Raw genomic sequence first — 57,093 nt, forward strand, 5'->3', positions numbered from 1 at the left:
ACCTGCCGTTGGGTCATCTACCATTTCTGGAATAAATCGCTTTGCGATCGATGAGGGCGAAGCGTGGACTGTTGTACTTGAACGATCGTCAGATCGCGTGCCAATGGCCGGAAATTTGATCGCTCTAGTTTACTGTCATTATCCTTCGTAGGAGGTAAGATGGAAAAAAACTTTCTGGCCGCAGTCATTGCGCTGGCGGCCGCGGGGAGCGCATGCGCAAAGCCGGGAGATTCTGTTGATAGTGGGTATATGCGCGGGAGTTCGGGTGTTGCCCTAGGGGGCGGTGCGGAATTGAAGTTGTATCCGCTTTATGAAAATGTGTGGCTGGGGTCTCAGTCTGATGGCGACTACTTCACTGACTACGGGCCGTTTGTGAATAAATCTGCTGCAATGATTAAAGTGACTCTTGCGCATGCGGGAGGCGCTCGGCATGATGGAATTACAGCAACTGTAGATGGTGCTGTGGTGGCTAGGGATAATAGGTACATCGCATTCATTGTTATGCCGGGGCAGACATTTGGATTTGCTGTGAAAGATTATGCTAATATTTCGGCGTACGCAACAAATTCACGCCTCTATCCTTCTGATGTGGGGCTGCCTAGTGCAACGGATTTTAGTAGTCCAAAAGCGAAGTTTTACGCTTGCTACTACGACATTCCTGGGTACACGGCGGAGGTCGGTGATATTTTTGTGACGCAGTATTTGTACTTCCCGGGTAGCATGTCGGATTCTTCTTCGCGGTCGATCGATTTGTATTGGAATGGCTACCTTTTGGGGCCGAAACCGACATTCGATGTGCAGTGCGAAAAATATGTTCAGTAGCTCGTTCACGTGAGTTAGGGAATGTCTGCAAAACTCGCCCGATTCTTGCGTAAGTTGATTCGGTGAGCAACGAGGAGGCGGCGAGCATGAAGCAACTAGGACTTGGATTGGACCTGTCGACGAAGAAGACTCGCAAACGCGCGTTTCTCGAGGAGATGGAGCGCGTCGTGCCCCGGGTCGTGCTGGTTCAGATCGTCGAGCCGTACTACCCGAGGGCCAAGACGGGCCGGCCGCCGTTTGCCATCGATACGAGCTGCGCATTCACTACCTCCAGCAGTGGTTGGCGTTGAGCGACCCGTCGATGGAAGAGGCGCTGTACGACATGCCGGTGTTCCGCGAATTCGCCAAGCTGGGCGACGGGGTGGCGCGGCTGCCCGATGAAATGACGATTCTGAGGTTTCGCCACCTGCTGGAGAAACACGACCTGGCCACCGACATGCTGCGCGTGCTCAACGACATCCTGCAGGCCAAGGGCCTGCTGATGAAGAAGGGTACGGTGGTGGATGCCACGTTGATCGCGGCGCCGAGTTCGACGGAGAACGCCGACGGCGAGCGCGACCCTGAGATGAAGCGGACGAAGAAGGGCAATCAGTGGTACTTCGGCATGAAGGCGCACATCGGCGTCGATGCGGAGTCGGGACTGGTGCACCGCGTCATCGGCACGTCGGCCAACGTCAACGATGTGGCGCAGGCCGGTCGCCTGCTGCACGGAGAGGAGGAAGTCGCCGTCGGGGGAAGCGGGCTATCGCGGGGTCCACAAGCGGGCTGAGGCGCAGGGGCCGCAATGGCACGTGGCGATGCGGGCGACGGAGCGACGCAAGCTCAATCCCGCGTCGGACTACGCGCGCGAACAGCTCGAGAATCTGAAGGCGAGCGTGCGAGCCAAGGTGGAGCACCCCGTTCGGCGTGCTCAAGCGGCAGTTCGGCTACAGCAAGGTTCGCTAGAGAGGTCTGGCGAAGAACGCGGCGCAGATCGTCACGCTGTTCGCGCTGTCGAATCTGTGGATGGCACGGCGAGAATTGGCGAGAGCAAAGGGATAAGTGCGTCCGGAATGCGCCTGACGCGGCCTCGGGCGGCCGCGATGAGCACTCGCAGTGACCTCGCGTGCCGTTGACCGAGCAAGAAAGCCGTTGGCCTACCGGCCAACTCGTCCGCGTGCCGACTGTCGTCACGTTGTGGAGACCTTCCTTAGGGTGATTTGACCGCTGGGCTGACAGCACACAAGATCCCCACAATTTTGTGTCGGCTTGACTCGGAGGCTTGTGATCCGTCCGCGCGCGGATGAACGGCGCTACGGCGAAGAAGCCGCCCCGTCAAGGTTGTCGCCAATGCGCGGAGGATGGCGGGCGCACGTATTCGCCGTGCGAGTGCTCCGCCATAGCTTCCGGCGACGGGTTCGTGGCAGGCGTCCCGGATGGGGTCTTGCGTCCGCTCTCGCGGAGGGTTCGGGGGGCGTGCGCGCAGGGCGACATCCCGGAACGGGGCGGGGCGTCCGGAGCGCCGCCGGTCGTCACCAGCGGTGATGCACCTCGCCCTTTGCGAACCGCTCGTACACCGCGTTCACCGCGTCCATCTGCGCCGCGGTCAGCGATGGCAGGTCGGCGGCCGAGACGTTGTCCTCGACCTGTGCCACCTTGCGCCCGCCCGGAATGGCGCACGTCACCGCCGGGTGCATCGTGAGCCAGCGCAGCGCGAACTGGGGCAAGGTCCAGCCGGCCGGAACCAGTGGGCGCAGGGCTTCGACGGCTTCCAGGCCCTTTGCGTAGTCGAGGCCCGAGAAGGTCTCGCCCTTGTCGAAGGCGGCGCCTTCGCGGTTGAACTGGCGGTGGTCGTCGGGGCTGAACGTGGTGTCGCGGGTCATGCGGCCCGACAGCAGGCCCGACGACAGCGGCAGGCGCGCGAGGATGCCCACGCCGCGCTTGGCCACTTGTTCGAACAGGAGGTCGGCGGGGCGCTGGCGGAAGATGTTGTAGATGATCTGCACGGACTGCACACCCGGGTACTCGATGGCCTTCAGCGCCTCCTCGACCTTCTCGACCGAGACGCCGTAGTGGCGCAGCTTGCCGGCCTTCACGAGGTCGTCTAGCACGCCGAACACCTCGGGCCGGTAGTACACGTCGGTGGGCGGGCAGTGCAGCTGCAGGAGGTCGATCGCTTCCACCTCGAGGTTGGCGAGGCTGCGTTCGACGAAGGTGGTGAGGTTCTTGCGGTCGTAGCCGTCCGCCACGTGGGGCGACAGGCGGCGGCCGGCTTTCGTGGCCACGTAGAACGGGTCCTTGCGCTCGCGGCGCAGGCGGGCGATCAGGCGTTCGCTGTGGCCGTCGCCGTACACGTCGGCGGTGTCGAAGAAGTTGACGCCGAGGTCGAGTGCGCGGTGCAGGGCGGCCATCGACGCGGTGTCGTCCACCTGGCCCCAGGTGCCGCCGATGGCCCAGGCGCCGAAGCTGATCGTCGAGACCTTCCAGCCGGTGCGGCCGAGTTCGCGGTATTCCAAGGAGGTTCTCCCTCAGGCGCCCGAGGCGCGGGACCGAGATCGTACGCAGCGGCGGCGTGAAATCCCAATGACTTTCCGGAACGCCGCGATGCCAAACCGGGCATCCCCGCGGCGGAGCGCGGGGTCGTTGATACAGTCGAGGCCGTTCCGACTGACGCGTTCCATGCCCGTTCCGCTCCTCGCCCCTCCGTCCAAGGCCGCTTGCGTGGCCCGTGCCGCATGCTGCGCGGCCTGGGAGTCGGTGCGGTGACGGCGGCCGTGTTGACAGGCGGGCCGGAAAAACCGGTCCGGCGCGACACGCTCGCGCAGTTCCTCGTGCTGTCGATGCTGCTGCACCTGCTGGTCATCGTGGTGTTCGGCAGCGCGGAGGGCGACGGCCAGGCGCCGGCCCGAAACGCCACGGTGTGGGGGCCGCTGACCATCGTGCTGGCGCCGTCGCCGGTTCCCGTGCCGGCCGCCCCGGTTCCGGCCGAGCCCGAACCCGCGATGCCGCCCCCGCCCGAGCCGCTGGCACCCGCGCCGCGCGCGCCGTCGAGGGAGATCATCCAGCTGCCGCCGACCCGGGACGTGCCCGAAGCGCCGCGGCTGCCGCCGGCCGAGCGCCGCCCGGTGGCGACAGAACCGCGTCCCGCGCCGACCGAGTTCGCGGCATCCCAGCCGGCGCGGCCCGTACCCGTGCCGCTCCCGCCGCCTCCCGTGCCGGCGCCTCCGCCGCCTGAGCCTGTCGTGCCACCGCCTGCGCCTGCGCCTGTCCCGCCGCCTCCGGCCCCGGTGCCGCCACCGCCTGCGCCTGTCCCGCCGCCTCCGGCCCCGGTGCCGCCACCGCCTGCGCCTGTCCCGCCGCCTCCGGCCCCGGTGCCGCCACCGCCTGCGCCTGTCCCGCCGCCTCCGGCCCCGGTGCCGCCACCGCCTGCGCCTGTCCCGCCGCCTCCGGCCCCGGTGCCGCCACCGCCTGCGCCTGTCCCGCCGCCTCCGGCCCCGGTGCCGCCGCCGCCTGCGCCCGTACCACCGCCTCCGGCCCCGGTGCCGCCGCCGCCTGCGCCTGTCCCGCCGCCTCCGGCCCCGGTGCCGCCGCCGCCTGCGCCCGTACCGCCGCCTCCGGCCCTGGTGCCGCCGCCGCCTGCGCCCGTCCCGCCGCCTCCGGCCCCGGTGCCGCCGCCGCCTGCGCCTGTCCCGCCGCCTCCGGCTCCGGTGCCCGCACCGCCCGCCGCGGTCCCGGCGCCCGCGCCCGTGGCGCCGCTGCGTTCCTCACCGGCCCCGGCCGGCAGCGTGGACCTGCGCGGTGGATCGCCCGCCGGACCGCCGCCGGCGCGCACTGCGCCGGACGCCGCCTCGCCGCTGCCGGCCGGGACACCGCCGCCGCTCAAGCTCGACCTCAACCCGTCGATGCGTGGCAGCGGCCTGCCGTCGAACCCGGGCTCGCGTGGCGCGCTGAACCTGATGCCGCCGCCGCCGGAGCGCAAGTCGAAGCTGGCCGACGACATGCAGAAGGCCGGCAAAGGCGACTGCCGGACGGCCCATGCCGACAAGGGCCTGCTGGGCGCGATCCCGCTCGCCCAGGCGGCCTTGGGCGGCGACGCCGACTGCAAGTGGTGAACCACGGCGGTGCACGAGGCGAGGGCGGGGATGCCCTCGCATAAAATCCCGCATCCTTTCGACCCGGAGCGCCCGACCGCATGAGTTCCCCCGCAGACGACCACGCGATGCGCATCGCCATCGACCAGGCCCGCAACGCCTGGCTCGTGGGCGAGGTGCCGGTGGGGGCCGTGATCATGCGTGCCGGGCAGGTGATCGCCACCGGCTACAACCGGCCCATCACCGAACACGATCCCACGGCCCACGCGGAGATCGTCGCGCTGCGCCACGCGGCCACGCTGCTCGGCAACTATCGCCTGCCCGAGTGCGAGCTGTACGTGACGCTCGAGCCGTGCGCGATGTGCGCGATGGCGCTGATGCACGCGCGGTTCAAGCGCGTGGTGTTCGGCGCCACCGACCCGAAGACCGGCGCCGCGGGCTCCGTGGTGAACCTGTTCGGCGAACCGCGCCTGAACCACCACACGCAGATCGAGGGCGGCGTGCTGGCCCACGAATGCGGCCAGGTGCTGCGCGACTTCTTCGCCGAGCGGCGCGCCCTCTACAAGCAGCGCCGCGCGGTGCCCGAACCCGCGGCGGCCCCGCCCGCGGCCGACGAATCCGACGACACGATCCCGACCGGCGATGCCGTCGAGGTCGACTCCTTCATCCCCCCCATCTGAGATTCCTGCCGATGACCTCGCTGACCTTGTTCACCCCGTCCGGCGTCGTCGCCGAGGCCGCTCCGCTGAAACGGGCGGCCAAGCGGCTCGCCGGCTGGGGTTTCGACGTGACCGTCGACGAGGCCGCGCTCGCGCGCCACCAGCGTTTCGCCGGAGACGACGACCAACGCCTCGCGACGCTGCACCGTCTGGCCGCCGAACGCCCGTCGGTTGCGCTCGCCACCCGCGGCGGCTATGGCCTCACGCGGCTGCTCGACCGCATCGACTGGAAGAAGCTCGTGCGCAGCGTCGAGCACGGCACCCGCTGGGTGGGCTACAGCGACATGACGGCACTGCAACTGGGCCTGCTCGCACACGGCAAGGCGCCGTCGTGGGCCGGCCCGCTCGCGTGCAGCGACTTCGGTGGCGACACGGTCGACGAGGTGACCCCGGATTGCTTCGTCGAAGCGATGACCGGTCAGCTGGAAGCGGTGGGGTTCCGCACCGAGGAAGGTTTCGACGGCGTGGAGGCCACCGGCAAGCTGTGGGGCGGCAACCTGTGCGTGCTGAACTCGCTGCTCGGCACCCCGCACTGGCCGAAGGTGAAGAACGGCATCCTGTTCCTCGAGGACGTCAACGAACACCCGTACCGCATCGAGCGCAACCTGCTGCAGCTGCACCAGGCCGGCGTGCTCGACAAGCAGAAGGCCATCCTGCTCGGCTCGTTCACGGATTTCAAGAAGTCGCCGCTCGACCGCGGCTACACGCTCAAGACCGTGGTGGCGCACCTGCGCTCGCTGACCCGCACGCCGATCCTCACGGGCCTGCCGTTCGGCCACGTGCCCACGAAGGTGTGCCTGCCGGTGGGCGTGAAGGCCACGCTCGCGGTGCAGGGGCGCGACGCGTTCCTGGGCTGGGCCACGCCGCACGACCACGATCACCACGATCACGATCATCACGATCATCACGGCCATGACCACGACGGTCATGACCACGCGCACGACCACGGCCACGCCCCGGCCAAGCGGACGAAGCGCTCGCGATGACGTCGCGCTGGCTGTGGGCGGTCTTGCTGGTGTGCCTGGCGGGATGCGACAACAGCCCGCACCCGCGCGGCAGCGAGCGCACCAACACGCTGTTCATGGCCTTCCAGGAGCGGTCGCCCCGCTACCTGGACCCGACCGCCTCGTACGCCAACAACGAGACCCCCGTGGTCTACCAGGTGTACGAGCCGCTCTACGCGTACCACTACCTGAAGCGGCCGTACGAGCTCGTGCCGAAGCTGGCCGAGGCCGTGGTGGCGCCGCACTTCCTCGACGCCAACGGCCACCCGCTCCCGGACGATGTGCCCGGTGAACGGGTGGCCGAGAGCGTCTACGACATCCCGATCCGCAAGGGCGTGATGTACGCGCCGCACCCGGCCTTCGCCCGCGACGCGTCGGGCGCGTACCGCTACCACCACCTCACCGAGAAGGACACCGAGGGCAAGCGGTCCCCGTTCGACTTCCCCGAGACGGGTACCCGCGAGGTGGTGGCCGACGACTTCGTCTACGCGTTCAAGCGCCACGCCACGCCGCGCATCGAGGCGCCGGTGTTCGGCGTGTTCTCGGAGTACGTGGTGGGCCTGAAGGCCTATGGCGAGACCATCCGCGAGGCCGACCGGCACCTGCGCGCCGGGCTCGACCTGGCCGCGCGCGACCGCCCGTTCCTCGACTTCCGGAAGTTCCCGCTGGAGGGCGTGCAGGCGCTGGACCCGCACACGCTGCGCATCCGCATCAAGGGCAAGTATCCGCAGTGGAAGTACTGGCTGGCGATGACCTTCGCCGCGCCGGTGCCGTGGGAAGCAGACGCGTTCTATGCCCAGCCCGGGATGGCCCGCAACGGCCTCGCGCTGCAGCGCTGGCCGGTGGGCTCGGGGCCGTACCGTCTGCGCGAGTACGAGCAGGACCGCCACCACGCGCTCGAGCGCAACCCGCTGTACCGCAATGACCCGTACCCGTGCGAAGGCGAGCCTGAGGACCGCGCGGCGAAGCTGCTCGACGACTGCGGCAAGCCCATGCCCTTCATCGACCGCGTCGAATTCAACGTCGAGAAGGAGCGGGTGCCGCTCAAGTCGAAGTTCGCGCAGGGCTTCATCGACATCCCCGAGATCGAACGGGCCGACTGGGGCGTGGAGTTTCTCGCCGACATGAACGACGCCGACGCCACGCGCGCCCGTTTCGACGACCGCGGCTTCCAGTTCCCGCAGACCGTGGACCTGACCACCTGGTACATGGGATTCAACATGCTCGACCCCGTGGTGGGGAAGGGCGACACGACTGCGCGCCAGGTGAAGAACCGCAAGCTGCGCCAGGCGCTGTCCATCGCGATGGACTGGGAGGAGGGCTATGGCCGCATCTTCCTCTACAAGGCCGGTGAGGCCGCGCACTCGCCGGTGCCGGCGGGCATCTTCGGCTCGCGGCACGGCACGGTCGAGGGGCACAACCCGGTCACGCACGAGGTGAAGGACGGCAAGGTGGTGCGCCGGTCCATCGACGAGGCGAAGCGCCTGATCGCCGAGGCTGGTTATCCGGACGGGCGCGACGCCGAGACGGGTCGGCCGCTCGTGCTGAACTACGATTTCCAGCGCGCGCCCACGCCCGAGATCAAGGCCGAGCTCGACTGGACCATCCGCCAGTTCGCCAAGCTGGGCGTTCAGCTCGAGATCCGCGCCACCGACTTCAACCAGTACCAGGAGAAGACCTTGCGCGGCAAGCACCAGATCTTCTTCGGCGGGTGGGTGGCCGACTATCCCGACGCCGAGAACTTCCTGTTCCTGCTCTACGGACCGAACGCGAAGTCGAAGCACGAGGGCGAGAACATCGCGAACTACGAGAGCCCGGCCTTCGACAAGCGCTTCAAGCAGCTGCAACTGCTCGACGACGGGCCCGAGAAGCAGAAGGTCATCGACGAGATGGTGGCCATCGTGCGCGAGGACGCGCCATGGATCTTCGGCTACCACCCGTATGCCGCCGGTGCCTACGCGCCCTGGGTGTCCAACGGCAAGCCGGGCGTGATGGGGCGCGACATGGTGCGCTACCACCGCATCGACCCGGTGATGCGCACGGCGCGGCAGCACGAATGGAACCGGCCGGTGTGGTGGCCGCTGGTGCTCGTGGCGGCCGGTGCGGTGGCGGTCGCGGTGCTCGGCTGGCGCGCATGGCGGCGCCGCGAGTCCGCGGTCGCGCTGGCGGGGGAGGGCTGAAGATGGGCCGCTACCTCGTCCGCCGCGTTCTCTACGGCCTGCTCGTGCTCGTGGGCGTGAACCTGCTCACCTTCGCGCTGTTTTTCACCGTCAACACGCCCGACGACATGGCACGCCTGAACATTGGCGGCAAGCGGGTCACGCAAGACCAGATCGACAAGTGGAAGGCCGAGCGCGGCTATGACAAGCCGCTGTACGTGAACGCGAAGGAGACTGGCCTGCGCCAAGTGACGAACACGGTGTTCTGGGAGCGGTCGGTGTCCCTCTTCGCATTGCAGTTCGGGCGCTCGGACGCCAGCGGCGCCTCGGACATCGGCCACGAGATCGGCGAGCGCATGGTGGTCAGCCTGCAGCTCGCCGTGCCGCTGTTCGTGCTGCAGGTGATCGCGAGCGTGGGGTTCGCGCTCGTGCTCGTGTTCTTCAAGAACAGCCGCATCGACTTCTGGGGCGTGGTGCTGTGCGTGCTGATGCTGTCCATCAGCAGCCTGTTCTACATCATCGTCGGGCAGTTCCTGTTCTCGCGGGTGCTCCGGCTCGTGCCCATCTCGGGCTGGGCGGGCGGTCTCGATGCGGTGCGGTTCCTCGTGCTGCCGATGCTGCTGTCGCTGCTGTCGCGCCTGGGCACGGAAGGGCGGCTGTACCGCGCGATGTTCCTCGAGGAGATCGGGCGCGACTACGTGCGCACCGCGCGCGCCAAGGGGCTTGGCGAGGCGGTGGTGCTCGGCAGGCACGTGCTGCGCAACGCGCTGATCCCGATCATCACCAGCGCGGGCAGCTACCTGCCGTACGTGTTCCTCGGCAGCCTCGTGTTCGAGAGCTTCTTCGGCATCCCCGGGCTCGGGGCGTACGCCATCGAGGCCATCTCCGGGCAGGACTTCGCCATCGTGCGTTCGATGGTCTTCATCGGCTCGTTGCTGTACGTCGCATCGTACGTCCTCGTCGACGTCGCGTACACGTGGGTCGATCCGCGCGTGAGGTTGCAATGATGTGGCCGAAGCTGGTCCTGCTGTGGTCGGACGTGGCGGTGCTGCTGCTCGTGGTGGCGCTCGGCTTCGTCGCGTGGCGCGTGCGGGGCGATGCCCAGCGCCGCCGCGACTGGCTCAAGGTGTTCCGCCAGCCGGCCGCGCTCTGCTCGGCGGTGGTGCTGGGCGTGTTCCTGCTGGTGGCCGTGGCCGACAGCCTGCACTTCCGGCGGGCGCTGCCGACCGCTGGCGGGAACGCCGTGGCGTATGCGACCCGGGTGGAGTCGGGGCTCGACGTCGTGCTGGACCCGCTGGTGCGGGGCCGCGAGGTGACGTACTCGGCGCCGCTCGCGTCGCGGGCCTTCGCGAAGGCGACCGTGGGCACCGAGCGGGTGTACCCGAGGTTGCTGCACGGGGGCGCGCACCTGGTCGACGACACCACGGAGCGCACGGGGGACGTGCTGGTGCGGGCGCTGGGCGGGCTCGTCGCGGGCGCGGTGGCGGCCGGGGCGTTCGCACTGGCAGTGGGATGGCTCGCGATGGGGCGCGCTGGCTTCGGCCGGGCCCGGCGCGGCGAGACGGCCGTGCCCTGGGGCACCGCGCTGCTGACGGTGACCGTGCTGGGCGCGCTGGTGGGTGCCGTGGTGTCGCTCGCGCCGCACTACCACGTGCTGGGCACCGACCGCACCGGCAACGACGTGCTGTACCAGGCCCTCAAGAGCGTGCGCACCGCGTTCGTGATCGGCACGCTGTCGACGCTCGCGACGCTGCCGCTGGCGGTGGGCCTCGGCATCGTCGCGGGGTACTTCCGCGGCTGGGTGGACGAGGCGGTGCAGTATCTCTACACCGTGCTGTCGTCGATTCCGAACGTGCTGCTGATCGCGGCCTGCGTGCTGATGATGCAGGTGTTCCTCGACACCCATCCGGAACTGTTCGAGACCGGGGCCGAGCGCGCCGACCTGCGGCTCTTCCTGCTGTGCGTGATCCTCGGGCTCACCGGCTGGGCCGGGCTGTGCCGGCTGGTGCGGGCCGAGACCCTGAAGCTGCGCGAGCTGGAGTACGTGCAGGCCGCCACCGCGTTCGGCGTGGGGCCGTGGCGCATCATGGCGCGCCACGTGTTTCCGAACGTCGTGCACCTGGTCGTCATCAGCACCGTGCTCGACTTCTCGGCCCTCGTGCTCTACGAGGCGGTGCTGTCGTACGTGGGCGTCGGCGTGGACCCGACGATGAACAGCTTCGGCGGCATGATCAACCTCGCGCGCAGCGAGATGTCGCGTGACCCGGTCGTGTGGTGGTCCTTCGCGGCGGCCTTCGGGTTCATGGTGAGCCTCGTGCTGGTGGCGAACCTGTTCGCCGACGGCGTGCGCGATGCCTTCGATCCGCGGGCCCGCGTGTTCCGCGCGCGGCGGCCGGTGTCCGCGAAGGAGGCCGGAGGATGAGCCGCATCGACATCGCCGACCTGCGGGTCGACCTCGACGGCGACGCCGGCCTCGTGCGGGCCATCGACGCGCTGCAGTTGAGCCTGCGCCAGGGCGAGACCTTCGCGCTCGTGGGCGAGTCCGGCTGTGGCAAGAGCATGACGGCCCTCGCGCTGATGCGGCTGCTGCCCGAGAACGGGCAGGTGACCCGGGGCAGCGTGTTGCTGGACGGGCAGGAGCTGCTGTCGCTGCCCGAGTCGCGCATGCGCGCAGTGCGGGGCGGGCGGCTCGGGATGATCTTCCAGGAGCCGGGCACGAGCCTGAACCCGGTGATGCGGGTGGGCGAGCAGATCGTGGAGGCGATCGAGGCGCACACGGCGCTTCGTGGCGCGGCGGCGCGGGACCGGGCGCTGTCGTGGCTCGAGCGCGTGGGCATCCCGGAGCCTGCGCGGCGCATCGACGACTACCCGTTCCAGCTGAGCGGCGGGCAGAAGCAGCGCGTGATGATCGCGATGACGCTGGCCGCGGAGCCCGACTTCCTGATCGCCGACGAACCCACGACGGCGCTCGACGTGACGATCCAGGCCCAGGTGCTCGACCTGCTGCGCGACCTGCAGCGCGAGCGCGGCATGGGCCTGCTGCTGATCACGCACGACCTGGCGGTGGTGGCCGGCATGGCCCACCGCGTGGCGCTGATGTACGCGGGGCAGATCGTCGAGGTGGCCGAGGCCTCCGAGTTCTTCCGCGCGCCGCGCCATCCGTACGCCCACCTGCTGCTGCGTGCTCTGCCGGACGCTCGCAAGCGCGGCGCACGGCTCGCGGCCATCCCGGGCACGGTGCCGTCGCTCGCGACCGCGTTCACCGGCTGCCGCTTCGCGCCGCGCTGCGACCGCGTGATGCCCGATTGTGCGGGCACGCCCCCCGCGATGGTGGAACTGACGTCGGGCGGCGAGGTGCGCTGCCTGCTGTACCGCGATGGCGGGCCGGTGCTGGCCTCGGCCGAGGTGGCCGCCTCGGTGCCACCCGTGGCCGCCACGGACGCGACCGGGACACTGCTGGAGGTGACGGGCCTGACCGTGCGCTACGCGGGCCGTGGCGGCTGGCTGCGTCGGAGCGGGCCGCCGACCACCGTGGTGGACGGTGTGTCGCTGTCGATCGGGGTCGGGCGCACGCTCGCGCTGGTGGGCGAGTCGGGGTCAGGCAAGACCACCACCGGCAAGGCCATCGTGCAGTTGCTGCGCGGGCAGGCCGACGTCTCGGGCAAGGCGATGTTCGCGGGCCGGGACCTGTTCACCCTCGAAGGCGATGCGCTGCGCCGCGTGCGCGCAGCGGTGCAGATCGTCTTCCAGGACCCGTTCGCGTCCCTCAACCCGCGGCTGCGGGTGCAGGAGATCCTGGAGGAGGGCCTGGTGGCGCTGCGACCGGACCTCGATGCCGCGGCGCGGCGCACCCGGATCGTGCAGCTGGTGGATCGCGTGGGCCTGCGGGCCGACGCGCTGTCGCGGCATCCGCACGAGTTCTCGGGCGGCCAGCGGCAGCGCATCGCGATCGCCCGCGCGCTCGCGGTGGAACCCCGGCTGATCGTGTGCGACGAGCCCACCTCGGCCCTCGACGTGTCGGTTCAGGCCCAGATCCTCAATTTGTTGGCCGAACTTCAGCGCGAGTTGCATGTCTCGTACTTGTTCATCACGCACAATATATCGGTTGTCGAATACATCGCAGACCACATCGCGGTGATGCGGCAGGGACGGATCGAGGAGACCGGGCCGGCGCAGGAGGTGCTTTCGCATCCCCGCTCCGGGTACACGCAACGGCTGTTGGCGGCCGTGCCCCGGGTCGATGCTTCGATCCGCGGGAACCGGGAACAGAAGTAGAAGTACACATGCAGCGATCCGCCATCAGCCTCGCCGTGCTCGCCCTGTGGGCGAACGCATCCGCCGCCCAGAACGAAGTCACGCTCGAGAAGGTCCAGGTCACCGGGAGCAACATCTCCCGGGTCGAGAACGAGACGGCCACGCCCACCCTCGTGCTCACCCGCAAGGACATCGAGCGCACGGGGCTCGCCACCGTCAAGGAGGTGCTCGACTCGCTGGTGGGCACGAGCCAGTTGCCCACCGGGTCGAACCGCACGCTGTCCGACATCACGAGCGGGGCCTCGTACGCGGCCGGCAGCTCGGCTGTGTCGCTGCGCCACCTCGGGCCCCAGGCCACGCTCGTGCTGCTGAACTCGCGCCGCCTCGCGCCGTACGCGATGCACGACGACCCGACGATGGTCACGGACGTGAACGCGCTGCCGCTGTCCGCGGTGGAGCGCATCGAGGTGCTGCGCAACGGCGGCTCCGCGGTGTACGGCTCGGACGCCATCGCGGGCGTGATCAACATCATCACGAAGCAGAACTTCACGGGCCTCACGCTGCGCGCGAGCCACGAGCAGTCCACCGAGGCGCAGGACTTCCGCGCGTCCACCGCCGGCCTCACCGCGGGCTTCGGCGATCTGGCCGAGGACGGCTTCAACGTGATGATGAACGTCGAGTTCTACAAGCGGTCGTCCGTGATGTGGAGCGACGTGATGACGAAGCTCGATCCGGCGATCCCGAACTACTTCCCGTCGTTCGGTTCACCGTCCACGTACAGCTACCCCGGCAACATCATCGAAGCCGGTGGCGCCATCGCGGGCTGCCCGGCGGCCCAGACGATCGACGGCCTGTGCATGTACGACCGCTACTCGCGCCTCGAGGCGCAGCCGTCGAGCGAACGAGCGAACCTGCTGCTCAACGGCCGGATCAACATCCAGCCCGATCTGCAGGGGTTCGGCGAAGTGATGGTGTCGAGCAACCAGACGCTCTACACGCTCGCGGACCCGGCGTACGGCCTCGGCGGCTTCTCGAGCTGGTTCGACCCCAGCACGGGCGCCACGCGCCAGTTCTACGAACGCGGCCTCCCGAAGGAGCATCCGCTCAACCCGACGGGGATCGACGAGGTCGACTTCCGCTACCGATTCTCGGACGCCAACTCGCAGCAGAAGGTCGACAGCAAGGCCTACCGCGTGCTGGGCGGCCTGCGCGGGCTGCACCGGGGCTTCGACTGGGAGGGGGCCGCCGGCGTGATGGGCAGCACGGTCGTGAACGACACGCGCGGGGCCTACAGCGACAGCGCGTTCAAGACGCTCATCGGCGACTACAACCTCGCGCACGACCCGCTGTTCTTCAACCGCGGCTACCGCATCGGGCAGCCCAACAGCGCCGACGTGCTGAACGCGCTGTTCCCCGTCTTCACGCACACCGGCCGCATGAAGCAGGCGTTCGTCGACGGCAAGGTGTCGGGGCCGGTCAGTGCGATCCAGGGGCGCCCGGTCGACATCGCGCTCGGCTTCGACCTGCGCCATGAGTCGCTCGACATCACGCCGTCGGCCAACCTCGCGAGCGGCGACATCGTTGGCTATGGCGTGGCAGAGACGCACGGGAAGCGCACCTTCGGTTCGCTGTTCGCCGAGGTGAACCTGCCGCTGGCCGAGACGCTCGAGATGCAGGCCGCGGCCCGCCTCGACAAGTACCCGAACTTCGACGTGAACCTCTCGCCGAAGGTGGGCCTGCGGTTCGTGCCCACCAAGTCGCTGCTGCTGCGCGGCACGGTGGAAGCGGGCTTCCGGGCCCCGAACCTCGTCGAGAGCTCCACCACCACGCTCTATTCCTACGACAACAACATCGTCGACCCGAAGCGCTGCCCACAGGCCACCGCGCTCGCGACCGACCTGCGCGCGCAGGCCAACGCGCTGCCCGAAGGCGATCCGGCGCGCGTGCCGCTGATCGCCCGGGCCGACATCGTCGAGACGCAGGAGTGCGTCGCGGGGGTCGCCGCGGTGCGTGGCAGCAACACCGAACTGAAGCCCGAGACCTCGCTCGGCACCACGCTCGGCATGGTGTTCGAGCCCGTCGACAACGTCCAGGTCGAGATCGACGCGTGGCGCATCCAGCGCCGCGACGAGATCGGCTACATGACCCCGCAGAGCCTCATCAACAGCGAGGACGGCGAGGGCGCGGGCAAGGTGCAGCGCGTGGGCCTGACGAACGACCGCAGCTTCTCGGCCGCGGAGCAGGTGATGTACGGCGTGACCGCCGGCGCGCTGTCGGGCACCTTCGGGCAATACCAGAACAGCGCGAAGACGCTCGCGCAGGGTGTGGACATCGGTCTGCGCAGCCGCTCGCTCACGTCGGTGGGGGCCGTAACGACGTCGCTGCAGGCCACGTTCCTCGACACCTTCCGGCAGTACAGCACCGCGAACGCAGACTACGGCGACAACCTCGCGGGCCGCTACGGCTACCCGCGCTGGCGCGCCTACTTGACCACCGCGCTGGAGTCGGGGCCGTACAGCAACGCACTGCGGCTCAACTTCACCAGTGGCACGAAGCTGCAGAGCGACTACTACGACTCCCTCTACACCACCGAGGCCTGCGCCTCGTATGGTTGGACCGCGCAGGACTGCAGCGTGCGCTATCAGGTCACCCTCGACTGGGCCTTTGCATGGACCGGCATCAAGAACATGGTGGTGGGCCTGAACGTGCGCAACCTGCTCAACACGCGGCCGCCGCTGGACCTGCGCGCCATCGACGAATCGGGCGGTGGCATCATTCCGCAGAGCCTGTCCGACGCCTACCGCCGCACGGTGCGGCTCTCGCTCGAGTACAAGTTCCTCTGACCGCCGGCGGGTGGTCGCTCAACGCGGGGCCAGCCGCACGGCCCCGTCCAGGCGGATCACCTCGCCGTTGAGCATGTCGTTCTCGATGATGTGGCGCACCAGTTTCGCGAAGTCGTCCGGGGTGCCCAGTCGGCTCGGGAACGGCACCATCGCGGCCAGCGCGTCCTGCACCGCCTGCGGCATGCCCGACATCATCGGCGTGGCGAACAGGCCTGGTGCGATGGTCATGTTGCGGATGCCCACGCGGGCGAGGTCGCGCGCGATGGGCAAGGTCATGCCCACCACACCCGCCTTCGACGCGGCATAGGCCGCCTGGCCGATCTGCCCGTCGGTGGCGGCCACGCTCGCGGTGGAGATCAGCACGCCGCGTTCACCGGTGGCCAGCGGTTCGTTGGCCGACATGGCCTCGGCCGCGAGCCGGATCATGTTGAAGGTGCCGATCAGGTTGATGCGCACGGTGCGGTCGAAGAGCCCGAGCGGGTGGACGCCGTCCTTGCCCACCGTCTTGGCCGCGGGCGCGACGCCGGCGCAGTTGACGAGGCCGCGCAGCGTGCCGAGTTCGAGGGCGGCCGCCACGGTGTGTTCGGCGTCTTCCTCGTGCGTGACGTCGCAGTGCACGAACACGCCGCCCAGTTCGGTCGCGAGGGCCTGGCCGGCGGCGTCCTGGATGTCGGCGATCACGACCTTGCCGCCGTGGGCCGCGAGCAGGCGGGCCGTGCCCTCGCCGAGCCCCGAGGCCCCGCCGGTGACGATGAAGACGTGGGAGCGGATGTCCATGGGCCGTGTCCTTCCTCGAAACGAAAAAGGCCGCTCAGCGAGCGGCCTTCGGTGCGGTGCCGGTGGCGGTCAGGCGAGCGCCGCGAGCGCCCGCGAGGTGATTTCCTCGACCGTGCCGGTGCCCGAGATCTTGCGGTACTTCGGGGCGTTGGCGTCGCCGGTGGCGGACCACGACGAGTAGTAGTCGACGAGCGGGCGCGTCTGGCTCTGGTAGACGTCGAGGCGCTTGCGCACGGTCTCTTCCTTGTCGTCGTCGCGCTGGATCAGGTCTTCGCCGGTGGCGTCGTCCTTGCCCGCGACCTTCGGCGGGTTGAACTTGACGTGGTACGTGCGGCCCGAGGCCACGTGCACGCGGCGGCCGCTCATGCGTTCGATGATGGCCGAGTCGGGGACGTCGATCTCGAGCACGAGGTCGAGCTTGACGCCCGCTTCCTTCATGGCGTCGGCCTGCGGGATGGTGCGCGGGAAGCCGTCGAACAGGAAGCCGTTGGCGCAGTCGGACTGGGTGATGCGTTCCTTGACGAGGCCGATGATGATGTCGTCGCTCACGAGACCGCCCGCATCCATCACCTTCTTCGCGGCGACGCCCAGCGGCGTGCCGGCCTTGACGGCCGCGCGCAGCATGTCGCCCGTGGAGATTTGCGGAATGCCGAACTTCTGGCAGATGAATGCCGCTTGCGTGCCCTTTCCGGCGCCTGGTGCGCCCAGCAGGATCAGTCTCATGGGGAAATACCTCGGTTTTTTTGGAAAATCTTTGGCCGCGACGACCCGGCGAGCGGCGTGCGGCGATGGGGTCGAGAATAGCATGCGCACCGGGCGCGCCTCCCTGGAGGATGCCCGGGGTGACGCTTCGATGAAACGCGGGCCGTCAGCGCGCGGTCAGCCGAGCAGGGCACGCACGCGCGCGAGGTCTTCCGGCGTGTCGACACCGGGCCCCGGCCGGTCGGCCGTGACGTGCACCGCGATGCGTTCGCCGTGCCACAGCACCCGCAGCTGCTCAAGCGATTCGACGGCCTCGAGGGGGCTGGCCGCCAGTGTGGGGAAGCGGCGCAGGAAGCCCGCCTGGTAGGCGTACAGGCCGATGTGCCGCAGCGGTGCCGGCGAGGGCAGGGCGGTGACACCGTTCGCGAAGCCGTCGCGCCACCACGGGATGGGCGCCCGCGAGAAGTACAGCGCGCGGCCCGCGGCGTCGAGCACCACCTTCACGACGTTCGGATTGCGGAACTCGTCGACCGCGTCGATGGGGTGGGCGGCCGTGCTCATCACGCACTCGGGACGGTGCACCAGTTCGGCCGCACAGGCATCGATCAGCGCGGGGTCGATCAGCGGCTCGTCGCCCTGCACGTTGACGACGAGGTCGGTGCCGTCGAGGCCCAGCTGCTCGCAGGCTTCGGCGAGGCGGTCGCTGCCGGTGGCGTGGTCGGCGCGCGTGAGCACGCTCGTGACGCCGTGGGCGCTGCAGGCCGCGGTGATCTCGGCGTCGTCCGCGGCGACCACCACGCGGGCGGCGCCAGACAGCGCGGCGCGCTGCGCGACGCGCACGATCATCGGCACGCCGGCGAGGTCGGCCAACGGTTTGCGAGGCAGGCGCGTGGACTGCAGCCGTGCGGGCACGAGGACGGTGAAGGTCACGCCGGCGCTCCCGCCGGGGCCGCGTCGAGTGAGCGGGCCTCGGCTTCGAGCATCAGCGGGATGCCGTCACGCACCGGGAAGGCGAGCCGGTCGGCGTTGCACACGAGTTCCTGCCGTTCGTCGGCGGGCGGGCGGCGGTGTTCCAGCGGGCCCTTGCAGATCGGGCACACCAGCAGGTCGAGCAGTCGGGTGTCCATCGGGAGACTCCAGTTCGTCAAATCGGGTTCAGGCGTGCGGCCGCGGGGGGCAGCAGGCGCAGGAACTCGGCCTCGAAGGCGGGGCCGAGCGCAAAGTCTAGCGTGGCGACCCACACGCGGGTGCCGTGGGAGGCCTCGGGACGCAGCTTGACGGCGTCCTTTTCGGTGACGACGACGTCGGGTGTGCCCGCGGGCCAGGGCACCGTGGCGAAGTCGTGGTGGTCGGGCAGGGGCAGTTCGGTGACGGTGAGCCCGGTGTCACGCAGCATGCCGAAGAAGCGTTCGGGTCGCGCGACGCCCGCCGCTGCGAGCACGGGGCGGTTGCGCAGCGCGTGGAGCGCGTCGAGGTTCGCGGGCTCGCCGCGCCACCAGGCGGCCAGCTCGACCACGCCCGCGAGACCGCGGCGGGCCACGTGGCCGGGCCAGGGCGTGGACGGCGCGGAGGCGTTGTAGACCACCACGCTGCGTGGTGGCACGGCCGTGGTGACGGGTTCTCGCAGCGGGCCGGCCGGCAGCAGCCAGCCGTTGCCGGCGCCCCGTTCGTCGAACACGATGACCTGGGCATCGCGCCCGAGGCGCAGGTGCTGGAGGCCGTCGTCGCTCAAGATCACGTCCACCTCGGGATGACGTGACAGCAGCGTTTCACCCGCGGCGATGCGGTCGCGGCCCACGGCGACCGGTGCGCGCGAGCGCAGGCGCAGCAGCAGGGGTTCGTCGCCCGCGGTGGCGGCGGCATCACCCGGTTCCACCATCACCACCGCATCGCCCTCGCGGCCGAAGCCGCGCGAGACGATGCCGGGCGTGCGGCCATGGTGGCGCAGCAGCTCGACGAGCGCGAGGGTGGTGGGGGTCTTGCCGGCGCCGCCGACGATCAGGTTGCCGACCACGACCACCGGCACGGGCAGGTGACCGGTGGCCTTGAGGCCGGCGCGGAAGAGCAAACGGCGCAGCGCCGCGACGGCGCCGAACAGCAGCGACACCGGCCAGAGCACGATGGCCAGCGGGCCACGGCGCAACCACGCGGCCTGAAGCCGCGTGGCGAAGGTCGGTGAGCTCATTTGGGCGGGATCAGTTCGCCTGGCTGCCCTGGGCGGCGAACGTGAGCTTCGGCAGCCCGGCGCGGCGAGCGGCGTCCATCACGACGATCACGGTCTGGTGCGCCGCGGCGGCGTCGGCCGACACGATCAGCTGGGTGTCCTTGTTGCCTTCGGACGCCGCGGTCAGTTCGGCCGCGAGCGACTCGACGGAGCGGCCCGTGACCGGCCGTCCGTTGATGGCGTAGCGCCCGTCGTTGGACACCGCGACGATCACCTCGCGCGGGTTGTCGCGCGGGCGGTCGGCATCGGCCACCGGCAGCGTCACCTGCAACTCGGTGAACTTCGAGTAGGTGGTGGAGAGCATCAGGAAGATCAGCACCACCAGCAGCACGTCGATGAACGGGATCAGGTTGATCTCGGGTTCCTCGGGGTGGTGCTTGCGAAACCTCATGGCCATGTCTCGTTGCTTCCCGTGCTCAGCCCGCGTTGGTCGGGACGGGCTTCTTCACCGAGAAGCGCATCAGGTGCGGCACCATGCGTTCGGAGGCCTGTTCCATCTCGAGCGTGTAGGCGTCGATCTGGCCGCGGAAGTAGCGGTAGAACATCAGCGACGGGATCGCGACGATCAGGCCGAAGGCGGTGTTGTAGAGCGCGATGGAGATGCCGTGCGCGAGCATGGCCGGGTTCGTGCCGCCGCTCGGGGCCTGGGAACCGAAGATCTCGATCATGCCGATCACGGTGCCCAGCAGGCCCAGCAGCGGGGCGGCCGAGGCGATGGTCCCGAGCGTGTTCATGAACCGCTCCATCTTGTGGACGGCGGCACGGCCGGCGTTCTCGAACGTGTTGCGCAGCACTTCCTCGGTGATGCGCGGGTCGGCGATCACGACACGCAGGCCCTGGGCCAGCACGTTGCCGAGGATGGAGTTGTCAGCCAGCTTGTTCACCACGTCGGCGGCCGGCAGGTGGGCGCGCGTGACCGAGACCACTTCCTCGAGCAGCTTCGCGGGCGCGACGCGGGCGGCGCGCAGGCTCGAGAGGCGTTCGATGATGAGCGTCAGGGCGACGATGGAGCAGAGAATCAAGGGCCAAATCGGCCAGCCAGCGGCTTGTATGATCGAAAACAATCCGGTCCTCTTTGCAGTTTTTCTCGCGTGCGATGGGGGCCCGGTGAGCCCGGGCGGAGACGCGCGATTATGGCCTGAAGGAACACGAAGTTCGCACCCTTGTGCAACGCTTCGTAGTTGCCATCCGGGTATGCCCGCAATCCGGTGACGGCAGTTCTCCGAAAGGTCCACCGCAACTGTGGATAACTTTGTGGGCAACCGGGCTGGGAAGTGCCGGAAGCCGCGAAAAATCAGGGCCTTCATCAGATTGCTCAAAGTTTAGGCATGAAATTCTTGTTGAAAATCAAGCACTTGCACGATCGTGAAAGCACCGTGACGGTCTCCGCGTCCTGCCGACGCGCATCGGCTGGGCTTGTGGAGTTCTCGGCCCGCGCCAACGCTGGTTTTCCCCATGATTGACGCCGCGGAGCCGCGTCGCGAGCGGATGGTGTGGGGTGTGGCCGCGCTGGTGCATGCCGTGGCGGACACGCTCGCCGCGCGCTACGCGTCGTGCACGGTGCGGGGCGAGCTGTCGGGCTTCACTAAGGCCGGCAGCGGCCACTGCTACCTGAGCCTGAAGGACGCCGACGGGGGCAACGCGCTGCTGCGCTGCGCGATGTTCCGTCGCACGGCGGCGATGCTCGACTTCGTGCCGCGCGACGGGCAGCTCGTCGAGGTGCGCGGCCGGGTCGCGGTGTACGAGCCGCGCGGCGACCTGCAGTTCGTCGTGGAGGCCATGCGGCCGGCCGGGGCCGGCGCGCTGTTCGAGCAGTTCCTGCGGCTGAAGGCACGGCTGGAGGCCGAGGGGCTCTTCGACGACGAGCTCAAGCGGGCGCTGCCGCCGTACCCTCGGTCGGTGGGCGTGGTCACGTCGCTGGGCGCGGCCGCGCTGCACGACGTGCTCACCGCGCTGCGCCGCCGTGCGCCCCATGTGTCGGTGGTGCTGTACCCGAGCCTGGTGCAGGGCGCCGATGCGCCTCCGGCGCTCGTGGCCGCCATCGAGGAGGCGGGGCGGCGCGCCGAGGTCGACACGCTGATCGTGTGCCGGGGCGGCGGATCGCTCGAGGACCTGTGGGCCTTCAACGATGAACGGGTCGTGCGCGCCGTGGCGGCGTGCCCGCTGCCCGTGGTGTGCGGCGTGGGCCACGAGACCGACGTCACGCTGAGCGACCTCGCCGCCGACGTGCGCGCGCCCACGCCCACCGCGGCGGCCGAACTCGTCTCGCCCACGCGCGAGGGCGGGCTGGCCGTGCTGGCCACGCTCGCCGGGGTCATGTCGAACCGCGTGCACCAGGTGCTCGACACGCAGGCCCAGCGCCTCGACCGCGCGACGATGCGCCTGATGCGGCCGGCCGACGGCGTGCGGCGGCATGCGCAGCGCCTGACCCTGCTGGCGCAACGCCTCGGCGCGTCCACGCGCCAGGTGGTGCGCGAGCAGGGGCAGCGCCACGACACGCTCGCCGCGCGGCTGCTGCGGGCCACCACCGTCGTGCACGCCCGCCAGCCGGCACGGCTGGACGCGCTCGCCGGACGCCTGTCGCGCGCGGTGGCGGTGTCGCGCGACACGCGCCAGGCCCGGCTGGCCGCGCTCGGTTCGCGCCTCGAAACACTCGATCCGAAGCGGGTGCTGTCGCGCGGGTACGCGTGGCTGGAGGATGCGCAGGGCCAGGCGGTCACCGCGGCGGCGAGCCTGTCGCCGGGCCAGTCGGTGCGGGCCGTGCTGGCCGACGGCGCGGTGGTCGCGGAGGTGCGGCAGGTGGACGTCGACCCGACCTAAACCCGGCCTCCCCGACAAGGGCGGATCCGCTGCCTACAATCATCGGGTCAAACCCCCGAAACCCTGAAAGGAACAAGCATGGAACACACCCTGCCGGCACTGCCGTATGCCCAGGACGCCCTGGCCCCGCACCTGAGCAAGGAAACGCTCGAGTACCACTACGGCAAGCACCACAACGCCTACGTGGTGAACCTGAACAACCTGCAGAAGGGCACGGAGTTCGAGAACCTGTCGCTCGAGGACATCATCAAGAAGTCCTCCGGTGGCATCTACAACAACGCCGCCCAGATCTGGAACCACACGTTCTTCTGGAACAGCATGAAGCCGAACGGCGGTGGCGAGCCCAAGGGCGCGCTGGCCGCGGCCATCGAAGCCAAGTTCGGCAGCTTCGCCGCCTTCAAGGAAGCCTTCACGAAGAGCGCCGTCGGCAACTTCGGTTCCGGCTGGACGTGGCTCGTGAAGAAGCCGGACGGCTCGGTGGACATCGTCAACACGGGCGCCGCCGGCACCCCGCTGACCACCGCCGACAAGGCGCTGCTGACCATCGACGTGTGGGAACACGCCTACTACATCGACTACCGCAACCTGCGCCCGAAGTTCGTCGAGACGTTCCTGACGTCCCTCGCCAACTGGGACTTCGCGGAAAAGAACTTCGCCTGAACGCCGGTCCCGCGGCCCAGGCCGCGGGACCCGTGACGCCGAATGGGAAAGGGCCGGTCGATGACCGGCCCTTTTTCCCTTGTGGGGATGTGGCGCCTCAGCGCTTGAAGGGTTCGCCCGTCAGCTGCGACCCGGCCTTGATGCCCCGCTTGGCGAACCAGCCCTGGTTCATCTCGAGCACGAAGCGCACGGGCTTGGTCGAGCAGTGGGAGTCGAGCGTCTGCGGCTTCATGTCCTCGATGTTGACGACGGTGCCGTCGTCGGCGATGAACGCGGCCGACAGCGGCAGCAGCGTGTTCTTCATCCAGAAGCACTGCTGCGCGGCCACCGGGAACACGAACAGCATGCCGTCGTTGTGGGGCATCGAGGGCCGGTGCATCAGTCCGATGGTGCGCTGCTCGTCCGTCTGGGCGACCTGCGCACGGATGTTGTGGATGCCCGCGCCGAGCTTGATCGCGGGCAGGTCCTGGGGGACCTGGGCGGAGGCGGCGCCGAGGGACAGCGCGGTGAGGAACAGACAGGCGAGGGTGCGGATCGGTTTCATCGGTGCGGGGGGCTGCGATTGGGGCTGTGCGCGATTATGGGGCGTAGGCGCAGACGGGGCGGGGCTGGCATAGAATCCGCGGTGGGCTTATCCAGCACCATCTTTCCATTGCATCGACCGGAGCAATCATGTACCAGCACATCAAAGTGCCCGCCAGCGGGCAGAAGATCACCGTCAACGCCGACTTTTCCCTGAACGTTCCGGATCAGCCCATCATCCCGTTCATCGAAGGTGACGGCACCGGCGCCGACATCACGCCGGTCATGATCAAGGTGGTCGATGCAGCGGTGGCCAAGGCCTACGGCGGCAAGAAGAAGATCGAATGGATGGAGATCTACGCCGGCGAGAAGTCGACGAAGGTCTACGGCCCCGACGTGTGGCTGCCGGAAGAGACGCTGCAGGTCCTGCGCGAGTACGTCGTGTCCATCAAGGGCCCGCTGACCACCCCGGTCGGTGGCGGCATCCGCTCGCTGAACGTCGCGCTGCGCCAGGAACTCGACCTGTACGTCTGCCTGCGCCCCATCCAGTACTTCAAGGGTGTGCCGTCCCCGGTCAAGGAACCCGAGAAGACCAACATGGTCATCTTCCGCGAGAACTCGGAAGACATCTACGCCGGCATCGAGTTCGAAGCCGAGAGCGACAAGGCCAAGAAGCTGATCAAGTTCCTGCAGGACGAGTTCGGCGTCAAGAAGATCCGCTTCCCCGCCTCGTCGGGCATCGGCATCAAGCCGGTCTCGCGCGAAGGCACCGAGCGCCTGGTTCGCAAGGCGATCCAGTACGCGATCGACAACGACAAGCCGAGCGTGACCATCGTCCACAAGGGCAACATCATGAAGTACACCGAAGGTGGCTTCCGTGACTGGGCCTACGCCCTGGCCCAGAAGGAATTCGGCGCCCAGCTGATCGACGGTGGCCCGTGGTGCAAGTTCAAGAACCCGAACACGGGTCGTGAAATCACCGTCAAGGACTCCATCGCCGACGCGTTCCTGCAGCAGATCCTGCTGCGCCCGGCCGAGTACTCGGTCATCGCCACGCTGAACCTGAACGGCGACTACGTGTCCGACGCCCTGGCCGCGCAGGTCGGCGGCATCGGCATCGCCCCGGGCGCGAACCTGAGCGACTCCGTCGCCATGTTCGAAGCCACCCACGGCACCGCCCCGAAGTACGCCGGCAAGGACTACGTCAACCCGGGTTCGGAGATCCTCTCCGCCGAGATGATGCTGCGCCACATGGGCTGGACCGAAGCGGCCGACCTGATCATCAGCTCGATGGAAAAGTCCATCGAGTCGAAGAAGGTCACGTACGACTTCGCCCGCCTGATGGACGGCGCGACGCAAGTGTCGTGCTCGGGCTTCGGTCAAGTGATGATCGACCACATGTGATCTCGTGCTCCGGGCCCGTCCCGGAGTTCGTTTCCCATGAGAAAACCCCGCGGCCTGCGAAGGCGCGCGGGGTTTTTCGCTGGAGGGGCTCGGGGACTACTTCGTGACCGCGAGCGTGCCCTTCATGATGCCGGCGTGGCCCGGGAACGAGCAGAACCACGCGTAGTTCTCGCCGGCCTTGAGCTTGGCGATGTCGAAGCTGACGGCGTCGCTTTCGCCACCACCGATGACCTTCGTGTGGGCGATCACGCGGGTGTCGCCGTCCTTGACGTACGCCTTCTCCGGCCCCGCGCCGATGCCGTCGGCGGCCACCCCCTGGGCGTCGGCGGCCTTCGTCAGCACCCAGTTGTGGCCCATCGCCGTCTTGGGCAGCTTGCCCACGTGCTTGAGTTTCACGGTGAACTTCTTGCAGCTCGCGGGCACCGCGAGGCTGGCCTTGTTGAACTGCATCGCGTCGTTGGCCTCGAGGTCGGCCTCGCAGGTCGCGGCCAGCACCGGGGCGGCCAGCAGCGTGGACAGCAGCAGGGCCGCGGTGGTCTTCACCTTCATCGTCGTTCCTTGGTTTCGTCTTGGGTTTCGGGTGCGTCCAGCATGCCGCAGGTGCCGTGGGCGCCACTTCGATCAGATCAAGGAATCGAACGAAACCGGCCGAGCGGCCTGCTGCAATGCGAGCGCGGACCATCCTGAACCACAGCCCGGCCTCGCTGCGCGGGCGCTTGATCGGGGACTGGCGGCTCAACGGCGTGCGGGCCGACTACGACGAGGGCGTGTGTTCCGACGTGGCGCGGCGTCCTCCACGTGGAGGATGCGCGTGCGATGCAGGGGATGGCATCGTCGGCGCGTGTCGAACGGACCGCCATCACGTTGTCACGCGCCGGGCTCATCTTGGCGTCTGGCGGGGGCCGTTCCGGCACACCGCGGCAAGGGAGGGGCCCATGGGACAGATCGTCAATGCCTGTGCGTACGCCAACAACGAGGTGGCGTACATCGCCTGGAACCTGGACGGCCCGATCGAGGGTTGCCTCGGCTTCGAGGTCACCCGGGTCTACCTGAACGCGGACGGCACCGTCGCGTTGCGGGACGGCAAGGAGGACCGCGTGCGGTGCGCGAGCTGGGTCGGTTTCCCCGGCCAGCGCAACCCGCACTGGTTGCCGCAGCACACCGGCATCTGGCCCGTCCAGAAGCTCGAGTGGCGCGACCTCACGCTGCGCAAGAAGCGCGACGGTCTGCGCCTGCGGCCCGCCGAGGTGTTCGTGCACTACGAGGTGCGGCCGGTGGGTGACCTGGTGGACGGCCTGGAACCCGCGCCCGATCCCACGCCAGCGGATGTCGAGGTGGTCCGGCGCGATGCCCGCGGCCGCCCGGTCGAGGACGCGCAGCACCGCCCCGTCATGGAGGTGGTGAAGGCCTACGAGGGCAAGCCTCGCCCGCTCGGCTACCTGGGGCCGGCCGTCAAGACGGCCCCCGTGCGCGCGACCAGCCGGCGTGGCGTGTTCCGCTCGACGTTCACCAACGGCATCCTGTCTGCCCAGTGGCTGCGCAACGTGCTGATGGAGGACGGCCGGATCACCCCCGACGAGCTGTTCCAGAAGATCTCGAACCCGCACGATCCGCACCGCAAGTACCTCGCGGGCGACGTGCTGCCGCTGATCCACGAACTGTTCGCGCGGCCGGGGACGTTCCACCTGGCGCTGTACGAGCTCGACGACAAGGAGTTGGTCGACCTGCTGCTCGCGAATGCCGGGCGGCTGCACCTGATCCTCGCGAACACGGGACTCGACGACGGCGAGTGGGACCGCCGCAACGCGCCGGCGAGGCGCGCGCTGGTCGATGCGGGCGTGGACATCCAGCACCGGCTGTTCAACAACGCGACCCACATCGGCCACAACAAGTTCGTGGTCCACGTGCCGGCGGACGGTGGGCCACGCTCCGTGTTCACGGGCAGCACCAACTGGACGTCGACCGGCGTGGCGGGCCAGAGCAACAACGCGCTGCTGATCGAGGACGACCGGGTCGCCCAGGTGTTCATGGACTACTGGCACCGGCTGAAGGACGACGAGCTGGAGGTGCCCGATCCGTTCGGGCGGCCGATGTCGAAGAACCAGCCGGGCCTGCCGCTGCGCATCGCCAACGAGGCGCCGGACTCGGTGGCGCTCGCGAACGGCGCGCGCATCGACCTGTGGTTCTCGCCGAACATGCGCCAGCGCACCAAGGGCAAGAAGACGCCGCCCGACCTGCAGGAGGTGTACCGGCGCATGCGCCTCGCGCGGCAGGCCATCCTGTTCCTCGCGTTCTACCCGGCCCAGAGCGGGAAGGACTGCATCATCGGCGAGGCGATCGAGATCGGCCGCAAGGACGGGCGGCTCGTGGTGACGGGCGCCGTCTCCAGTGCCCAGGCCATGCCGAACTACGTGCCGGCCCAGAAGAACGACCCGGACGACGACAGCGACGACGAGGCCGCCGAGGCGCCCCGCACGTTCTTCGAGCACAACGTGTCGATCGTGCGCGCCTCGCGCATCGACGACCGGGCGCTGCTGGCTGACTTCGGCGCCGAGCAGCTCACGGCCAAGGGGGGCATCGGCGCCATCATCCACGACAAGGTGGTGGTGATCGACCCGCTGTCGCCGGACTGCACGGTGGTCCTCGGCAGCCACAACCTCGGCTTCAAGGCGTCGTACTGCAACGACGAAAACCTCGTGATGGTCACCGGCGACCAGGCACTCGCCGAGGCGTACGCGGTGCACGTGCTCGACGTCTACGACCACTACCGGTTCCGGGCGATCCAGTCGGAGCGCCAGCAGAAGCGGCAGAAGGGCTGGTCCGGGTTCCTGGACGGCGACGACTCGTGGCTGGAACCCTACGTGGAAGGCGAGAAGGGCGCGTTGACGCGCTACTTCGCGAGCGGCCGCGGCGGCTGAGCCATCAGCTTCTGGATGCGGGTGCCCAGGCCCTGGTGTTCCGCGGCCGAGTTCTTCCGCAGCACATTCGTGACCAGCGTGACCATGTAGTACTGCTCACGCGTGGCGGCCGGGGCCTCGACGATCGCGATCGAGTTCATGTAGTTCTCGACGTCGCCGCGGTACTCGCCGCAGGCGCCGGGGCGGGAGCATTTCCACAGCGAGCCCGACTTGAAATACACGGCGGCGTTCGCGAGCGCGGGCGACGAGGCGTAGCGGATGCGCCGTTCGGTCACGTACAGCAGCCGCTTGATCTCGCGGCTGGACCATTCGTCGACGAGGCGTCCCTGCTCGACGCGCAGCAGGTAGCGCATCAGCTCCCGCGCCGTGCCGTAGCTCTCGCCGGGGCCCGGCACCAGGCGCTTGCCGGTGGCGGTGAAGAAGCTCGCCTGGCGCAGTTGGTCGAGGTCGAGGCCGTTGCGCGTGATGGGTTCGAAGAACGTGCGTTCGAAGAGGGCGGTGAGGTCCTTCTTCGGGGTCTCCGCGAAGAATCGCTTGATCTCGGGTTCGGGTGGCGGGTAGGCCGTGCCGTACTGGCGCACCAGCATCGCCTCGCGCATCACCATGCCGGCGGCGGAGTTGGAGCTGGGCGAGAGCATCCAGTCGACGTACTCGAGCAGCGAGGCGCGGTCGCCAGGCTGGATCGTGCGGCGCACGAGCTTTTTCGTGGCCGGGTCGTAGAAGCGCACCGTGTGGTGGTCCCACTGGGAGAAGCCGTCGGCCGTGACCGTGGTGGACTGCAGCAGCTTCATGCGTGCCGCGGTGTCGTTCGGGTGCAGGTCGGCGAGGGCCTGGAACAGCGCGAGGGCCACGGCGATCTTGCCGACGCTGCCGACGTTCTGCTTGTGGTCGCCGCGGTGTTCGGCGTAGCGCGGATGGTCCGGGTCGGCGAGGTCGAGCACACCCAGGCCGTACTGGTCCATGCCGCCGTCGAGCAGGGCCTGCACCTGGCGGGTGAACTGCGGGTCGGGGGCGGGCAGGTCCCAGGTCTTGCCCACGAGGCGCAGGTCCACGTCGGCCAGCGGCAGCATCGCGCCCGGTGGCTGCTTGACGTCACGCACCTTGCCTTCATTGGCCAGGCGCAGGCCTTCGAGGCGGCGAATGCCGGTGGATTCGTAGGCGTCGAGCGGGTAGGCGTGGGCGAGGGCCGCCGCGGTGGCGAGGGCGGCGGCGGCCAGTCGGGCAAGGGTCATTGCGGACGCTCCTTCAGGTTGACTCGGCGCTGCTGCGGGTCGGCGAGCGCGCGGTCCATGCCCGCGAGGTACTGGCTGCCGCGGGCCTGGCGGCTCTCGTTGAACGGGCGGATCTGCAGCAGCCACAGCTTGCCGCCCACGAAGGCGAACTCGACGTCGGCGGCGGCGAGGCCCCCATTCGCGTCGTGCTGCGGGAACTGCGCGGGGATCTGCGCGGCGAAGTCGATCAGCGCGCGGATCTCGGCGGGCTGCAGCAGCGTCTCGGCGCCGGTGGCGGGCAGCAGCGCCACGCCGCCCGAGGCCTGCGGCACCATGCGCGTCGGGGCCGTGGCGACGGCCATCAGGCGCACACGGGCGTCCGAGGTGCGCACGCGCAGCGACTCGGCCGCCTGGCCTTCCACCGCGCCGCCCACGCCCTCGTTGACGGCCAGCGACAGCACGCCGCGGTCGCCGGAGTCCACGTCCTGCGTGATCATCACGCCGGACTTCTCGGCCGGCACCGTCTGCATCAACAGCACGGCGGGGTACACGTGCTCGGGGCCGCGCATGTGGGCCTGGCGCCAGGCCCAGGCGCGCGGGGTGTACGGCGACGCCCAGACCGAGGCCAGCGCCTTCATCACCGCCTCGAAGCCGACGACGTTGGGCAGCGTGAGGTTGAGGCCCGCGCCGGTGAAGCCGGGGAGGTCTTCCACGTTGGTGTCGGAGCGCACGAACACGCCGCCCTGGAAGCCTGCGCCGAACTCCTTCGCCATCGCGGCGCGCAGGCGGTCGCGGAACTCGGGGCCAGGGTCGGTGCGCAGGATGGTGTCGTAGATCTCCGCGCGCAGCGCCTCGGAGGCGCGTTCGGCGTCCGGCGAGTTGGCGGGCAGGGCTTCGAGTGCGCGGAAACGTTCGACCATCCACTGGAAGAAGGTCTTGCCGGTGCTCTTGTAGGGCCGCTCCAGCACGGCTTGGCGGTAGAGGCCGAAGGGGATCGCCACACCCTTCACGACGTGGTCCGGGAAGCGCGAGCGCAGTTCGCCCACCTTCGCCGCCTTCGGGCCCACGATGCGGCCCGAGTCGGTGGCACGCAGGTCGTCGAGGCTGATGAAGCCGCGGCGCGTGAGGTCGAGCTTGCCGAGGTCGGCCTCGAACACCTCGTTGCCACCCGAGGCCACGGCCTGGCCGAAGACCGCGTTCCACTGCGGGCCGTCGTCGGCGAGTTCCACGAGGCCCGCCGGGCTCACCGCGAACACCACGGGTTTGCCGTCCTTCGGTTGCAGCAGACCCAGCACCGACTCGTCGATGGCGACGTTGGGGATGCCGAGGTTGCGCGCGAGCAGCTGCACGTGCGAGAGCGGGTTGCCCGCGCCGGTGGTCAGGATGCCGCCGACCGGCGTCAGTTCGGCGACGGTCTCGGGGAGCACGTAGATGCTCGTCGCGCGAAAGGCGTCGAGGCGTTTCATGTCGGGCCGGGTCACGAGTGTGCCGCGGGCGAGGCCCGGGTTGAGCGCGGTGAACCCGACGCCCACGTCACGGCCGAACACCTTGTGCTGCACGCCCGCGGCGCGGTTGGCGTCGCGGGTCAGGCCGTCCAGGACCTGGCTGAAGAGCAGCAGCGGGCTGCCGCGCACCTGGTCCTGCACGAACAGGTCGGCCTTCGGTTCGATCTCGGCGAGTTTGGCTGCGGCGAGGCCGAAGTGGAAACGCAGCGTCTGCGTGCCCCAGGCAGGCACGCGCGCGAGGTCGGTGAGTGCGGCGCGGTAGGTGGCGAGGTCGACCTCGTCGGCCTTCACGGAGTCGAGCGAGGTGTCCAGGGCCTCCACCTGGCGGCGGCCCAGGAGGCCCGTGCCGTAGGTGGCCTGGACACCGGCCCGCAGCACGGCAAGGTTCGCCTGGCGGGAGGCCGAGGCCATCGTGTCGCGCAGGACCGAGCCGAGGCGCAGGTTCTCCGCTTCGGCGGCGAGCGAGAGGTCGATCACCTGCAGGCGGTCGGTGCCGGACTTCACGGTGGGAGCGAGGTCGCGCAACGAGGCGAGCAGCGTGGCCGTGACACCGAAACGGTCCACGTCGGTCCCGGCGGCCGACCAGGCGCGGCCGGTGTCGGCGAGCGCCTGGTGCAGCACCGGCTCCCGCGAGCCCACGGCACGGGCGGTGGCGGCCAGATCGTCGGCGAGCGGGCGAGGGCGGTACACGGCGTCGATGTCGGCAGCGAGACCTTCCAGGCGTGTGCGCTGGTCGGCGTCCTTCACGTGTCCAGCGTACTCGCGCACCGATGCCGCGTCGCCGGCCTCGGGGGCGTTGTGGATCTTCGCGCGCAGCCGCTGGAAGCCCGCGTCGCGGTCGGCGAGCGACGCCGCCGTCTGCCGCACCTTCTGCATCGACGCCTCGTCGCGGCCATGGGGCAGCAGGCGGGCGGAGGCGCGCAGCATCACCCAGCGGCCGTCGATCCAGTCGGGACGGGATGCCAGCGCGACGAGCAGGTCGTGGGCGCCCTGGCGCTCGTCCTCCTCCTGCACGGCGCCGCGGTAGTACTGGGCGCGGCGGAAGATCCAGCCGTCGTCGGCGGCGATCAGGTACTTCTCGATCAGGAGCTGCGCCTGGGCATCGACCGGGTCGGCCGGCAACACCACCTTCTCCTTCGGGGGCAGCGCCAGCACGTTGGCGACGAGCCAGCCGCGCGCACGCAGCTCGCGGGTCTGCGCGCTCCACTGGCCGTGCTGGATGCCGCCGCCACGCGATGCACAGGCGTACGCCTTCGGCGGCCAGTCGGTGCCGTCCTTGCAGTACCAGCGCACGCCGGAGAACGGGCCGCGGTCGTTGCGCTTCATCCCGTCGATCCAGGCGCGGTAGGTCGCGGTGTCGTGCGCGGGCTTCGGGGGCGCGGCCGACGGCAACAGGGGACACGCGGCCAGCGTGGCGCCGAGCAGCAGGGCGCGGAGCAGGGGAGTCGGGGTCATGGATGCTCCTGAGGGGCCGGCACGAGCCGGTGGAAGCGGCGGCCGACCCAGACCGCCAGCGCGAGCCAGAGGCCCACGAGGACGAGGTTCATCAGCGCGAAGCCGGACACGCCGAGCGTGAACCAGACCGTGCCGGCGTAGACGGTGGCCGCGGAGAACAGGTCGCCGATGCGCACGAAGAACGAGTCGATGGTGGGCTTGCCCTTGTACTTCTCCTCGCGCGAGAGCGGGAGGTACAGCATGTGGTTGACGGTGTTCTGCAGGGAGTAGTCGAGCGAGTTCTCGGCCGTCTTGACCCAGCGCACCACGGCCAGCACCGGCATCAGCACGGCCACGAGGTAGCTGCCGAACGCAACGATGGGCAGCACGCAGATCGCCACCGCCACCCCGAGGGTCTTGACGAGGCGCGAGACGACGAAGAGCTGCAGCAGCATGCCGAGCAGGTTCACGACCTGGAAGTAGCTGGCGTAGAAGCCGCCGATGAAGACCCCGGTGCGGTCGCGTTCGAGCAGGCCGGCGGCGACCTGGGCCTCGGCGCCTTCGCGGACGATGCGGCCGAGGATGTACTCACCTGACGCGTTCACCCAGTTCAGCACCAGTACGAGCAGCGCGATGCCGAGCAGGTACCGGTTCTGCAGGACCACGGCGAACGGGTTGCGGTCGCCCAGGCCTTTGGCGGCGTCTTCCGCGTGCGGCGGGCGGACGACGGTCCTGCCCGAGAAGTGGTCGATGAGGTTGAAGAGCACGAGGCTCGTGCCGAGCACCAGTGAACCCACGAGCATCAGCGGACGCACGCCCACCACGTGGATCAGGTGCCCGGAGATGAACGCCCCGAACACGGCGCCGCTGGAGGCGCCGAAGGCGATCAGCGCGAAGAGGCGCTTCCCGGCCTCGGGGGTGTAGAGGTCGTTGCAGTAGGCCCAGAACTGGGCGATGACCATCAGGCTGAAGATGCCGAGCCACAGGAAGAACGCCACGCCCACGCCGATGCCGCGGCCGGAGAGCACGTAGAACACCGGCGGGCAGGCGATGAAGAACAGCGTGACCACGTTGATGAGCCGGCGGCGGTCCATGCGGCGCGCGAGCGCCCCGTACAGCGGCACGATGGCCAGCAGCATGGCCGCCTGGACGGCCATGGCGTAGCTCTTGATCTCGGCGCCGCCGGGCTGCGCGAGGATCAACGCTTCGCGCACGGGTTTCATCACGTAGTACGCCGCGAGAATCAGGAAGACGTTCAGGGCCAGCAGCAGCACCTGCGGGCCCTCGCCGTCGCGCACGTCGGTGAAGAGCCGGAGCGAGCGCTCCAGCAGGCGGGAAGGGCGCGCGGCTGCGGTGGCCGGCGGCGTCATGGCGCGGCCGGGGCGGGCGTGTTGCCGAACCAGGCGAGGCGGCGTTCTGGCAGCCACCCCACGTCCTCCTGGTGCCGGAGCCACGCGTTGAGGTACAGCAGCAGGTCTGCATCGGAGGCGCGCACCGCGAAACCCTCGCGCCGGCGGGTCAACGGCTCGGCCAAGGGCATCGACAGGGCCGGATGCCCTTCGGCGGCGAGGGCCTCCGGCAGCGGGGTCTGTGCCGCGACCGCATGGAGTTCGCCTGCCAGCAGGGCCTGCCAGGTGGCGGCTTCCGATGCGAACGGCTTGATCGAGGCGTTCGGTAAGCGCTGTCGGGCGACCCGGCTGGCGAGACCCTCGGTGACGCCGAGGATCACCTCGGCGCGATCGAAGTCGGCGGCGCGCCGCAGCCCCGACGATTTCTCTCGGTGCGCGATCAGTGTGACCTGGGTCGCCGCGTAGGGGTCGCTGAAGGCGAGGGTCAGGGCGCGGCGTGCCGTGGGCCAGAGGCTCGCGGCCAGGTCGGCGTCCCCGAGGGCCACGTCGTCGGCGATGCCGTCCCAGGTGCTGTGCACGAACGCGAGCTTCACGCCGAGGTCGGCGGCCAGGCGGTTGGCGACATCCACGTCCAGGCCGGTCCAGCGTGCATCGTTGTCGGCGAAGAACCAGGGGCGTTGGGGGATGACGGCCACCGTGAGCGTGCCCTTGTGGCGGATGCGGCCCAGGGCGGTACGGGGTTCGTGGCGGGCCGGGCGAGGGGTGGCGGAGAGGGCCCAGGGACTGGCGAGGGCGGCGGCCGCGCCGAGGGCGATGCGTCGTTTCATCGAAGGTTCCTGGTGCTCAGCGGTCGCGGTAGTAGTCGGTGTAGACGGCCCGGTTGCTGTCGCGGGTGATGCGCAGCCCGTCGCCTGTCCGGGTCACTGTGTAGGTGGAGCCGTCGTCGACGCGGATGCGGTCGCGGCCGGACCACGCACCCCGTGCCGTGCCGGCGCTCGACTGGATGTTGACCCGGCCGTTGGAGCCGACCTGCATCGTGGCCTCGATCCGGACGGCCGGTGTGTAGCCGTGGTACGAGCCGATCGCCCAGTACGGCACGGGGGTGTCGCCGGGTTCCGGGGCGGGGGGCGTGGGCGACGGGGTGGCGTCGTCCCGCTTGTTCTTGCTGGCGAGGATGGCGGCGAGCAGGCCGACTCCGACGGCGCCTGCCACGATGGCCGCGGTCTTGTGGTCATCGTGCCTGGACTCGTCGCCGACGAAGAAGCGCCCCTTGCAGCCCCGGTCGACCCAGATGCCTTCGGTCTCGGTGCCCCACGTGTCGTTTTCCTTGCAGGGCCAGAGGCCGGAGGAGTCGAGCAGCCGCACCGTGCCGTGCCGGCCCGTGTTGCAGTAGGCGCGGCGCATGCCGTGGCTTTCGCAGCGGACCTCCTGGCCGGCGACCGCGACGCGGGGCATTCCCGAAAGGACGAGGCAGGCCGCGAGAAGACGGATGCCGATGCCACGAAACGTTTGCGCCATGCGCAGATCCTCGGAGGGGTGGGAGGGAGCCATTCGTGCCGGCCGGCGGTGCGGCGGGCCGCACTCGCGCCGCCATTTCAACCGGGGCTCCAGACGCTGTCAACGGTGTGCAACGGTCGGCATTGTGCGAATGGCGCAAAGCGACCATTGCAAATGCAAACGCGAATCGCTACCATTTGTGTTTGTATCGAATGGCAGTACTCGAACCGTGCCTCACCACCCACCTGCGCGACGGCTGCGCCGCAATATCCGAGTCCGATGGGGCTGGCTGATCGGCACCGCGGCCGCGACGAGCATCGCGTCCGCGCAACCGGCGCCCGCGCTTTCTCCCATCGTCGTCACGGCCACCCGTACCGAACGCACGGTGGATGACGCGCCGGTGCGCACCGAGGTGGTCGGCCGCGACGAGATCGAACGCACCCGCGCGGTGACGTTGAAGGACGCTCTCGAGAACGTGCCGGGCCTGCAACTGCGCGAGGTGCACGGCAAGTCCGGCTACGAGGTCACGCTGCAGGGCATGACCAGCGATCAGGTGCTCGTGCTCGTCGACGGGCTGCCGATCACCGCGAGCACGGGATCCACGGTCGACATCAGCCAGTACCTGCTGTCCGCCGTGGATCGCGTCGAGGTCGTCAAGGGGGCGTCGTCCGCGCAGTACGGTAGCGCGGCGATCGGGGGTGTCATCAATGTCATCACGCGGCCCATCCAGCCCGGCTTCTCGGGCCAGGTCACGGTCGACGCGGGGTCGCGGGGATCGCAGGACGTGTCGTCGTGGCCCACCCGCAAGCACGGGCAGTTCCTGCTCGAGGGCGGTTCCGACACGCTGCGTGCTCGCCTCTCCGGCGACGCCGTGAAGGACGCGGGCTTCGCGGTGAACCCCGACGGCTGGGCCCGCCAGGGCGACGCCGTCGAACGCCAGCAGGTCGCGTTGCGCCTCGCCTGGCACCCGTCGCGCAGCGGCGAGGTGTGGGCCGAAGCCGGCACGTACGCCGAGGACGACGAGCAGCGCTACACCACGTACGTGCCGCCGAACGAGGTGCTCCAGCGCAAGACCGAGGAGATCACCCGCGACCGCATCGCCTCCGGCGCCCGCTGGACCTTCGAGAACGGCGTCTCGGTGCAGGCCAAGGGCGTGGCCGAGGGCTACGACAGCGAGTCCATCGAATACGCCGGCGGCGCCGCGGGCTCGCGCCGCAACGCCGAGATGCGCATGCGCCACCTGACGCTGCAGACGGACCTGCCGGCCTGGGCCGGGCAGCTCTGGCAATTCGGCGCCGACGTGCACGAGGACACCCTCGACCAGACCGTCAACGGCGTCCCCGAACTCGACGGCAACGGCAGGGCCAAGCGGTCGAGCAACGAGCTCTTCGTGCAGAACGACATCGTGCTGGGCGACGACTGGGAGCTGCTGCTGGGTGCCCGCTACCAGGACGACTCCGACTTCGGCGGCCACCTCGCCCCGAAGGCGAGCCTCAAGGCCAACGTGTATTCGTCGGGCGACTGGCGCGGCGTGCTCCGCGCGAGCGTGGGGCAGGGCTACCGCGTGCCGAACCTGAAGGAGCGGCACTACCGCTTCGACCACAGCTCGATCGGCTACGTGGTGATCGGCGACCCGAACCTGAAGCCCGAGTCGTCCGACAGCGTGCAGCTGGGCGGCACGTTCGACTTCGGCCCCGCCGTGAAGGTCGACGCGAACCTCTTCTACAACCGCGTGAAGGACCTGATCCAGATCGACCAGGACAACGGCGTGCCGGTCAACGGCATCACCGAGTACCGCTACGAGAACGTCGGTCGCGCCCGCACGCAGGGCCTCGAGACGGCGGTCCGCTGGCAGGCGACCCCGTCGCTCACGCTGCAGGCCGCCTACACCCGCACCGACACCGAAGACCTCGAGACGGGCCTCGAACTGACCCGCCGCCCGAAGGACATCGCCCGCATCGGCCTCGACTGGGCCGCGGCGCCCGGCACCCAGGTCTCCGTACGCGGCCGCTACCAGAGCAGCGAACTCGTGAACACCGCGACGCAGGGCCGCTCGCCCGCCTTCGGCACGGTGGACGCCACGGTGAACCAGCAGTTCGGCCACGGCCTCACCGGCTTCCTCGGTGTCAGCAACCTCTTCGACCGCCAACGCGACTTCGCGGACGCGAATGACTTCGGCCCCCTGAGCGGCCGACTGATCTACCTCGGCGTGACCTACGCCTTCGGCAAACCCACCCCCTGACGGAGCAACTCCATGAACAAACCTTCCTTCCTGGCGCTCGGCGCCGTCGCGTGTGCCGCACTGCTGGCCGGCTGCGGCAGCGGTGGTGACGACGCCGTCGACACGACCCCGGTGGCCACCACCGAGTTCACGCAATCGGGCGAGTGGAAGTTCGTGCTGCCGGCATCGGGCACCAGCGTCTGCTACGACCTCGAGGCCAAGGCGGCCGTCGCCGACTGCAGCGGCGCCAAGTGGGACCTCAAGGTCAAGAGCGGCGGCATGACCGCCACCCTGTGGACCAACGGCGGCACCAGCGGCACGGGCACGGGTGGTGCGTTCGGCGGACCGTTCGACCACACGTGGGCCGAACTGCAGGCCTGGAAGAACGGCACGACCGACCCGACGAGCGGCGCCATCCCGGCGACCGTGTTCCTCGCGGACTCGGCCGCCAGCGTGTTCACCGGCAAGAACGACATCCAGTCGGCCGCGTTCGAGTACGGCGTGACGGGCGCGAGCTCGGACCACTCGTTGTATCCCAACTTCCGCGTGTTCCTCGTCACCACCGACAGCGCGCAGGCCAGCGCGGTGGGCACCGCCACGTCGCCGGTGTACGCGCTCCAGGTCATCGGCTACTACGGCTCGGCCGGCACGCCGCCGTCGTCGACGGGCAGCACCTCGGGCATCGTCACGTTCCGGTACGTCGACCGCAACGGTGGCGCGCCGCTGACCGCCACCGTCGACGCCCGCGCCGGCTGGGTCTACTACGACCTGAAGACCAACACGGTCAGCAGCGCGACCGGCACTTGGCAGATCGCCTTCAACCGCTACAACGTGAAGCTCAACGGCGGCGAGTCGGGCACCGGCACGGTGGCCGGCTTCGTCGGCAAGACCCCGGCCGGCTTCTACAACGCCGATGGCACGCTGGTGGTGTCGAAGTTCTCGGCCACCACCAACGTGGCCGACACGCTCGCCGACCTGACCGCGGCCGACATCGCCGTGCCGGCCCGCGCCAGCGCCTGGTCGAAGGACTCGCTCTCGTCGGCGCTGAACCCCGCGTACACGGGCACGTACCCGGCCGCGCTGGACTACGGCTGGTACAAGTACTACCCGACCGCCGACACCACGCTGGGTGTCGTCCAGCACCAGATCAAGGCTCAGCCCGACCGCGCCGCGCTGATCCGCACGGGCGAGGGCACCGGCTATGCCCGCTTCCAGCTCGCGAGCATCGACTACGCCGATCCCGCGGTCGCCACGAGTGCGCAGACGTGGACCATTAAGTACGACCTGCAGCCCTCGAAGTGAACCCGATGTCCAGCCCTCTGAAGTCGACCGCCATGACGTCTCCCGCTTCCTCCTTCTCCGCCCTCCGCGAACGCCACGATGCCCTCGTGGCCGCGGAGCCCAAGCTCCGCATGCGTGACCGCGCAGCCCGCCTCGGCGCCTCCGAGGCGCAACTCGTGGCCGCCGAGTGCGGCGCCACCTCGGTGGCGCTCGCCGGCCCCGCCCTGGCGATCTTCAAGGAGATCGGCACGCTGGGCGAGGTGATGGCCCTCTCGCGCAACGACTGGTGCGTGCACGAGCGTCACGGCCGCTACGACGGCATCCAGGCCGACGGCCCGGTGGGCCTCGTGCTCGGTCCGGACATCGACCTGCGCCTGTTCTTCTCGCAGTGGAAACACGCGTACGCCGTCACCGAGAACGGCCGCCACAGCCTGCAGTTCTTCGACGGGCAGGGCGTGGCCGTGCACAAGGTGTACCGCACCGAGGCCACCGATGGCACCGCATGGGACGCCCTGGTGGCCAAGTTCGCGGCCGCGGAGAAGGCTTGGCCCGAGGCCGTGGCCGCCACGCCGGCCGACGAGCAGTCGACGGTGGCCGATGCGCAGGCTTTGCGCTCGACCTGGCTCGGGCTGAAGGACACCCACGAGTTCTTCGGCATGTTGCGCCAGTTCAAGGTGTCGCGCCTCGCCGCGATGGAAGCCGCCGGCCCGGACCTGGCCCAACGCGTGGACGACGCCACGGTGGAGACGGTGCTGAACGCGGTCGCCGCCTCCGGCCTGCCCATCATGTGCTTCGTGGCGAACCGGGGCATCGTGCAGATCCACACCGGCCCGGTCAGCAAGCTCGTGCGCACCGGTCCGTGGTTCAACGTGCTGGACCCGAAGTTCAACCTGCACCTGAACACCGAGGCCATCGCCTCGTCGTGGATCGTCAACAAGCCCACCACCGACGGCTGGGTGACCTCGCTCGAGGTGTATTCGGAGACGGGCGAGATGATCGTGCAGTTCTTCGGCGAGCGGAAACCCGGCAAGCCGGAACTGCCGGCCTGGCGTGAACTGATGCTGGGCCTGTGCGCCGAGCCGCTCGCGGCATGACGGCCTCGATGAACCGCCGCGCGGTGCTCGCCGCCGCGCTCGCGCTGTCGGCGGTGGGTGCGCAGGCGGCACCGGCCAAGCGCATCGTCTCGCTCGGTGGCGTGGTGACCGAGATCGTGTTCGCCCTCGGCGCGGGCGACCGCGTGGTGGGTGTCGACGACTCCAGCATCTACCCCGCGGCCGCGCACAAGCTGCCGAAGGTGGGCTACTACCGCGGCTTCTCGATCGAAGGTGTCGCCAGCCTCAATCCGGACGTCGTGCTGGCCTCGGACCAGGCCGGCCCGCCGGAAGCCCTCGAACAGCTGCGCCGTCTCGGCAAGACGGTGGTGATGCTGCCGTCGGTGCCTACGGTCGACGCGCTCGCCGCGCGCATCGACGGCGTGGCCTCGGCCCTCGGCGAGAAGGCGGCCGGCGACCAGCTGGTCGCCCGCATCCGCGAGCAGGTGGCCGCGGCCACGAAGTCCCCGGGCGGGCAGAACGTGCTGCTCGTGAGCAGCCGTGCCGGCAAGCTCGAGGGCGCGGGCCGCGAGACGGCGGCCGACGCGGTGCTGCGCCTCGCGGGCGCCCGCAACGTGCTGGCGGGCGAGCGGGGCTACAAGGCCCTGTCGGCGGAGGGCGCGGTGTCGCTCAAGCCCGAGGTCATCGTCACCACCACGATGTCGGTGGGCGCGGCTGGCGGCCTCGATGCGTTCCTGGCCCAGCCGGGCATCGCGGTCACGCCCGCGGCGAAGGCGCGGCGTGTCGTCGTGATGGACGACCTGCTGCTGCTCGGCTTCGGCCCGCGCCTGCCGGAAGCACTCAAGGTCCTGCAGGACGGGCTCGCGGGTCGCAAGTAGATGACCGCGACGTCCGGAACGATGGCCTCCGGCCTGCCGGCGCGCCGCCGCGTGACACCGGTGGCCGTGCTGGCGGGCCTGGTGGTCGTGCTGCTCGTGCTGATGGTCGCCTCGGCCGGCAGCGGCGCGGTGGCCATCCCGTTCCAGCGGGTGCCGGGGCTGCTGCTGTCGGCCCCGGTCGACGGGCAGGACGCGCTGTGGCGCAGCGTGCTCGTCGAGGTGCGCCTGCCGCGCCTCGTGTTCGCGTTGATCGTGGGCGGCGGGCTCGCGATCGCGGGCACCACCATGCAGGCGCTGTTCCGCAACCCGCTCGCCGAACCCGGGCTCATCGGGATCTCGCTGGGCGGGGCGATGGGCGCGGTGATCGCGATCGTGCTGAACGCCAACAGCCTGTGGACCATGGCCCCGGCCGCCTTCGCGGGCAGCCTCGCGGCCACCGCGCTGGCATACAAGCTGGGCGGCCGCCAACCCGGTGTCGCGGGCGTGCTGCTGGCCGGCATCGCGATCAACGCGATGTGCGCGAGCGTCATCGGCATCTTCACCACGCAGGCCAACGACACCCAGCTGCGCAACCTCACGTTCTGGAACATGGGCAGCCTCGCGGGCGCGAGCTGGACGATGCTGGCCTGGCTCGGGCCTTGGGTCGCCGTGCTGTCGGCCCTGCTGATCCGCGAGTGGCGGTCGATGAACGCGCTGCTGCTCGGTGAACGCGAGGCCCACCACCTCGGCCACGCCGTGCGGCCGCTGCGCCGCCGCCTCGTCGTGCTGGCCGCCCTGCTGGTCGGGCCGCTCGTGGCCGTCAGCGGCACCATCGTGTTCGTCGGCCTCGTGGTGCCGCACCTGGTGCGGCTCACCACCGGTGCGGACCACCGCTGGCTGCTGCCCAACACGCTGGCCGGCGGCGCCATCGCGCTGACCCTGGCCGACTGGCTCGCGCGCACGGTCGTCATCCCCGCCGAGCTGCCGATCGGCATCGTCACGAGCCTGGTGGGCGGGCCGTTCCTGCTCTGGTTGCTGTTGCGCAAGGGGACCTGATGCTTCTGGCCCGAGGATTGGATTGTTCCCGCGGGGGGCGCACCGTGCTGTCGGAGGTGACCGTGTCGCTCGACCCCGGCGTGGTGCTGGGGGTGCTCGGCGCCAACGGGGCCGGCAAGAGTTCGCTGCTGGCGACGCTGTCGGGGGAGATCGCCCCCGCCGCGGGCCAGGTGACTTTCGACGGGCAGCCGCTGTCGTCGTGGAGCGCGAAGGCGCTCGCTCGCCGTCGCGCCGTGCTGCCGCAGGCGCCGTCGCTGGCGTTCGACCTCGATGTGCGCGTCGTCGTGGAGATGGGCGCCTACGCGTTCCCGGAACTGCCGCCGCGCGAGGTCGAGTCGCTGGTGACCCGCGCGCTGCGGCTCGCCGATGCGGAGGCCTTCCGCGACCGCCGCTACGGCGCGCTTTCGGGGGGCGAGCAGCAGCGGGTGCAGTTCGCCCGCGTGCTGGTGCAGCTGCTGGCGGGAAAAGCGTCCGGCGAGTACCGCGTGCTGTTCCTCGACGAACCCACCGCGAGCCTGGACCCGCGCCACCAGATGGACCTGCTGGCCACCGCGTCGTCGCTGGCCCGCGACGAGGGACTGGCGGTGCTGGTGGTGCTGCACGACGTGAACCTCGCCGCGGCGTGGTGCGACCGCCTGCTGCTGCTGGCCGGACGCCGCGTGGTGGCCCACGGGACGCCCACCGAAGTGCTGACGTCGACCCACCTGCGCCAGGTGTACGCAGTCGACGCGCGCGTGATGCCGCACCCGGCCATCGCGGGCCAGCCGCTGGTGGTCTTCAGCCGGCCGGCGGCCTGACCCGTCCGGTCAGCGCGGGCGCGGCAGCTTCACCGTCGCCCGCAGGCCGCCCTCGGGTCGGTTCTCCAGGGTCAGCGTGCCGCCGTGGCGCTGCACGAGGTCGCGTGCGATGAACAGCCCGAGCCCCGTGCCGCCGCCACTGGCCTTCGGCCGGGCGTCCAGCGAGAAGAACGGCTGGAACACCGCGTCCATCAGGTTCTGCGGAATGCCGGGACCGGTGTCCTCCACGACGATGCTGACGGCGTCCGGCGTGGTGCGCACGTCGACCGCTGCCTCGCCGGCATACCGCAGCGCGTTGCTGAGCAGGTTCGACAACACGCGCCGCAGCGCCGTCGGCTGCACCACCACGGTGGCGGGACCGCCGTGGCAGGTCACGCGGTGACCCTGTTCGACGAGGTCGTCGGTCAGCGCCTGTGCGAGGGCCAGGGCATCCGTGGCGCGGGGTGGTTCGGCCAGCGCGTCGCTGCGGAAGATCTCGAGCACCGAGTCGATCAGCTCGTTCATCTCGCGCACGTCGGTCACGCAGCGGGCCGCCGCAGGCTCGTGCTGCAGCGATTCGAGCCGGATGCGCATGCGGGTGAGCGGCGTGCGCAGGTCGTGCGAGATGGCCGCCACCAGCAGGCCTCGGTTGCGGAACTGCGAGTCGAGTTGCCGGGCCATGTCGTTGAACACGTGAGCCGCCTCGCGAACCTCCACCGTGCCGGCGTCCTCCTCCAGCACGGGCAGGCGTTCGTGGCCGCCGACGGACGACGCGAGGGACTGCGATGCGGTGACCAGCCGGCGCATCGGCGCCGACAGCCAGCGCGCGCCCCACCACGAAGCCAGGCCGATCACGAGGAAGCGGATGCCGTAGTCGAGCAGCAGGCGGAGCGTCGGGGTGCCCGACTGCATCGGACGCGGACGGTCCTCGGGGCCCTCGCCACGCGGCGGGAACGGCCGGTGGCCGAGCAGGCCCGGCGTGGGCGGCAGCGAGGGAAGCGGCGGGCCGTCGGCGATCGAGAGGCGCCGCGGTGGTCCGCCGGGCCAGCCGTCGCCCCTGGATTGGACCGCGACGACCTGGAAGGCCACGACGTGGCTCGCGACCAGCGCGACCCACATCAACAGGAACAGCCGCTTGAACAGCGTGTCGTGCCACCAGCGGGTCATCGGGAAACCTCCGCGCTGTGCGCCGCGGTGCGAGCCCCCTTCGGAGCGGCCGGGCGGGGGCTCATGACGCCACCTTGGCGTCGAGCACGTACCCTTCGCCGCGCACCGTGCGGATCAGCGCGGGTGCGTCGTGCGCCTCGTTGAGCTTCTGGCGCAGCCGTGACACCGCGAGGTCGATGCTGCGGTCGTTGACGGAGGGCCCCGAACCCGGCGTGGACCGGGCGGTGGCCTCGACCAGCTGCTCGCGCGACAGCACCCGGCCCGGCTTCGCGACGAAGGCGGCCAGCAGCCGGAATTCCGCGTTCGACAGCGCCACGGCCACCTGCGTGGGCGAGACGAGCAGCCGCTGCAGGCAGTCCATCGTCCAGCCCGCGAAACGCACCGACCGCGGCACGTCCACGTCGGGGCCCGGGGCGGGCCGCGGCGCGCGGCGCAGCACCGCGTTCAGCCGGGCGACGAGCTCGCGCGGCTCGAAGGGCTTGGCGAGGTAGTCGTCGGCACCCATCTCGAGGCCGATCACACGGCTCACCGGATCCCCCTGGGCGGTCAGCATGACCACCGGTGTCGTGTCCTCCTGGTGACGCAGCCAGCGGCAGAGTTCGAGGCCGTTGGCGTCGGGCAGCATCACGTCGAGCACGATCGCCTGCACACCGCCCGACGCGACGGCGTCGCGGAAGCCCGCGCCGGTGGCCGCCGTGCGCACGTCGAAGGCGAAGGTCCGCAGGTAGTCGGCGAGGGTGGTGCGGATCTGTTCGTCGTCGTCGGTGAGCAGGATGCGTGTCACAGGGGCGTCCCTTCGGTCGGTGCGGAGGGGCGGGTGTCGGCAGGGAACATCGGGGCAGGGCGAGGGGACACGGAAGCCCGCGATGCTGCGCCGCCTGTGTATCGGTCGTGTGGCCCCTTTGTTTCCGCGCCGACGCAAACGGGCGTCCGCCGGCGTCCCCCGTGTACGATTGGTCCTCCCGCCCGTTCCGGGCCGCTCTCCGTCGTTCGAACATGAACTGGCAGGACTTCCAGCACCGATGGATCGGCCCCGGCCGCCGCCGCCTGCGCACCTACCTGGTCGCGCTCGTGCTCGCGACGATGCTGCCCACCCTCGTGGCCGGGGCCTTCGCGCTGTGGCGCACGTCGGAGTCCTACCGCGAGGCCTCGGGCAACCGGTTGGCCGACACCGCGCGCACGCTGGCTTACGCCATCGAGCGCGACCTGAACGCGAAGACCGTGCTCGTGCAGACGCTCGCGGCACCCGTCGGTGGCGCCGCGGGCATCGCCGGCCTGCAGGAATGGCTCGACGGCGCGGGACTGCTGCCGGGAGCGGAGGTGATGTCCGAGCCAGTCACCCACGTGCGCCTCACGCCGCCCACGCGGCGCTTCACGGCGGGCGGGCTGCCCAGCGACACGGCCCTGGCCGTGGCCGACCATGGCCGGGCGTCCGTCACGAACCTGTTCGCCGACCCGCCCCGTGCGGCCATCGTCACCCGCCAGTCCGCGGGGCCGGGGTCGTCGGAGATGCTGCTGGTGTCCGTGATGGTGGCGCCGCAGCACCTCGTGCAACTGGCCCCGCAGGACGGCCCGAACCAGCTCGCGATGCTCGTGGCCGTCACCGACGGTGCGGGACGGGTCATCGCCCGGTCGCGCGATGCCTCGCGGTTCATCGGCCAGGTCGTCCCCGACTGGGACAAGGTGCGCGCCGCCGTGTCTGACCATGGCCTGTTCGAGGCGGCCACCACCGAAGGCCTGCCGGTGAAGTTCGCGTTCCAGCGCCTCGCCGGCACACCGGGCTGGGTGGTGGTCGCGGGCGAGCCGCTCGACACGTTCAACGCCGGCTGGCGCCGCCTGCAGAACCAGCTGCTGCTCGGGGGCGCACTGGCCGTGGTGCTCGCCTTGCTGCTGGCCGCATGGGCGGCGCGCCGCGTGCTGCGCCCGGTCGCCGCGCTGGCCCGCGATGCCGAAGCCGCCGCGGCCGGCGAGGCGGGCGTGGCCGGGCAGCCGCTCGGCGAACCGTCCACCATCCACGAGTTCGAGTTCCTGCGCGAACGCATCGCCAACGCCCACGCCGCCTTGCACCAGCGCGCCGAAGACGCCCGCCGCAACGCCGAGGCGCTGGCCATCAGCGAGCGGCGCCACCGCGCGCTGGCCGAAGCCGGCGCCCTGGTGCTGTGGCGCAGCACCCCCGATGGCCGCCTCATCGCCGCCGCGGGCTGGGAGCCGCTCACGGGGCAGCCCGAGCCCGAGGCGCTCGGCTTCGGCTGGGTCGCCCGCGTGCACCCGGACGAACGCGGCCGAGTCACGGGGGCGCTCGGAAACATCGCCACGGGTGACCGCGAGATCGACGTCGAGTTCCGCCTCGCCACGGCGGCCGGCGGCTGGCGGTGGGTGCGGGTGCGCGGCGTGCTGATCGACGAACCCGGGCAGGAATGGGTCGGCGCCCTCGAAGACGTCGACGAACGCCGCCGGGCCGAGGCCCACGTCGCCCACCTGGCCCACCACGACCCGCTCACGCAGCTGCCGAACCGCACGCGCCTGCGCGAACGGCTGGTGGACGCGCTGCGGCACGTGCGCGAGGGCGCCCGCGCCGCGGTGCTGTGCCTTGACCTCGACCGCTTCAAGCACGTCAACGACTCGCTCGGCCACCCCGCGGGCGATGCCCTGCTGGTGGCGGTGACCCACCGGCTGACCCACGTGGTGCGCGACGGCGACACCGTGGCCCGCCTGGGCGGCGACGAATTCGCCATCGTCCAGACCGGCCTCGCCTCCACGCGCGATGCGGAGGTGCTGGCCGAACGCATCGTGAGCACGCTGGGCGCGCCCTACGAGCTGAACGGCCACCAGGTCAACATCGGCGCGAGCGTGGGCATCGTGCACGCGTTGTCGGTCGACGCGGACCCCGACCGGCTGATGGCGTGCGCCGACATGGCGCTCTACTGTGCGAAGCAGGGCGGCCGGGGTGGGTACCGCACCTTCTCGCCGGACATGGACGTGCGCCTGCAGGGGCGGCGGGACACCGAACGCGAACTGGCACAGGCGCTCGCGCGCAACGAGTTCGAGGTCAGCTACGAGCCGGTGGTCAACGTGCGGTTCGGCAGCATCTGCGCGTACGAGGCGAAGGTGCACTGGCAGCATCCGCTGCGCGGACCGCTCGAACTGGCCGAGGTGTCCGGCCTCGCCGACGAGATCGGCGTGCTGCGCCCGCTCGGCGACTGGATCCTCCGCCAGGCCTGCGTCGATGCGGCCGCCTGGCCCGGCGACGTGCGCGTGGCTGTCGACATCACCACGGGCCAGCTCGAGGACGCGGCCTTCCCGGGCATCGTGGCCGTGGCGCTGCAGCGGTCGGGGTTGCCGGCCGGGCGGCTCGAGCTGGAGGTGGGCGAACACGCGCTGGCCGATGGGGCCGAGCGGGTGCTGGAGGCGCTCCACCACCTGAAGGCGCTCGGCGTGCGCATCGCCATCGACCACTTCGGGTCCAGCCGCTCCGCGCTCGGGTGCCTGCGCAGCTTCCCGTTCGACAAGGTCAAGATCGAAGAGAGCTTCGTGCGGCAGATGGGCGTCGACAAGGAAGGCGACGCCATGGTGCGGGCGCTGACCGCGCTGTGCGACACCCTGGGCGTGGCCAGCGCGGCCTCGGGCGTCGATGCCCAGGCGCAACTCGACCTCCTCAGCGACGAGGAGTGCGTGGAGGTGCAGGGGCGCCTGTTCGGTGGCCCGCTGCGGGCGTCCGACGTGGCCCGGCAGTTCGCGCAGGCCGGGCAGGGACCCGGACTGACTCCGGCCGGCTGAACGCGGCGGCGAGTGGCACGCGCGGCCGGACGCCGAGGCCGCGGCGGCCGCGCGCGAACAACCGCACCCCGGCCGCGAGCGGCCGGAGCGAGGCATGGACTCACGCGAGGCCCGTCACCCGGACCGCGGGCTGCCCGATCCTCCCAAGCGCAACCAGGGCCGCGAGCGGCCCGAGCGGATTCCGGAACCGGCGAGCCGGCCCCGAACGTTCAGCGAGGTTGGAGGGTCAGAGCGAGGTGGCCGCGAGGGCACCCACCGTGGTGTCGACCGAGGTATCACCGTCGAGCGAGCCACCGAGGGGCATCGGGGCGCTGTCGCCGCCGAGCGGGTCGTTCACCGAAGTGCGCAGGGGGCGGATGTTCTGCGCGAGGCGGCCCTTGGGGCCCTGCACGAGGTCATATGCCACGGCCTCGCCCTGCTGGAGGGTGCGGAACCCTTCCATCTGGATGGCCGAAAAATGAGCGAAAACGTCTTCGCCACCGCCTTCGGGTTCGATGAAACCGAAACCTTTGGCGTCATTGAACCACTTCACCGTACCGACAGTCATTCTGGGTTCTCCCGATCCCTTGTTGTGCACAAATTCTCGGTTTCAGTGGGGCGCCTTGTCAATACCACGGTGGGGGGTGGGAGGGCGATTCGGAGATCCCCAAAATAAATGTCCGCAAAGCACCAATTCCGGGCTTGAGGCGGACGGGTTCGGCGCAATATCCATCCCTGTGACCGATCGCCAGCCGACTCGATAGAATCATTCCATGCCAGAGGAAAAGCCGATCCCCCCACAGACGCCGAAGCCTGCCGTGCCCGACGATGGGCAGGGGGCTGTCGTCGCCGAGAGACAGGCCGCAAAGACGGAGCCGCCTCGCATGTACCAGGTGGTGCTGCTGAACGATGACTACACGCCGATGGAATTCGTCGTGATGGTCCTGCAGGAGTATTTCAAACGAGATCTGGAGACAGCCACCCAGATCATGCTCAAGGTCCACAAGGAGGGCCGGGGCGTGTGCGGTGTCTATACGAAGGACGTGGCAGCAACGAAGGTCGAACTGGTGGCAACCGCCGCACGTCGCGGCGGGCACCCTTTGCAATGCATTATGGAGGCCGCATGATTGCGCAAGAGCTTGAAGTCAGTCTGCACATGGCGTTCGTCGAGGCGCGCCAGCAGCGCCACGAATTCATCACGGTGGAACACCTGCTGATGGCGCTGTTGGACAACCCGTCGGCCGCGGAAGTGCTGCGCGCCTGCTCGGCCAGCATCGACGAACTGCGCAAGAGCCTTGCGCAGTTCATCAAGGAGAACACGCCCACCGTCGGTGGTGCCGAAGAGGTGGACACCCAGCCCACGCTCGGCTTCCAGCGTGTGATCCAGCGCGCCATCATGCACGTGCAGTCCACGGGCAGCGGCAAGAAGGAAGTGACCGGCGCCAACGTGCTCGTCGCCATCTTCGGCGAGAAGGACTCTCACGCCGTGTACTACCTGCACCAGCAGGGTGTCACGCGCCTGGACGTGGTCAACTTCATCGCCCACGGCATCAAGAAGTCGGACCCGCCGGAAACCCCGAAGGCGAACGACGGTGCCGGCCAGGAAGGCGAGAAGGAGGAGGGCGAAGCCAAGGGCTCGCCGCTCGACCAGTTCACGCAGAACCTCAACCAGATGGCCCGCGACGGCAAGATCGATCCGCTCATCGGCCGCGAGCACGAGGTCGAGCGCGTGATCCAGATCCTCTGCCGCCGCCGCAAGAACAACCCGTTGCTGGTCGGTGAGGCCGGCGTGGGCAAGACCGCCATCGCCGAGGGCCTCGCCTGGCGCATCACCCAGAACGACGTGCCGGAGATCCTGGCCGACGCGCAGGTGTACTCGCTCGACATGGGCGCGCTGCTCGCGGGCACCAAGTACCGCGGCGACTTCGAGCAGCGGCTCAAGAGCGTGCTCAAGCACCTCAAGGACCAGCCGAACGCCGTGCTGTTCATCGACGAGATCCACACGCTGATCGGCGCCGGTGCGGCGTCGGGTGGCACGCTGGACGCCAGCAACCTCCTCAAGCCCGCGCTCAGCTCGGGCTCGATGAAGTGCATCGGCGCCACCACGTTCACCGAGTACCGCGGCATCTTCGAGAAGGACGCGGCCCTGTCCCGCCGCTTCCAGAAGGTCGACGTGGTCGAGCCGTCGGTCGAGCAGACCGTCGAGATCCTGAAGGGGCTGAAGTCGCGCTTCGAGGAGCACCACAGCGTGAAGTACGCGCTGGGCGCCCTGCAGGCCGCGGCCGAGCTGTCGGCGAAGTTCATCAACGACCGCCACCTGCCCGACAAGGCCATCGACGTGATCGACGAGGCCGGTGCCGCGCAGCGCATCCTGCCCAAGAGCAAGCAGAAGAAGACCATCACGCGCAACGAGGTCGAAGACATCGTCGCGAAGATCGCGCGCATCCCGCCCGCGAGCGTGTCCAGCGACGACCGTTCGAAGCTCAAGACGCTCGACCGTGACCTCAAGAGCGTGGTGTTCGGCCAGGAGCCGGCCATCGACGCGCTGGCCGCCGCCATCAAGATGGCGCGGTCCGGTCTCGGCAAGCCCGACAAGCCGATCGGCTCGTTCCTGTTCAGCGGCCCCACCGGCGTCGGCAAGACCGAGGTCGCGAAGCAGCTCGCGTTCATCCTGGGCATCGACCTGATCCGCTTCGACATGAGCGAGTACATGGAGCGCCATGCCGTGAGCCGCCTCATCGGCGCGCCTCCGGGCTATGTCGGCTTCGACCAGGGCGGCCTGCTCACCGAGGCCATCACGAAGAAGCCGCATGCCGTGCTGCTGCTCGACGAGATCGAGAAGGCGCACCCGGACGTCTTCAACGTGTTGCTGCAGGTGATGGACCACGGCTCGCTGACCGACAACAACGGGCGCAAGGCCGACTTCCGCAACGTCATCATCATCATGACGACGAACGCGGGGGCCGAGACCATGAACAAGAGCACCATCGGCTTCACGAATGCCCGCGAGTCGGGCGACGAGATGGCCGACATCAAGCGCCTGTTCACGCCGGAGTTCCGCAACCGCCTGGACGCCATCGTGAGCTTCCGTGCGCTCGATGAGGAAATCATCATGCGCGTGGTCGACAAGTTCCTGCTGCAGCTCGAGAGCCAGCTGTCCGAGAAGAAGGTGGAAGCCACGTTCACCGATGCGCTGCGCAAGCTGCTCGCGAAGAAGGGCTTCGATCCGCTGATGGGCGCCCGCCCGATGCAGCGCTTGATTCAGGACACCATCCGGCGCGCGCTGGCCGACGAACTGCTGTTCGGCAGCCTGGTCGACGGCGGCCGCCTGACGGTGGACGTCGATGCCGACGGCAAGACGGTGCTGGACATCCAGCCGCCGCGCAAGAGCGACAAGCCGAAGGCGGAGCCGGCCACGGCCTGAGCGGTTCGAGCACGCAAGCTCCAGTGAAGCGGCGAAGGGCGCAAGCCTTTCGCCGCTTTTTTTGTGCTCCGGGCTACCGGCGCCGACGACCGGAGCGCGACGCAGGGTCCTGCCGGAAGTACTGCACGAGCAGTTCGTGGATGTCCGGGTGGTTGCGCCGCAGGTCGTCCGGCGAAACGAAGAACACCTCGCAGGCCACCGCGAAGAACTCGTCGGGACCGTGTGCTGCGTAGGGGTCGAGCAGCGTGTCCACGCCGCGGTCCACGTCGGCGCGGAAGGCCTCGTACTCCGCCGAGAAGACCTGGCTCCAGCGGTCGTGCATCGCCCGGTTGGGCAGCGGCGGAATGCCGTCGGATTGCCCGTCGTTCATGTCGAGCACGTGGGCGAACTCGTGCACGACGACGTTGTAGCCCAGCTCGGCGGTTTCGCCGGCATCGGCCACGTCCTGCCACGACAGCATCAGCGGCCCACCCTCCATGGCCTCGCCGACGAGCTCCTCGTCGTAGTGGTGCACCACACCATCCTCGTCCATCACCTCGCGGCGGGCCACCACCTCGCCGGCGTGCACCACGATGCCGAGGAACCCGTCGTAGTGTTCGAGCCCGAGATTCAGGATGGGCAGGCAGGCCTGTGCGGCGATGGCCACGGCCATGTCGTCGGTGACCTCGAGGCCGTGGGCGCCGTGGAACTCCTTGCGCGCCAGGAACAGCGTGGACAGGTCGCGCAGGCGTGAGGCCTCGTTGGGGTCGGGCAGCGAAAGGAAGGGGAACCGCGCGAGGGTCAGCGCCCAGAGCGCATCGGGGATCGGGCGGCGGTCGAGCGTGCGCCGGTCACGCCAGCGCTGCAGGCCGGCCCACCAGGAGGCCATCGGGACTCAGGGGCCGGTGGCCGGTGCCACGCGGTGCAGGCCGGCCGCCGACCAGCGCAGCACCTCGGCGCGATAGGGCGCGTGGTCGAGGTCCCAGTCGGACAGCACGTGCCGCACGTAGCCCGGCGCCATGGTTTCCGTGCCGGGGCGGTGCGTGTGGCCATGGACCATCGTGGGCGCACGTGCCGCTTCCATCCACTGCATCGCGGCGGGGAAGTCGACGTCGGCCCAGTCGGCGGGAGCCGAGCGGCCGTTCTGGTTGGTTTCGCTCTGCGTGCGCATCTGCGCGCCAATGCGGATGCGCTCGGCCTGCGGCAGCGACAGGGCCTGCTGCTGCCAGGCGGGGTTGCGCACCATGAGCCGGAACTTCTGGTACGCCACGTCGGACAGGCACAGCGCATCGCCGTGGGTCAGCAGCAGGCGTTCACCGAAGGCGTCCATCACCGTCGGATCGTCGAGGCCGCGCAACCCGCAGGCGGCGAGCATGTCGGCGCCGATCAGGAAATCGCGGTTGCCCGCCATGAACGCGACGGTCTTCACTTTCGACACCCGGGCGAGCGTTTCGACACACTGCGCGGCCACGCCCTGGTCACGCAGGTCGTCGCCCACCCACACCTCGAACCAGTCGCCGAGCATCACGATGCAGTCGGCGGGCGAGTGCTCGAGGTGCTGGCGCCACGCCTCGAAAGTGCGTGGGGTCTCGGGGCCCAGGTGCAGGTCCGAGATGAAGTCGATGGACTTCCAGTGCCCGGGGGCGGTCCATTCGGAAGCGCGCACCGCGGGAGCGATCGGGGCCTCGGAGGGCCGGGTGTCGGTGGTCACGGTGCGCGTCTTCTTCCGGGGATCAGACCAGCTTGGCGCTCTGGATGACGACGTCGTCGACCGGCACGTCGTCGTGGCCGCCCTTGCGGCTCGTCTTCACGCCTTCGATGGCATCCACCACTTCGGTGCCGGCCACGACCTTGCCGAACACGGCATAGCCCCAGCCCTGCGGCGTTTCCGACTTGAAGTCGAGGAAGCCGTTGTTGGTGGTGTTGATGAAGAACTGGGCCGTGGCCGAGTGCGGTGCGCTCGTGCGGGCCATGGCCAGCGTGTAGTGCGCGTTCTTCAGGCCGTTGGACGCTTCGTTCTGGATGGGGGCGTCGGTGGGCTTCTGCTTCATGCCGGGCTCGAAACCACCGCCCTGGATCATGAAGCCCTTGATGACGCGGTGGAACACCGTGTTGTCGTAGTGGCCCTTCTTCACGTATTCGATGAAGTTGCGCGCGCTCTCGGGGGCCTTGGCCTCGTCGAGTTCGATGCGGATGACGCCGTGGTTGGTCTGCAGTTCGACTTGTTGGCTCATGTTATTTCTCCAGGGTGGCCTTCTTGATGATGACGGGCTCGACGGGCACGTCGGCGTGAGGGGGTTTGCGGGTGGTGGGCACCGCGCGGATCTTGTCGACCACGTCCATGCCCTCGATCACCTTGCCGAACACGGCATAGCCGTTGCCCGGGCCGCTGGCATTGAGCATGCCGTTGTCGACGACGTTGATGAAGAACTGGGCCGTGGCCGAGTCGGGCACGTTGGTGCGGGCCATGGCGATCGTGCCGCGGTCGTTCTTGAGTCCGTTCTGGGCCTCGAGGGGGATCGGCGGGCGCGTGGGCTTCTCGCTCATGTCCGGGTTGAAGCCGCCACCCTGGATCATGAAGCTGCCGATCACGCGGTGGAAGATCGTGCCGTTGTACTGGCCGTCCTTCACGTACTGCACGAAGTTGTTGACGGTCTTCGGCGCCTTGGCGGCGTCGAGCTGCACGACGATGTCGCCGGCGGTGGTCTGGAACTTGACCTTCTGCGCATGGGCGGACACCGCCGCGCCGAGGCCGATGCACGCCACCACCAGGGAGGCCCGCCAGTCGAACTTCTTGAGGTTCATCCAATCGCTCCTTCGAAAAAGATCTTCCATTGTCCACCTTCCTTGCCCCAGTACTGGCGCTTGACCTGACCGGTGCGCTGTCCTTTCAGGACGAGGCCGAACGTGACGACGAGCAGATCGTCCTTGTCGCGCCAGGCCAGGATGGACATGTCCTTGAGTTCCGTCGCCCGGCCCTGGGCGGCGCGCAGGTCCTTCTCGACCGTGCGGGCCCAGTCCACCGCATCGGCGCCGCCGGCGGAGAACTGCGACGAATAGAACGGCAGAAGGCGGCGCGGGTCGCCCGACGAGCGTGCGGCGCGCCATTGTTCGATCAGGTGCCGGGCGGCGGCGCGGCCGGACTCGGCCTGCGCCGGCGTGACCCACTGCAGCGCCTGGCTGATGACGACGGGGGTGGTGCGCGGCGACACGTCGCGCAGCAGTTGCTGCATGTCGCCGTTGGCCAGCACCACGCAGCCGTCGGTGCTCTGCGGCGTGCGCGCGTAGTTCTGTGACGGCACGCCGTGCAGCCAGATGCCGTGGCCCGTGCGGCCCTGGCGGCGGTCGTATTCGTTCGGGTAGTTGAGGGGCAGCGCGCCCGCGCCGTAGAAGTCCTGCAGCTGGACGGGGTCGAGGCGGCTGGTGATGAAGTACACGCCCAGCGGCGTGCGCTGGTCGCCCTGGACCTGCTTGCCCACACCGAGGCGGCCCACCGACACGTAGTGGTCCGCGACGAGCTTCAGGCCGTGGCGGCCGTTCTCGAACAGGTACAGCCGCGACCGGCTCGCGTCCACGGCGATGGCGTGGCGGCTGCTGGGCGGCAGTTCGACAAATTCGCGGGGCAGCGCGCCCGACGGCGGCCGTTCGGCGAGGGCGGCCAGGCGCTGGTCGGCTTCGCGGCGCAACTGGGCCATCTGCTCGCGGGCCGCGGGCGGCAGGTCCTCGGCGGGCGCTCGGGGCTTCTGGCGCACCAGCAGCAGGTCGCCGTAGACGAGCTGGGCGAGCTGGAAGTTGGGCACGTCGCGCGTGAGCGACTCGGCCTGCTCGAGCGCCTCGCGCGTGCGGCCGGCCTGCACCAGGCGATAGACCTGGATGAGCCGGGCCTCGGGCGAGGTGGGCGGGACCGGGGTCGCCGCGGCCGCGAACACGAGTCCGGCGGCCCACAGGCCTGCGGCCAGCAGCGCCCCCTGGCGCCACGCAGTCCAGGAGCGGATCACGAGCCCGAGCTTTCCTTCTGGATCAGCCACTGGCCGGACACGCGGACCATGTCCAGGCGCTTGCGGCTCGACACCTTCAGGGTGTCGGCGCGGTAGGCCTGGCGGAACTCGACGGTGGCGCGGTCGCCCTTCACGTCGATGTCGAAGTCGGTGAGCACGACCGAGATGCTGCGCTTGCCGAGGATGCGGGCACGCCGCTCCTCTTCCCAGGCCTTTCGGGTCTTGCCACCGGAGAAGTCACGGGTGTAGGCCGCGAAATAGCCGTTCATGTCCTTGCGCGACCAGGCCTCGGCCCAGGCGAGGGCGGCGGCGCGCGGGGCCTGCGTGTCGGTGGCTGCGGCCGGCTTGGGCGCCGGCGCCGGCGCCGGCGCCGCCTGCGGCGGCTCGACAGGCTTCGCTGCGGGCTTGGCCGCGGGAGCGGGGGCTGGCGGTGCCACCGGAGCAGGGGCCGGTGCGGCAGCGGGCGGGGCCGGGCGCGGTGCGGGCGCCACGGCCACGGTGCGGCCCGCGGGCTGCGCGGCCAGCTGCGGCGAGAACAGGTTGCGGATCATCGATAGCTTCGGCGGCACCTTCGCGTTGTTGCCGTCGATCTGCAGCGCCTTCGAATACGCCTGGCTCGCGAGCTTCGCGTACACGTCGCCCAGGTTCTCGTAGGCGGTGGCGTAGCTCGGGTTCGTCCGGATCGCGGCCTCCAGCGAACGCCGTGCCTGCTCGTACTGGCCCTGCTTGCTGTAGAGCACCGCGAGGTTGTTGTGGGGCTCGGGCAGGTCCGGGTGGTCGGCCGCGAGTTTCGTGAAGACGTCGATGGCCTCCGGCGTGCGGCTCATCTCGGAAAGGATCAGGCCCTTCAGGAAACGCACGCGGGGTTCCTGTGGCCGCGCGGCGAGCGACTGGTCGGCGCGTTGCAGGGCTTCGGCCAGCTGGCCGGCGCCGAACAGGCGGTCGACGTCGGTGAAATCGTCGGCGAAGGCGATCGCGGAGGTCATCAGCAGGCCGGCCGCGGCCAGGCGCAGGGTGCGCGGGCGAAGACGAATCATCAACTTCCTGATGCGGGTGGGTGAGGCGGGTTGGAGGGACCGCGGGTAGGCCCCAGGAGAGGAAGGCTCGACGGCTCGGGAGCCTGCCCGAGTGCAGCCGGTATACTCGGAAAATTGTATCGCAGCCCCTGTCGCGGCTCGCATCCCGATCATCCCTGTCTCCAGCGTCGTGTTCGGCCGGCGGCTTCAAGGCCCAGCTGGCGGTGCGCGCGCCCGCATTTTCGTTTCCATTTGACGATGAGCCTGCGCATCTTCAATTCCCTGAGTCGCCAGACCGAGGCCTTCACACCCATCGAGCCGGACCACGTTCGCATGTATGTGTGCGGCATCACGGTCTACGACCTGTGCCACATCGGCCACGCGCGGATGATGGTGGCCTTCGACGTGGTGGCCCGCTGGCTGCGCGTGGCCGGCTACCGGGTCACGTACGTCCGCAATGTCACCGACATCGACGACAAGATCATCAAGCGCGCGCTCGAGCGCAGCATCCCCATCCGCCAGCTCACCGACGAGATGACGGCCGCGATGCACCAGGACATCGGTGCGCTCGGGGTCGAGCCGCCCTCGGTCGAGCCGCGGGCCACCGCCTACGTGCCGCAGATGCTCGACATGATCGGCAAGCTCGAGCAGAAGGGCCTCGCCTACCGCACGGCCGGGGGCGACGTGAACTACTCGGTGCGCAAGTTCCCCGGCTACGGCAAGCTGTCGGGCAAGTCGCTCGACCAGCTGCGCGCCGGCGAACGCGTGGCGGTGGCGGACGACAAGGAAGACCCGCTCGACTTCGTGTTGTGGAAGGCCGCCAAACCCGGCGAACCCGGCGACGCCACGTGGGCGAGCGACTTCGGCGCCGGGCGCCCCGGCTGGCACATCGAGTGCTCGGCGATGGGCTGCGCGCTGCTGGGCGAACAGTTCGACATCCACGGCGGGGGTGTCGACCTGCAGTTCCCTCACCACGAGAACGAGATCGCGCAGAGCGAGGGCGCCAATGGCCGCCCGCCCGTGGCCGTGTGGATGCACAACGGCTTCGTGAACGTCGACAACGTGAAGATGTCGAAGTCGCTCGGCAACTTCTTCACCATCCGCGACGTGCTCAAGGAATACGATGGCGAGACCATCCGCTTCCTGATGCTGCGCACGCAGTACCGCAGCCCGTTCAACTTCAGCGACGCCCACCTCGACGACGCCCGAAGCGCGCTGCGCCGCCTCTACACGGCGCTGGATTCGGTTCCAGCGGCGGCCGACACGGCCATCGACTGGTCCGCGGGCCCGGCCGCGCGCTTCCGCGACGCGATGAACGAGGACTTCAACACGCCCGAGGCCGTCGCCGTGCTGTTCGAGCTGGCCGGCGAGGTCAACCGCACCGGATCGGGCGCGCAGGCCACGCTGCTCAGGAATCTGGCCGGCACGCTCGGCGTGCTGCAGCAGGACCCGCGCACGTACCTGCAGGGCGGGGGCTCGGTGGACGAGTCCGCCATCCAGGCGAAGATCGATGCGCGCAACGCCGCGAAGAAGGCCCGCGATTTCGCGCTGGCCGACCGCCTGCGCCAGGAACTGCTGGCCGACGGCATCGTGTTGCAGGACTCCCCGCAAGGCAC

At 69.6% G+C, this 57,093-nt stretch carries 48 protein-coding genes and 1 pseudogene (2 of these 49 cut by a window edge); 25 read left to right on the forward strand and 24 right to left on the reverse strand.

What is annotated here, in order from left to right; genetic code table 11:
* From A4W93_RS29655 to A4W93_RS14110, 3 genes and pseudogenes are all read left to right on the forward strand, one after another.
* A protein-coding gene (locus A4W93_RS29655) for a hypothetical protein (protein ID WP_157131655.1) crosses the window boundary here: on the forward strand, positions 1-151 show its final stretch. 1,517 nt of this gene lie to the left of the window's left edge; the window shows 151 of its 1,668 coding nt (coding positions 1,518-1,668); its start codon lies off the left edge, out of view; it ends in the stop codon at positions 149-151.
* Between the two features lie 8 nt (positions 152-159).
* Complete coding sequence (locus tag A4W93_RS29660; protein WP_157131656.1) at positions 160-822, forward strand: hypothetical protein; 663 nt, start codon at positions 160-162, stop codon at positions 820-822.
* A gap of 86 nt (positions 823-908) precedes the next feature.
* Positions 909-1,863, forward strand: a pseudogene (locus tag A4W93_RS14110) (IS5 family transposase).
* Between the two features lie 470 nt (positions 1,864-2,333).
* Here the strand turns inward: A4W93_RS14110 and A4W93_RS14115 are convergent.
* Positions 2,334-3,317 carry an aldo/keto reductase gene (locus tag A4W93_RS14115; protein WP_085751205.1) on the reverse strand — a complete coding sequence of 328 codons (984 nt, stop codon included), beginning with the start codon at positions 3,315-3,317 and terminating at the stop codon, positions 2,334-2,336.
* Between the two features lie 1,191 nt (positions 3,318-4,508).
* On the opposite strand from A4W93_RS14115, the gene A4W93_RS14125 reads away from it, so the two are divergent.
* The 8 genes from A4W93_RS14125 to A4W93_RS14160 all read left to right on the forward strand — a co-directional run bounded on the left by A4W93_RS14125 (position 4,509) and on the right by A4W93_RS14160 (position 15,871).
* Entirely contained in the window at positions 4,509-4,913 is a 405-nt protein-coding gene (locus A4W93_RS14125) for a hypothetical protein (protein ID WP_157131657.1), read from the forward strand.
* An 80-nt stretch (positions 4,914-4,993) separates the two neighbouring features.
* Positions 4,994-5,572: a tRNA adenosine(34) deaminase TadA gene (tadA, locus tag A4W93_RS14130; protein ID WP_085751207.1), complete on the forward strand. Its 579-nt coding sequence runs from the start codon at positions 4,994-4,996 to the stop codon at positions 5,570-5,572.
* Positions 5,573-5,583: 11 nt separating this feature from the next.
* Positions 5,584-6,597 (forward strand): LD-carboxypeptidase, encoded by a 1,014-nt coding sequence (locus A4W93_RS14135; RefSeq protein WP_085751208.1) that lies wholly within the window; start codon positions 5,584-5,586, stop codon positions 6,595-6,597.
* Positions 6,594-8,795 (forward strand): ABC transporter substrate-binding protein, encoded by a 2,202-nt coding sequence (locus tag A4W93_RS14140; RefSeq protein ID WP_085751209.1) that lies wholly within the window; start codon positions 6,594-6,596, stop codon positions 8,793-8,795. Before A4W93_RS14135 ends, A4W93_RS14140 begins: the two co-directional genes overlap by 4 nt.
* 2 nt (positions 8,796-8,797) lie before the next feature.
* A complete protein-coding gene (locus tag A4W93_RS14145) occupies positions 8,798-9,781 on the forward strand; it encodes an ABC transporter permease (RefSeq protein WP_085751210.1) in 984 nt (327 codons plus the stop codon).
* Entirely contained in the window at positions 9,778-11,196 is a 1,419-nt protein-coding gene (locus tag A4W93_RS14150; RefSeq protein WP_407081709.1) for an ABC transporter permease, read from the forward strand. Before A4W93_RS14145 ends, A4W93_RS14150 begins: the two co-directional genes overlap by 4 nt.
* Positions 11,193-13,049, forward strand: coding sequence for an ABC transporter ATP-binding protein (locus A4W93_RS14155; protein WP_085751212.1), 1,857 nt, complete (start codon positions 11,193-11,195; stop codon positions 13,047-13,049). The genes A4W93_RS14150 and A4W93_RS14155 overlap by 4 nt, the downstream gene beginning before the upstream one ends.
* A gap of 8 nt (positions 13,050-13,057) precedes the next feature.
* On the forward strand, positions 13,058-15,871 hold the full coding sequence (locus A4W93_RS14160) for a TonB-dependent receptor plug domain-containing protein (protein WP_085751213.1): 2,814 nt from the start codon (positions 13,058-13,060) through the stop codon (positions 15,869-15,871).
* A gap of 18 nt (positions 15,872-15,889) precedes the next feature.
* Here A4W93_RS14160 and A4W93_RS14165 read toward each other — a convergent pair whose 3' ends face one another.
* The 7 genes from A4W93_RS14165 to A4W93_RS14195 form a co-directional block, all read right to left on the reverse strand.
* Positions 15,890-16,648, reverse strand: a complete 759-nt coding sequence (locus A4W93_RS14165) for a 3-hydroxyacyl-CoA dehydrogenase (RefSeq protein WP_085751214.1) — start codon at positions 16,646-16,648, stop codon at positions 15,890-15,892.
* A 69-nt stretch (positions 16,649-16,717) separates the two neighbouring features.
* Positions 16,718-17,371: an adenylate kinase gene (gene adk / locus A4W93_RS14170; RefSeq protein ID WP_085751215.1), complete on the reverse strand. Its 654-nt coding sequence runs from the start codon at positions 17,369-17,371 to the stop codon at positions 16,718-16,720.
* A gap of 156 nt (positions 17,372-17,527) precedes the next feature.
* Positions 17,528-18,280 (reverse strand): 3-deoxy-manno-octulosonate cytidylyltransferase, encoded by a 753-nt coding sequence (gene kdsB, locus A4W93_RS14175; protein WP_085751216.1) that lies wholly within the window; start codon positions 18,278-18,280, stop codon positions 17,528-17,530.
* Positions 18,277-18,477 carry a Trm112 family protein gene (locus A4W93_RS14180; RefSeq protein ID WP_085751217.1) on the reverse strand — a complete coding sequence of 67 codons (201 nt, stop codon included), beginning with the start codon at positions 18,475-18,477 and terminating at the stop codon, positions 18,277-18,279. The genes kdsB and A4W93_RS14180 overlap by 4 nt, the downstream gene beginning before the upstream one ends.
* 17 nt (positions 18,478-18,494) lie before the next feature.
* Positions 18,495-19,535, reverse strand: coding sequence for a tetraacyldisaccharide 4'-kinase (gene lpxK / locus A4W93_RS14185; RefSeq protein WP_085751218.1), 1,041 nt, complete (start codon positions 19,533-19,535; stop codon positions 18,495-18,497).
* Positions 19,536-19,545: 10 nt separating this feature from the next.
* On the reverse strand, positions 19,546-19,965 hold the full coding sequence (locus tag A4W93_RS14190; RefSeq protein WP_085754170.1) for an ExbD/TolR family protein: 420 nt from the start codon (positions 19,963-19,965) through the stop codon (positions 19,546-19,548).
* 25 nt (positions 19,966-19,990) lie between these two features.
* Positions 19,991-20,638, reverse strand: a complete 648-nt coding sequence (locus tag A4W93_RS14195; RefSeq protein ID WP_085751219.1) for a MotA/TolQ/ExbB proton channel family protein — start codon at positions 20,636-20,638, stop codon at positions 19,991-19,993.
* 391 nt (positions 20,639-21,029) lie between these two features.
* On the opposite strand from A4W93_RS14195, the gene xseA reads away from it, so the two are divergent.
* Both xseA and A4W93_RS14205 read left to right on the forward strand, forming a co-directional pair.
* Positions 21,030-22,394 carry an exodeoxyribonuclease VII large subunit gene (xseA, locus tag A4W93_RS14200; protein WP_085751220.1) on the forward strand — a complete coding sequence of 455 codons (1,365 nt, stop codon included), beginning with the start codon at positions 21,030-21,032 and terminating at the stop codon, positions 22,392-22,394.
* A gap of 78 nt (positions 22,395-22,472) precedes the next feature.
* Complete coding sequence (locus A4W93_RS14205; protein WP_085751221.1) at positions 22,473-23,054, forward strand: superoxide dismutase; 582 nt, start codon at positions 22,473-22,475, stop codon at positions 23,052-23,054.
* Between the two features lie 97 nt (positions 23,055-23,151).
* Here the strand turns inward: A4W93_RS14205 and A4W93_RS14210 are convergent, their stop codons facing one another.
* A complete protein-coding gene (locus A4W93_RS14210) occupies positions 23,152-23,598 on the reverse strand; it encodes a DUF192 domain-containing protein (RefSeq protein WP_085751222.1) in 447 nt (148 codons plus the stop codon).
* A gap of 128 nt (positions 23,599-23,726) precedes the next feature.
* Here A4W93_RS14210 and icd point away from each other — a divergent pair, with 128 nt between their 5' ends.
* Entirely contained in the window at positions 23,727-24,980 is a 1,254-nt protein-coding gene (gene icd, locus A4W93_RS14215; protein ID WP_085751223.1) for an NADP-dependent isocitrate dehydrogenase, read from the forward strand.
* Between the two features lie 96 nt (positions 24,981-25,076).
* Here icd and azu read toward each other — a convergent pair whose 3' ends face one another.
* A complete protein-coding gene (gene azu, locus A4W93_RS14220) occupies positions 25,077-25,529 on the reverse strand; it encodes an azurin (protein WP_085751224.1) in 453 nt (150 codons plus the stop codon).
* Positions 25,530-25,915: 386 nt separating this feature from the next.
* On the opposite strand from azu, the gene A4W93_RS14225 reads away from it, so the two are divergent.
* Positions 25,916-27,898, forward strand: coding sequence for a phospholipase D-like domain-containing protein (locus tag A4W93_RS14225; protein WP_085751225.1), 1,983 nt, complete (start codon positions 25,916-25,918; stop codon positions 27,896-27,898).
* Here the strand turns inward: A4W93_RS14225 and A4W93_RS14230 are convergent.
* Genes A4W93_RS14230 through A4W93_RS14250 form a run of 5 tightly spaced genes read right to left on the reverse strand, consistent with a single transcriptional unit; the run spans position 27,871 to position 34,915 of the window.
* Positions 27,871-29,130 (reverse strand): serine hydrolase, encoded by a 1,260-nt coding sequence (locus A4W93_RS14230; RefSeq protein WP_085751226.1) that lies wholly within the window; start codon positions 29,128-29,130, stop codon positions 27,871-27,873. The two genes, A4W93_RS14225 and A4W93_RS14230, sit on opposite strands and share 28 nt — an antisense overlap.
* A complete protein-coding gene (locus A4W93_RS14235; RefSeq protein ID WP_085751227.1) occupies positions 29,127-32,069 on the reverse strand; it encodes a PEP/pyruvate-binding domain-containing protein in 2,943 nt (980 codons plus the stop codon). Before A4W93_RS14235 ends, A4W93_RS14230 begins: the two co-directional genes overlap by 4 nt.
* A complete protein-coding gene (locus A4W93_RS14240) occupies positions 32,066-33,418 on the reverse strand; it encodes an NTP/NDP exchange transporter (protein WP_085751228.1) in 1,353 nt (450 codons plus the stop codon). Before A4W93_RS14240 ends, A4W93_RS14235 begins: the two co-directional genes overlap by 4 nt.
* On the reverse strand, positions 33,415-34,224 hold the full coding sequence (locus A4W93_RS14245) for a transporter substrate-binding domain-containing protein (protein ID WP_085751229.1): 810 nt from the start codon (positions 34,222-34,224) through the stop codon (positions 33,415-33,417). The genes A4W93_RS14240 and A4W93_RS14245 overlap by 4 nt, the downstream gene beginning before the upstream one ends.
* Before the next feature lie 16 nt (positions 34,225-34,240).
* Positions 34,241-34,915, reverse strand: coding sequence for a DUF3011 domain-containing protein (locus A4W93_RS14250; protein ID WP_157782158.1), 675 nt, complete (start codon positions 34,913-34,915; stop codon positions 34,241-34,243).
* 364 nt (positions 34,916-35,279) lie between these two features.
* Between A4W93_RS14250 and A4W93_RS14255 the strand changes: the two genes are divergently transcribed.
* The 6 genes from A4W93_RS14255 to A4W93_RS14280 are packed head-to-tail and all read left to right on the forward strand — an operon-like array spanning position 35,280 to position 42,158.
* Positions 35,280-37,136 (forward strand): TonB-dependent receptor plug domain-containing protein, encoded by a 1,857-nt coding sequence (locus A4W93_RS14255; RefSeq protein WP_237357783.1) that lies wholly within the window; start codon positions 35,280-35,282, stop codon positions 37,134-37,136.
* Positions 37,137-37,148: 12 nt separating this feature from the next.
* Positions 37,149-38,417 carry an HmuY family protein gene (locus tag A4W93_RS14260; protein ID WP_085751232.1) on the forward strand — a complete coding sequence of 423 codons (1,269 nt, stop codon included), beginning with the start codon at positions 37,149-37,151 and terminating at the stop codon, positions 38,415-38,417.
* A gap of 32 nt (positions 38,418-38,449) precedes the next feature.
* On the forward strand, positions 38,450-39,490 hold the full coding sequence (locus tag A4W93_RS14265) for a hemin-degrading factor (protein WP_085754171.1): 1,041 nt from the start codon (positions 38,450-38,452) through the stop codon (positions 39,488-39,490).
* On the forward strand, positions 39,487-40,326 hold the full coding sequence (locus A4W93_RS14270; protein ID WP_099959902.1) for a heme/hemin ABC transporter substrate-binding protein: 840 nt from the start codon (positions 39,487-39,489) through the stop codon (positions 40,324-40,326). The genes A4W93_RS14265 and A4W93_RS14270 overlap by 4 nt, the downstream gene beginning before the upstream one ends.
* Positions 40,327-41,361, forward strand: coding sequence for a FecCD family ABC transporter permease (locus A4W93_RS14275; RefSeq protein WP_407081710.1), 1,035 nt, complete (start codon positions 40,327-40,329; stop codon positions 41,359-41,361). It begins immediately after the preceding gene.
* Entirely contained in the window at positions 41,358-42,158 is an 801-nt protein-coding gene (locus tag A4W93_RS14280; RefSeq protein WP_174694905.1) for a heme ABC transporter ATP-binding protein, read from the forward strand. Before A4W93_RS14275 ends, A4W93_RS14280 begins: the two co-directional genes overlap by 4 nt.
* A 9-nt stretch (positions 42,159-42,167) precedes the next feature.
* On the opposite strand, the gene A4W93_RS14285 is transcribed toward A4W93_RS14280, so the two are convergent.
* Both A4W93_RS14285 and A4W93_RS14290 read right to left on the reverse strand, forming a co-directional pair.
* The gene (locus tag A4W93_RS14285) at positions 42,168-43,304 is read right to left on the reverse strand and encodes an ATP-binding protein (protein WP_085751234.1); all 1,137 of its coding nucleotides are present in this window, start codon (positions 43,302-43,304) and stop codon (positions 42,168-42,170) included.
* 61 nt (positions 43,305-43,365) lie between these two features.
* A complete protein-coding gene (locus A4W93_RS14290) occupies positions 43,366-44,088 on the reverse strand; it encodes a response regulator (protein ID WP_085751235.1) in 723 nt (240 codons plus the stop codon).
* A gap of 212 nt (positions 44,089-44,300) precedes the next feature.
* Here A4W93_RS14290 and A4W93_RS14295 point away from each other — a divergent pair, with 212 nt between their 5' ends.
* Entirely contained in the window at positions 44,301-47,081 is a 2,781-nt protein-coding gene (locus tag A4W93_RS14295) for a bifunctional diguanylate cyclase/phosphodiesterase (protein ID WP_085751236.1), read from the forward strand.
* Between the two features lie 226 nt (positions 47,082-47,307).
* Here the strand turns inward: A4W93_RS14295 and A4W93_RS30700 are convergent, their stop codons facing one another.
* On the reverse strand, positions 47,308-47,628 hold the full coding sequence (locus A4W93_RS30700; RefSeq protein ID WP_085751237.1) for a cold-shock protein: 321 nt from the start codon (positions 47,626-47,628) through the stop codon (positions 47,308-47,310).
* Between the two features lie 205 nt (positions 47,629-47,833).
* Between A4W93_RS30700 and clpS the strand changes: the two genes are divergently transcribed.
* On the forward strand, positions 47,834-48,187 hold the full coding sequence (clpS, locus tag A4W93_RS14305; RefSeq protein ID WP_085751238.1) for an ATP-dependent Clp protease adapter ClpS: 354 nt from the start codon (positions 47,834-47,836) through the stop codon (positions 48,185-48,187).
* Positions 48,184-50,484: an ATP-dependent Clp protease ATP-binding subunit ClpA gene (gene clpA / locus A4W93_RS14310; protein WP_085751239.1), complete on the forward strand. Its 2,301-nt coding sequence runs from the start codon at positions 48,184-48,186 to the stop codon at positions 50,482-50,484. Before clpS ends, clpA begins: the two co-directional genes overlap by 4 nt.
* A 73-nt stretch (positions 50,485-50,557) precedes the next feature.
* On the opposite strand, the gene A4W93_RS14315 is transcribed toward clpA, so the two are convergent.
* The 6 genes from A4W93_RS14315 to A4W93_RS14340 are packed head-to-tail and all read right to left on the reverse strand — an operon-like array spanning position 50,558 to position 55,498.
* The gene (locus A4W93_RS14315) at positions 50,558-51,352 is read right to left on the reverse strand and encodes a M90 family metallopeptidase (RefSeq protein ID WP_085751240.1); all 795 of its coding nucleotides are present in this window, start codon (positions 51,350-51,352) and stop codon (positions 50,558-50,560) included.
* A 6-nt stretch (positions 51,353-51,358) separates the two neighbouring features.
* Complete coding sequence (locus A4W93_RS14320; RefSeq protein WP_237357538.1) at positions 51,359-52,174, reverse strand: UDP-2,3-diacylglucosamine diphosphatase; 816 nt, start codon at positions 52,172-52,174, stop codon at positions 51,359-51,361.
* Positions 52,175-52,196: 22 nt separating this feature from the next.
* Positions 52,197-52,697: a peptidylprolyl isomerase gene (locus tag A4W93_RS14325; RefSeq protein ID WP_085751241.1), complete on the reverse strand. Its 501-nt coding sequence runs from the start codon at positions 52,695-52,697 to the stop codon at positions 52,197-52,199.
* 1 nt (position 52,698) lies between these two features.
* Positions 52,699-53,268 (reverse strand): peptidylprolyl isomerase, encoded by a 570-nt coding sequence (locus A4W93_RS14330; protein WP_085751242.1) that lies wholly within the window; start codon positions 53,266-53,268, stop codon positions 52,699-52,701.
* The gene (locus A4W93_RS14335; protein ID WP_099959903.1) at positions 53,265-54,461 is read right to left on the reverse strand and encodes a L,D-transpeptidase family protein; all 1,197 of its coding nucleotides are present in this window, start codon (positions 54,459-54,461) and stop codon (positions 53,265-53,267) included. The genes A4W93_RS14330 and A4W93_RS14335 overlap by 4 nt, the downstream gene beginning before the upstream one ends.
* Positions 54,458-55,498, reverse strand: coding sequence for a tetratricopeptide repeat protein (locus A4W93_RS14340; RefSeq protein WP_085751244.1), 1,041 nt, complete (start codon positions 55,496-55,498; stop codon positions 54,458-54,460). The genes A4W93_RS14335 and A4W93_RS14340 overlap by 4 nt, the downstream gene beginning before the upstream one ends.
* A 237-nt stretch (positions 55,499-55,735) precedes the next feature.
* On the opposite strand from A4W93_RS14340, the gene cysS reads away from it, so the two are divergent.
* A protein-coding gene (gene cysS / locus A4W93_RS14345) for a cysteine--tRNA ligase (protein WP_085751245.1) crosses the window boundary here: on the forward strand, positions 55,736-57,093 show its 5' portion. It continues 19 nt past the right edge of the window; only the first 1,358 of its 1,377 coding nucleotides appear in the window; its start codon is at positions 55,736-55,738; the stop codon falls past the right edge of the window.

It is taken from the genome of Piscinibacter gummiphilus (assembly GCF_002116905.1).
Lineage (GTDB): Bacteria > Pseudomonadota > Gammaproteobacteria > Burkholderiales > Burkholderiaceae_C > Rhizobacter > Rhizobacter gummiphilus.

Coding starts and splice junctions, on each gene's coding strand:
- A4W93_RS29660 (WP_157131656.1), top strand. CDS start 160: ATGGAAAAAAACTTTCTGGCCGCAGTCATTGCGCTGGCGGCCGCGGGG.
- tadA (WP_085751207.1), top strand. CDS start 4,994: ATGAGTTCCCCCGCAGACGACCACGCGATGCGCATCGCCATCGACCAG.
- A4W93_RS14135 (WP_085751208.1), top strand. CDS start 5,584: ATGACCTCGCTGACCTTGTTCACCCCGTCCGGCGTCGTCGCCGAGGCC.
- A4W93_RS14140 (WP_085751209.1), top strand. CDS start 6,594: ATGACGTCGCGCTGGCTGTGGGCGGTCTTGCTGGTGTGCCTGGCGGGA.
- A4W93_RS14145 (WP_085751210.1), top strand. CDS start 8,798: ATGGGCCGCTACCTCGTCCGCCGCGTTCTCTACGGCCTGCTCGTGCTC.
- A4W93_RS14150 (WP_407081709.1), top strand. CDS start 9,778: ATGATGTGGCCGAAGCTGGTCCTGCTGTGGTCGGACGTGGCGGTGCTG.
- A4W93_RS14155 (WP_085751212.1), top strand. CDS start 11,193: ATGAGCCGCATCGACATCGCCGACCTGCGGGTCGACCTCGACGGCGAC.
- A4W93_RS14160 (WP_085751213.1), top strand. CDS start 13,058: ATGCAGCGATCCGCCATCAGCCTCGCCGTGCTCGCCCTGTGGGCGAAC.
- A4W93_RS14165 (WP_085751214.1), bottom strand. CDS start 16,648: ATGGACATCCGCTCCCACGTCTTCATCGTCACCGGCGGGGCCTCGGGG.
- adk (WP_085751215.1), bottom strand. CDS start 17,371: ATGAGACTGATCCTGCTGGGCGCACCAGGCGCCGGAAAGGGCACGCAA.
- A4W93_RS14180 (WP_085751217.1), bottom strand. CDS start 18,477: ATGGACACCCGACTGCTCGACCTGCTGGTGTGCCCGATCTGCAAGGGC.
- lpxK (WP_085751218.1), bottom strand. CDS start 19,535: ATGAGCTCACCGACCTTCGCCACGCGGCTTCAGGCCGCGTGGTTGCGC.
- A4W93_RS14190 (WP_085754170.1), bottom strand. CDS start 19,965: ATGAGGTTTCGCAAGCACCACCCCGAGGAACCCGAGATCAACCTGATC.
- xseA (WP_085751220.1), top strand. CDS start 21,030: ATGATTGACGCCGCGGAGCCGCGTCGCGAGCGGATGGTGTGGGGTGTG.
- A4W93_RS14205 (WP_085751221.1), top strand. CDS start 22,473: ATGGAACACACCCTGCCGGCACTGCCGTATGCCCAGGACGCCCTGGCC.
- A4W93_RS14210 (WP_085751222.1), bottom strand. CDS start 23,598: ATGAAACCGATCCGCACCCTCGCCTGTCTGTTCCTCACCGCGCTGTCC.
- icd (WP_085751223.1), top strand. CDS start 23,727: ATGTACCAGCACATCAAAGTGCCCGCCAGCGGGCAGAAGATCACCGTC.
- azu (WP_085751224.1), bottom strand. CDS start 25,529: ATGAAGGTGAAGACCACCGCGGCCCTGCTGCTGTCCACGCTGCTGGCC.
- A4W93_RS14225 (WP_085751225.1), top strand. CDS start 25,916: ATGGGACAGATCGTCAATGCCTGTGCGTACGCCAACAACGAGGTGGCG.
- A4W93_RS14230 (WP_085751226.1), bottom strand. CDS start 29,130: ATGACCCTTGCCCGACTGGCCGCCGCCGCCCTCGCCACCGCGGCGGCC.
- A4W93_RS14235 (WP_085751227.1), bottom strand. CDS start 32,069: ATGACCCCGACTCCCCTGCTCCGCGCCCTGCTGCTCGGCGCCACGCTG.
- A4W93_RS14240 (WP_085751228.1), bottom strand. CDS start 33,418: ATGACGCCGCCGGCCACCGCAGCCGCGCGCCCTTCCCGCCTGCTGGAG.
- A4W93_RS14245 (WP_085751229.1), bottom strand. CDS start 34,224: ATGAAACGACGCATCGCCCTCGGCGCGGCCGCCGCCCTCGCCAGTCCC.
- A4W93_RS14250 (WP_157782158.1), bottom strand. CDS start 34,915: ATGGCGCAAACGTTTCGTGGCATCGGCATCCGTCTTCTCGCGGCCTGC.
- A4W93_RS14260 (WP_085751232.1), top strand. CDS start 37,149: ATGAACAAACCTTCCTTCCTGGCGCTCGGCGCCGTCGCGTGTGCCGCA.
- A4W93_RS14265 (WP_085754171.1), top strand. CDS start 38,450: ATGACGTCTCCCGCTTCCTCCTTCTCCGCCCTCCGCGAACGCCACGAT.
- A4W93_RS14270 (WP_099959902.1), top strand. CDS start 39,487: ATGACGGCCTCGATGAACCGCCGCGCGGTGCTCGCCGCCGCGCTCGCG.
- A4W93_RS14275 (WP_407081710.1), top strand. CDS start 40,327: ATGACCGCGACGTCCGGAACGATGGCCTCCGGCCTGCCGGCGCGCCGC.
- A4W93_RS14285 (WP_085751234.1), bottom strand. CDS start 43,304: ATGACCCGCTGGTGGCACGACACGCTGTTCAAGCGGCTGTTCCTGTTG.
- A4W93_RS14295 (WP_085751236.1), top strand. CDS start 44,301: ATGAACTGGCAGGACTTCCAGCACCGATGGATCGGCCCCGGCCGCCGC.
- A4W93_RS30700 (WP_085751237.1), bottom strand. CDS start 47,628: ATGACTGTCGGTACGGTGAAGTGGTTCAATGACGCCAAAGGTTTCGGT.
- clpS (WP_085751238.1), top strand. CDS start 47,834: ATGCCAGAGGAAAAGCCGATCCCCCCACAGACGCCGAAGCCTGCCGTG.
- clpA (WP_085751239.1), top strand. CDS start 48,184: ATGATTGCGCAAGAGCTTGAAGTCAGTCTGCACATGGCGTTCGTCGAG.
- A4W93_RS14315 (WP_085751240.1), bottom strand. CDS start 51,352: ATGGCCTCCTGGTGGGCCGGCCTGCAGCGCTGGCGTGACCGGCGCACG.
- A4W93_RS14325 (WP_085751241.1), bottom strand. CDS start 52,697: ATGAGCCAACAAGTCGAACTGCAGACCAACCACGGCGTCATCCGCATC.
- A4W93_RS14330 (WP_085751242.1), bottom strand. CDS start 53,268: ATGAACCTCAAGAAGTTCGACTGGCGGGCCTCCCTGGTGGTGGCGTGC.
- A4W93_RS14340 (WP_085751244.1), bottom strand. CDS start 55,498: ATGATTCGTCTTCGCCCGCGCACCCTGCGCCTGGCCGCGGCCGGCCTG.